The sequence below is a fragment of the Enterococcus sp. DIV1067f genome, from assembly GCF_050543505.1.
Lineage (GTDB): Bacteria > Bacillota > Bacilli > Lactobacillales > Enterococcaceae > Enterococcus_D > Enterococcus_D entomosocium.
This window is the reverse complement of sequence record NZ_CP172940.1, coordinates 1348358-1406028: the sequence shown is the minus strand read 5'-3', so window position 1 is coordinate 1406028 and position 57671 is coordinate 1348358. Positions and strand designations below refer to the sequence as shown.

Below are 57671 nucleotides of genomic sequence, written 5' to 3'. Positions count from 1 at the left end.
TGCTCGGATCTCCTTGATAAATTGGGACTTCTTGATTTCGGATCAGACGTTCTACTAAGCTTGCGATATGTACATATAATATCGCTTTTTTACTGTTGGATAATTGAAGCTGTAAGTACCGCTCCAAACTAACAAATCCTTGGTCAATATAGGAAATGACTTTATTGACATCTAAGATCGTCACCGCCGAAAGCAGCCGTTCGATCGATAGATTTCGTACAAGATTGTCATTGATCGCTTTACGAATGGCCGGATCTTTGACAAGAACAAAAATATCATCAATGATTTCTTGTCCTTTACCAGAAATCAAGTCTTCTAAAGCGATGTATGGGACACCATCAATTTCTGGATCAGCTGTTCCCACGATTCCTTGCACATCATATTGTTGAAATAGACCATTCTTCTTTCCATACTTTTTCAAGTAATGGTAATCTACCGCTTCGATCTCAAACTTCGTTTCTTCAGGGATACTCGCTTTCAAAAATGATTGCAGCTGCTGTGCTGTTCCAAGACCAGTCTGACAAACAGTGATCAGCAGTGGCTGCTTTTGCTTTCTCGGATAAGTAACTTTGTATTCGATCGAGAGACCTTCCTTGATTTTATCGCCAATAATCTTAAGGTCGTAATTATTTTGCATCATTTCACCCACGAATAATGCTTGCTGTGTCGTGACGTTATTGATAATCAATAATGGCCCATCTAACAATGGTTCTAACGTATCTGCTAAGAACATAAGTGAACCCATGTCCGCTAAAACGATCAATCCTTTTGAGCAATCATTGGCTTTTATATAATGCGTCATAAATTCTTTGACTTTATCCACGCTGACATTAAAAGGCATATCAAAGGCATCAAAAATGTGTTCCTTCATAAAACGATTCACGACATCAGCGATACTGCTAGCAGTGGAAAATCCGTGGGCCAAAATGACGCCTCGGATCGCGTCTTGTTGACTTTCTAAACCTAATCCTTTGAAGTAAAAAGCCAGTAAGATTTTCTCCATTCTCATCAAAGTAACATCAAGCTTTGTCTCTACTAATTCCAATAAAGAATTGAGGAGCTTTGATTCCATCAATAAATGCACATTCATAAACGATTCGATCGAATCAATGGTCTTTTCGTCAATTTTGGGAATATTGAAAATAAAATTATTCCGTTTATACAAATAACTTGTCAGGGCGATAATCGAGTTGCCGCGAATTTTAATAAAAAAACTAGCTTCTAAGAAATTTACTAGTTCCTTGACTGTATTACGCAATAACTTCAAGGTTGGTTTTTCTTCTGCATCCTCGTAAACCAACATCTCCACGACTGTGCTGGCTTCTCTAGAAAGCTGTTTGACTAAATAATCTTCAGTGATTCCACCGCTTTCATATTGCTGAAACAATTTCTCAAAAACTTTAAAGATTGCATGAATGATCGTACTATCCGCTGTTTCTAGGTGCATGAAATCACCGGCTTGGCTTTGGGGTGTGATGCGGATATCTTTGTTTTCTAGATTATCGATTTCTTTCAAAGAAAGAAATCGAGACAACAAACTATTTTCGATTGACTCGGAATTGATCAAAACATAGGGGTGATTTTTTTGACGACTATACGCATTTGCACAGATAATCTTGATCAAGTTTTTCAATTCACCGACATTGTCGCGATAATTTAAATACAACAACCGATTCAAGACCCATGACGTAATGACGATTTCTTTTGCAAATTTTTGACTTTCATGAATCAAAAACGTATAGATATATTCAGAAATTTCTTTTTTTGTCCGTTGTTGCAACGACGGGATCTGAACCGTGATGGGCACGCGCCGGATAAATGTTCTTAAAAAATTTTGTTGAATATCTTCCGTAGTTGCAAAAATCAAACGGACCTGCGCTTTTCTGGTTTTATTACTTTCACCTATTCTCGAAAAGGTTTGATTATCCATAAAGGTAAATAATTTCTCTTGGCTTTCTGCTGGTAAACGATGGCATTCATCTAAAAATAAGATTCCCCCGTCAGCAGCTTCCAAAAGGCCTACTTGTTCTTCGTTTGCTCCAGTGAATGCACCTTTTTTATAGCCAAATAAGATACTACTCAATAACTCTTGATTATGATAGTACTGCGCACAATTTAATTCTAAAAAGGGGGCAGTTTCTCCAATGAGCTTTTTTTCAACGCAAAATTCATGCATCTTTTTTGCGAGTAAGCTCTTACCAACACCGGTTTCTCCGTGAAGCATGATTGGCAGTCCTGTGTCGGGATAAAATGAGGCAGCTTTGATTTGATCGATCACTCGCTGCAAACTTGAACGATTTCCGATCAATGTCGACAAAACATCATTTCCCTGCTCTTGATTTTTTGTTTCATTTAGAAGCTCTTCATAGGTATCGTAGACGGTCTGTTTTGGCGTAAAAAAGCGTTCAGAAAAAACTGTTTTGTCATAAAAGATTGCCGGTCTACTACGAATCTTAAGGACCCGTTCTTCTTTTACTAATTCGTTCAAGTATTGGCTCGTGGTATTTCTTTGAATACCGACTTTTTCGGAAATCCCTTCTGTCGTTAAGGTCTCACTTGGTGCAATTTTTTCAACTTGATTCGTATGCTCCTTCAAAACAGTCAAAACTCTTTCTTTTGACATCTTTTCCCCTCTATTCAAAACTTTTTACAAAAGTCTTTATTCTTCTTTGCTACGTGTTCTATTATCTTATTGTAGCCCTTACAGTCTACAACAAAGGAGACAGCAATTCAAAAAGAATTCTGCCTCCTTACGATTGTTTTATTCAGGTTGTTTCCCGATATACGCCAAGATACCGCCGTCTACATATAAGACATGGCCATTGACAAAGTTGGATGCCTCAGAAGCTAAGAAAACAGTTGGTCCTGCTAAATCTTCTGGCTCACCCCAACGGGCAGCAGGTGTTTTCGCTACGATAAATTGATCAAATGGGTGACGAGAACCGTCTGGTTGGATCTCTCGTAATGGTGCGGTTTGCGGTGTTGCAATATAACCAGGTCCGATCCCATTACATTGAATGTTAGCTGAACCAAATTCAGCACAAATGTTTTTCGTCAACATTTTCAAGCCGCCTTTAGCCGCTGCGTAACCAGCCACCGTTTCTCTTCCCAATTCACTCATCATTGAGCAAATGTTGATGATTTTTCCATGTCCTTTTTTGATCATTGACGGTAAGACTGCTTTTGAAACGATAAATGGAGCGTTCAAGTCCACGTCAACGACTTGGCGGAAGTCTTCAGCAGACATCTCCAACATCGGAATTCGTTTGATGATCCCAGCATTATTGACTAAGATATCGATCACGCCAACTTCTTCTTCGATCTGCTTGACCATTTCGTTGACTGCTTTTTCATCCGTTACATCACAGACATAGCCGTGGGCTTCGATCCCTGCTTCACGATAGTTTGCTAATCCTTTATCCACTGATTCTTGATCCAAGTTGTTAAAAACGATCGTTGCTCCTGCTGCTGCTAATGAACGAGCGATCGTAAAACCGATCCCATAGACAGCTCCAGTCACTAATGCGATCTTACCATCTAAACGAAATTGATCCATTGAAAAATCCATAATTGATAAACCCTCTTTCTTTTTATTTTAAGTCGTCCATTGCCACCATATCCATGTCGGTATAGGTGATATTTTCGCCACACATTGCCCAGATAAAGGAGTAGTTACTGGTTCCAACACCCGAATGGATCGACCAGCTTGGAGAAATAACTGCTTGTTCTTCACTAACGACTAAATGCTTCGTTTCATCTGGTTTGCCCATCATATGGAACACTTTTGTGTCTTCGTTGGCAAAATCAAAATACACATATGCTTCCATCCGACGTTCATGGGTATGACTTGGCATCGTATTCCAAGCACTGCCTGGTTCTAAGATCGTGTACCCCATTTGTAATTGACAGCTTTCACAAACATTTGGGTGAATGTATTGATAAATTTTCCGTTCATTTAATGTCAAGCCCTCGCCTGTCTCCATTGGTGTGACTTGATCGATACTGATTTTTACATTTGGGTATTTCTTATGTGCTGGCACGCAAGATAGATAGAATTTCGCTGGATTTGCTGGATCATCTGAGTGGAACAAGACTTGTTTGGTTTCCTTGCCGATATAGTAGCCGTCTTGTTTTTTCATTGGTTCTTTTTGGCCATCGATCGTGATCGCACCAGGTCCTCCAATATTGATGACGCCTAATTCGCGACGTTCTAAGAAGTATTCCACCCCTAATTCGCTGCTTAATTGCACTTCTAACGCTTCTTCTGTCGGTGTCACTCCGCCAAAGATCATCCGATCATTGTGGGTATAGGTCAGCATGATTTGTCCTGGTGTGAAAATTTTCTCTACCAAAAATTCTCTGCGTAATTCCTCGGTACTATAGTGACGAATATCAAGTGGACTATGGGTATAGCGTGTTTCCATGTGTTGCATGTTTTATTCCTCCTATCGAATAATTTTTCCTGAACCTGTTGCAATAAATTCTTGTATCTCATTGGCGCTAAACTGATTACAGTCGCCATGGATCGTATGTTTCAAAGCAGATGCTGCAGTGGCAAAATCAATGATTTCTTGGTCTTGTTTCTTCGTGACAAGACCATGTAGGACACCAGCTGAAAAGGCATCGCCGCCTCCGACGCGATCAACGATGGGATTGATCTCATGGGTAGCAGAAACGACATAATTGCCGTTGTGCCATAGGCTTCCTGTCAATTGATTGTGACTTGCTGAGAGCACCTGGCGACTAGTTGAATAAAAGAGCTGGATATTTGGATATTTCCGATGCATTTCTTGATAATAGTAGTCATCTTCGACTTCCTCTGTTGGAGCTGATACATCCATAAAGACTTGGGCATCTAACTGTCCTGCCGAGCAATAATCGACATAGGGGAGCACTTCTTGCAAAAAGACGCGTGCTTCAGCGGTCGTCCACAGTTTTCCACGATAATTGATATCGAAACTGATTTTACAACCAGCTGCTTTCGCTTCTTTGATCAACGTCAGTAAAAGTGTCTGCCAAGTCGTTGAAAGAGCGGGCGTGATCCCTGAAAGGTGAACAATGTCAACCCCATCAAAAAGGTCAGATTGCCACTCATTTTCTTTCATTTGAGCAAAGCTAGAGGCTGCGCGATCATAAACCACTCGCGCTGCTCGTTCCCCGATACCGGTTTCAATATAGTAAGTACCTAGTCGGGAACCGCCACGAAGCAAGTGGCGACAATCGACGCCATAGCTTCGTAAATGATGAAAAACGGCATCTCCTAAAGCATTCTCAGGCACTTTACTAGCAAAAGAAACGCGATGACCAAAATTCGCCAAGGAGATCGCAACATTGGCTTCCCCACCGCCATAATGGGCAGCAAACATCGAACTATGGGCGATTCGGTCGCCTAACGTTGTCGATAGACGCAACATGATTTCTCCTAGTGTCAGAATATTTGCCATCTTACTTTCCTCGAATCTCTTTTAATTTTGCCGCATATTGTTTCGCTACTTCTGTTACTTTGTCAAAATCCCCACTTGCTGCTGGCGCTAACAAATTCCCCCCTACACCAACGGCTACGACACCCGCCGCAAACCATTCTTGCATGTTGTCTAAGCTGACACCACCGGTCGGCATAATGTTTAATTGTGGCAATGGCGCTTTGAAGGCCGAGATGATACTTGGTCCATACGCACTACCTGGGAATAGTTTAATGATATCTGCGCCTGCTTTTAAGGCGTCCTTCATTTCTGAAATGGTCATGCAGCCAGGCAGATACGGGATTTGATATAAATTACATAATTCAGCCGTTTCTTGATCAAAAGTTGGGCTTACCACATATTCTGCGCCTGCCATGATCGCTAAACGAGCGGTCACTGCATCAAGAACGGTCCCCGCACCAACAACTACCTCTGGATTCTCTTTGAAGGTTGCTACTAATTCAGCGATTACATCCGCCGCTTGAGGCACTGTAAAAGTCAACTCAATGCCGGTGATCCCCCCTGCAACGATCGCTTTACTTGCTTGTAGTGCTTCTTCTTTTGAAGCGCCACGTACAACAGCGATCACACCGCTTTCCTTTAGTTTCATTAAATTCGCTACTTTTTTCATTAAGACCCTCCGCTTATTTCCTATTTGGAAAATGGTATTTATTATAAAGAAACTTACACGTTCATTATACCGTTCTCGTTTTTATTTGCAAGGGCTTTCCATTAAAAAGTTTACAACGCTTGCTCAATTTGTTGTTTTGTCGCAATAATCGCATCGATCAATGTCGTTTTGTATTTTGGGGTCAAGCGGTATTTCGGTAGGCTGATAGAAAACGCCCCAACGATCTCCTGATCTTTTGTCAGTGAGGCGCCGATGCAATAGATTTCTTGTTCCATTTCTTCATCATCAAAGGCTACTTGGTTCGCTTTTGCCTGTTCCAATTCTTTCTTCAACTTCAACTGATTTGTAATGGTATTTTCGGTATAAGCGGTTAAAGGCGTTGCTGCCAAGTACTCCTCTACTTGAGGGGCATCAAACTCCGCTAAAACGGCTTTCCCCATGGCAGAGCTATACAACGGTCTTGTGATTCCTACTTTTGAAGACATGCGGATCGTTTGATTCTGAGGCTCCAATTTATTGACATAAAGAATCTCATTGGCGGTCAAGACGCCTAAGTGGATCGTTTCATCCGCCGTTTTCTGCAATGCTTCCAAGTAAGGCAAGCTGATTTCCACTAAATCAAGCTCTTGAATGTTTTGATTGGCATACTTGATCAGCTTAGACCCTAAGCGATAATTCTTCTCTTTGTCGCGTTTGACATAGCCGATCATTTGTAGCGTTTCCAATATTTTCAAAGCTGTGGATGGGGTCAGTTTCGTTGCTTCTGAAATTTCTTGCAATGGTTTACTTGGCGCTTCTGCGAGGTAATCTAAAATGGTTGCTGCTTTTAGTAGTACGGTTCCATATGGTTTTTGTGTCATCATTTCTCCACCTTTATTTTCTATATAAGAAATTATAATATCTTTTTAGGAAATGCACAATCTTTTTTCCTATATATCAGCATGACGCGATTCCTATTTTACTTTCTGTCGTTATTCATTGTATGATGAAGACAAGACAAAGGAGTGCCGAACAATGGACTTAAATGTATTGATCAAAGGAAAAAAATTGACTGACAATGAGCTGCAAATTCTTGATTATTTGCTTGCAAATACCGCTGCGATCGATGGACTGCCCTTAAGAGAAATCGCGAAAGCGGTCTACACTTCCCCCGCAACCATCGTGCGGCTTGCGCAAAAATTAGGTTTTTCTGGCTATCTAGAGCTACTTTACTTCTTGAAGAATCGCTTGAAAAATCAGACGATCACTGAAGCCGCCATCGATTACCAAATTGACGCTGCCAGTATTGCAGATACGATCGAAGCGATCAAAGAAATCTATGGACGAAACAAGAACAAGTTTATTACGATTTATGCAACAGGTTTTTCGGGGATCGTGGCAGAATACCTTCACAAAAAAATGCTTGTCAACGGCATCAAAACCTTATTAGTCAGTGCTTCTGACTCAGGTGGGATCATTAGTAACAACATTGAGAACATCAGTATGCTGATCACCATCTCTAAATCTGGCGAAACACAAAAAGTACTGGAGAAGATGGCGTTAGCCAATGAGCATCACATACCAACTGTTTTGTTTTGCGGGAACGGTGAGCATCGCGCCAATCAACTAGCGACCTTTTCCTTTGAAGTGACAGATGAACGTCCCTACGACACCCAAAACATCCAGTACACCAGTTTCTTTGGCAAACTGCTCTTATTGATGGAATATATCGTTGACGCTTTCACGTGTGTTGAAAAAGAAAACCAGCAACCCTAGTGGATTGCTGGTTTTTGCTTATGCATGAAAATACGTTTTTGCCAGTTCTTGATAAAGCGCGTGGTTCTGCAGATCAGGAACAAATTTTTCATCTGGCTGATCTTGCCGCACAACAGAGCTTTTGTACAAATCATACAAGCCGAATATCGGTTCATTTTCATCGGAAAGATAACAGGTTAGCCCCAACACATCCGCGGTCATTTGACCTAATAGTTTTGTTTGAAAGAAACCACCACTTACAGTGACTGCCCCTTCCAACTGCGCCATTTGCTTTAATAAATCGATGTTCATCAGCATGCCTTCGAGGACTGCCCGTAACATATCTGAGCGATTGTGTTTCAGGGTCAAGCCAGAAAAGCCACCTGTGATTTCATTCGTCCAAAAGGGTGCCCGCTCGCCATTTAAATAGGGGAAAAAACGTAAACCGTTGCTGCCGATCGGTGATTCCTCCATGACTTGCGGCAGATAATGATAAAACCCATCAGGATCTTCTGATAAGGTCTCTTTTGCCCAAGCAAGCACACAACCGCCATTATTCGAAGGTGCCCCTACGACATAGAGGTCTTCTTGCAGATAGTAGCAAAAATTTTGTTTTTGGCGATCAAAGACCGTGGTCTCACTTACTTTACGAACCGCCGCACTGGTTCCGATCGTCAAGCTGTTGCGGATCCCTGTAGAAATATAGCCAGCATATGCTGCCAAACACCCATCGCTAGCCCCACACATCACTTCTACCTCAGGCTTCAAGCCACACCGCTGCGCCATCTCCTTGGTAATCAAAAAACGATCAGTCGGTGCACATAAAGGCGCTAATTGGGCTTTTGAAAGGGATAAATAGTTGAGAATCTTTTGACTCCATTGCTTTTCTTTCAAAGAAAAAAGACCGGTCGCTGATGCGGTACTATAATCGATCCGTGCTTGTCCAGTAAACAACGCCATTGCTAGTTCTTTTAAGCCTAACCATTTCGTCTCTTTGGAATATGAACCACTTGTTTGAAAATAAGCCAGTTTCGCAAAGGGAGACATCGCATGGATCGGTGTCCCTGTCTCTTCATAAAACGTTGCCGCCAGATCCGTTTGACGAAAGGCCGTCATCGTTTGATTCGCTTGATTGTCTGACCAAATGTAAATCTCTTCTGCTGTCTCACCAGCCACTGGCATCAAACTGTGCATGGCGGTACTGAACCCGATCACTGTGATTGCCGCTTTTAATTGGGCGGGAATCGTTGTGACACCACTGATTAATTGGCTACTGATCTGGGTCGCTGATTGGGTCTGTTTTAACCCGTGGCTATGGGTTTTGATTGGTAATGACTGTGAGTAAATGATTTTCCGATCTTCAATGACCCCAAATTTTATGGCTGTTGTGCCGATATCAATCCCTAAAAACATCGCATTGCTCCCTCTCATCTGATTCAATTAGCTTTATTCTACCATAGTTAGTGGCATATTCTAGCATACCTGTCTGATCGTTTTGTTGAGAAGACGTTTAGTGATGATTTTCTTCAGAGAAGTATTCTTCCACAGCAAAAATCAAAAAAAGAAAGATTCTTGGAGAATCTTCCTCTTTCCAGTTATCCCATCAGAAAATGTTTCGCAAATGTGAAACAAATCAAGACAATCCTGGCCAGTAATCACCATTTTCCGAGACCAAATCATCGAGTAACTCTTTGGCTACTTTTGCGCTAGGAATCGTTTTGGAAAGGCTTAACGCTTGCCACATTTTTTGATAGCTCTTTTCCACATATGCTTCGACCACTAATTTTTCCACAGTCACCTGTTGGAACATGAGCGCTTGTTGGAAGGCAGGAATTTTTCCTTGAGCGAGGGCTTCTGGTCCATCAGAACCGACGATACATGGCACTTCCACCATGGCATCATCCGGGAAGTTCGCAATCGCGCCGTTGTTTTCCACAATCATGACCATACGCTCATGAGTATTAAAAGCGATGGCGCGTGCCAAATCAACGATAAAGGTTGCATGGGCATCAATCTCGAAGGCGATCCCTTCAGCAGATCCTTGTGCCGTGATCTTTTTGGCATGATCGAACACTCGTCTTTCCCGTCCTTCCATCACTTCATTGGAACGCGTATACTCTGGGTGTTCTTTCATGTGTTCGTAGACGTAATCTGGGTATAAATAATACTTCAAGTAGGTATTTGGCAGATATTCTGGTGTGAGAGCCAAGAGGTCTTTGGCTTTTTTGTGGGTGTCTTGCCAACTTGGATCTGTATGTTGGGTATCCACTTCGATCTGCGTCAAATAGCCATGTTCTGCAACGTAGTCACGTATGGTTTGAATGTACTCCGTGCCTTCTTTGTCTTTGACACTAGTCCACCAGCCAAAATGATTCAAGCCAAAGTAGCGAACTTCTAACTCCTCTGGCTGTTTGCCAATGATTTGCGACATGCGACGCAACGTGCCCACGGGCATGTCACAGATATTCAGAACCTTTGACTCAGGACGCAAGACCCGACATGCTTCAGCTACGATTGCAGCCGGATTGGAATAATTCAGCATCCAACAATCGGGGGAATACTTTTCCATGTAATCAATGATCTCCAGCATACCAGTGATGCTGCGCATCCCATAAGCGATCCCTCCTGGACCACAGGTTTCTTGACCAAAGACGCCATGACGCAAGGGGACTTTTTCATCTTTTTCCCGCATATCATACTTTCCTACTCGGATATGCGCCATACAGAAATCGACATCGCTGAAGGCTTCTTCAGGATCCGTCGTAAATGAAAATTCGATTTGCGGTGCTTGTTCTTTTAATAAAATCGCCAGGGCTTCGCCGAGGATCGCTTGGCGTGCTTCATCATTGTCGTATAGTTTCAGCTTTCTTAAAGGAAAGCGTTCTTGATTGTCAAGTAGCATCATAACGATTCCCGGGGTAAAGGTACTGCCGCCCCCTGCGATCACTACTGAAAAATTTTTCATCATTCAATCTCTCCTTCTCTTCCAAGATAATTTTCTAATTCTTCCCGCACTTTCGGCACAGTCAACCCGTAAACGACATGGACATTTTCACCATTTTTGATCACGCCTTTGGCTTGTGTTTCGTCTTTTAGTAGCGCTTCATCCACGAGTTCAGGATCCTTTAGTTTTAAACGTAAGCGGGTATAGCAGTTGTCGATGGTTTTGATATTGTCATCGCCACCTAGCGCTTTGGTGATGATTGCTGAGATACTTGTTTCACCAGTCGGACTAGTGGCGGCTTGGTCACTCGCCATGACCCCGACACCTGCTCCAGCAAGTTGTTTTTCTTTGTACTCTTTCTTCGAATACAGTTTGGTCTCTGTCCCATCTTCTTCACGCCCGACCGTTTTCAAATTCAGTTTCGTGATCAAAAAGCGAAACAAGAAGTAATAAAGAAAGAAGAAGACGACTCCGACGATCAAGTACACTGGCCAGCGAGTTTTCTCGATCCCTAAGGGCAAGTTGTACAAAAGAAAGTCGATGAAGCCATTCGGTCCGATGGCGCGAGAACCAAAGAGATTTAACGCCACCATGCTCAAGCCGCTAAGTGCAGAATGAATGACGAACAAAACAGGTGCCACGAACATAAAAGAAAATTCGATTGGTTCAGTCACACCTGCAATAAAGGAAGTCACAACTGCTGGAATCAAAATGGCTTTGACTTTGACTTTATTTTCTGGTTTTGCCGTTTGATACATCGCCAAACAGGCACCGATCAGTCCAAACATTTTTGAGATCCCACGAGCGTCCCAAATGACACTTTGCGATAATACGCGGACTGCTGGGTCAGCAATTTCCGCAAAATAAATGTTTCGTGCCCCTTCAAAGACTTGACCGCCAACTTCTGCGACACCGCCTAATGAAGTATACAAAAACGGCGTGTAGATCAAGTGATGCAAGCCAGTTGGAATCAATAAGCGTTCCAACATACCGTACAAGAAGATGCCAAAGTTGCCCGTTTGTTGAATGATGCCACCTAAACCGTCGATGCCAGTTTGTATTACTGGCCATATAAACGTGAAAACGATGGCTAATAACACGACGACCGGAATCAAAACAATAAAGACGAAGCGCGCGCCGCCATAAACTTGAAAGGCGTTGTTAAAGGTCGTATCGATAAAACGATTATGGATCAATGCTACGACGATCCCTAAAATGATACCCAGAAAGACCCCCATGTCCAACACTTGGATTCCTAAAACGATCGCTTGTCCTGAACCTTGAAGGGCATCGGCTGGAACCAACATCCCCCGAAGCTCCATGAATTTATTCATGGCATTCAAGAAGACGAAATAACCTAACAACGCGGTAAATCCCGCTTCAGCTTTTTTCTTATTAGCTAACCCTAGAGCAATCCCGACACAAAAAATAATGCCCAAATTGGTTAAAATCGGTAATAAGGAAGCGGACAAGATACTACCAAAACCGGTGGTTATCGGATTATCCAAAAAGGGAAACTGCTCAAGCAAGCGGACATTTGTAAACACATTCCCAACGGCAATCAATATCCCTGCGATCGGCAAAATCAAGACGGGCACAAACATTGCCTTGGAGAATTTCTGCATCGCATCCATCACTTTTTCTTTCATTGAGGAAACTCCTTTGTAATTGATTTGTAGGTTCATTATAGGAAACATTTGTTACTAATAGAATAGCAAACGTTTTCAATTCAATGCGTTTCAAAGATTGGAATGTGTTTCATCCTGTTTACTTCCTTGCTAGTGGCGATTACAAGCAACAAAAAAAGAGTGAATCAAGATTGATCCACTCTGTTTAGATGCAACACTTTTTGATAGAAATACAAGGGCCCAGACAGACAAAACAGATAGAAGATACCTGGTGCTGATTGCCATGTGAAGAAATAGCCGATCGCTGCTAGGACTAAGATTCCGATCCCTTTATGGTAGTGCATCATCGTAAAGAAAAAACTACTACGAAAAAGGTCAAACAGGTTTTGCCGATCTTGCATTTTTGATTGCATCACATACAGGTTAATGTTGTAGGACAACAAAAAAGTAAGAAAAATGATGGTCAAAAAAGAGAAAAACAATGAATTCGTCAAAGTAGCAGAACGCCACAAGCTGAGTCCGCATAAAAATGAGAAGAGATTGAAGACCCCTAGTGGCAGAGTCTTCAATAACGCGCTTTTGCTATTTTTCAAAAAGGGTTTTAGCAGTTTTGCTTCAGGATGTTCGTAAGCATCGACCACTGCTCGCAAAGCGGCTGGAAACGTGATGATCGGAAACGATACCACTAAAAACAAGAGATTCAATACCAGCATACGAAAAACGATTTCGCAAAGACGATAAAAACGACTCTCTAAAGCAAACATCACACTCACACACCTTTAGTTTAATTTTTCAATATTTTCAGCGATTTTCTCATTTCGGTAATCAACGATTGCTGACCATCCATTGTTTTCTCGTTCTTTTAGGTAGTCTTCCCAAATCTGACGGCCCGCTTCTTCCGAGTCTGCTTGAATAAAGTTGACCAACGCTTGCACTCTTGCTGTGTTGATGGAAGTGAGGTTTCTTGCTTCAGAACCGGTGCGAGGATCAATGTCTTCGATCTCAAAACGCGGCGCCAATTTGTCTTGCGACCATTCCACCATCTGCCGAATCGATGTTGCTGGTTTTTGTCCCATTTGAATGGCGTAATTGTCATTGCCAACAAACCAATAAGAACCTAAACCAATTTCCTTATCAAAGCGAGCAATATCAGAATTTCGTAACGCTTCTGTTTCTTCTGAGTACTCAACCACGCCATCCACAAGATTGTATGTTTCCCCTTCGATACCAAAGGTAGTGACCATCGTGCCATACTCACTTGCTAAATACGTCAAAAGTTCCATGGCTTTTTGGGGTTCTTTTGTCGACGTCGTGATGAAGGTTTGTGTCCATCCACCAATATTTCCGCCAGTAAAAGTGGAATCATCGCCATTCGAATTTTTCGGACCATCGACGGCAATATAGGTTTGCTCAGGATTACGGGCATTATTATCGGACATAAACTCATTGAGTCCCTTCGTATTCGTATGCAGGTAAGCAAAATAACGCCCTTGTCCTAGTTTTTCCTTCATCGTGTTGTCATTGTCTGAAAACTGGTCATTGTTGATGTATCCCTCATTGTACGCTTTTCTAAATGTCTCGATCCAAGTGATGTACTCCTCATCAGCGTCACGATCATTGAATTGACCGTCTACACTTGGTGCGATACTGAGAAAGTCTTGCAAAGTACCACCATAGGCGCCATCCCCACCATTGGAAATATCTAGTGCAGTCGAAGCAAATGGGACTAGAGCTGCACCATCATCTGCTGTCGGAAATGCTTCTTTTGCCCGTTTTAACGCATCTAAAAATCCTTCTGGCGTCGACATATCGGGTTCCCCTAATGCTTCATAAATATCTTTGCGGACAATGAAAACTTGGTCTCCTACTACATTGCCGTCCTCATAATCTTGTGCAGTCGTGGAAAAGCTTGGGTATCCATAAATGTTGCCATCTTCTAAAGTAAACCATTGAACAGATTCCGGTTTCGCTGCATGTTCTAAGAAGTAAGGGTCATATTTTTCTGCCAAAAGATTTAATGGCAAGGCAAATTTTGTCGCTTCATTTGCAGCAGACAGGTTTTTATCGAAGGTCATGATATCTGGAAGATCGCCACCAGCTAGCATCGTATTAAGGTTCTCGTCATTTCCTGAAATAAATTCGACATTGATATTCATATCTTCTTTGATTTTTCGCGTCACAGTATCTTTGCCCCAACCCGGCTGAGCATACCAATCAAAATTGACATACCATTTCAAAGTAGCTTCATGGTCGGTGTCCTTTTGCCAGCTAGGCGTGTCTTTATCTGCTTCAAAGCGGGCTTCTGGCAGATCTTCTACGACGGCGGCCCCTTTGGAATCATTATTGGAATTGCCGCAGGCTCCTAATACTATGGTTGACGTAAGTGCGAGACCGATCCCTAAAAATAATTTGCTTGCTTTCATTTTTTTCTCTCCTTTTGTCTATTCTTTTACTGATCCAAGAGTCATCCCTTGAATAAAGTACTTTTGTAAAAATGGATAGATGACGACGACAGGAACCGTCGTGACGACCATGGTTGCTAATTGCAATGACTGTGAAGTCGTATTTCTGACCACATTGGTTCCGGTCGCCACTGCAGGCGATAGATTTTCCGAAACGATCCGAAATAGTAGCATTTGTAAAGGATATAAACTGCGATCATCCACATAGATATTGGCGGTCATGTAGTCGTTCCACTGAAAGACGCCGTGGAATAATGCAATGGTTGCCAAAACTGGAAGGGACAATGGCAAAATGATTTTCACGAAAATAATAAAAGGATTGGCGCCATCCATCATGGCAGATTCTTCCAGCGAAAATGGAATGCTCCGGAAAAAATTCATCAAAATCACCATATCGTAAAAAGAAAATAAGACAGGAATGATGTAAACCCAAAAATTATTTAACAACCCTAATTCTTTGAATAAGAGAAAGGTTGGGATCATTCCTCCGGAAACGAACATCGTTAAAATCCCCATGTTCATGTAGATTTTCCGTCCCATTAAGTTTCTGCGACTCATCCCATAGGCGACCATCGCCGTTAATGCCGTATGCAAAACAACGCCAATCACTGTTTTTGCAACTGAGATAACAAAAGCTTTATAGATCGCAGAATCTTCAAAAACGGTGTAGTAACTTTCTAGTGAAAATTCCCGTGGCCAGAAATAGATCCCCCCTCTTGCGGCATCGGTTGCATCATTGAACGACAAAGCGACGATATTCCATAATGGCAACGCAATGATGGCTAAAAAGAATACCATGAAAATCACATTGGCGGTATTGAAGATCTTCTCATCTTTTGAAAATGTTTGTTTCATACTTTTCCTCCTCTAAAAGACTGATTCATCACTGATTTTTTTGGTCAAAAGATGACTTCCTACTACGAGGATCAAAGAAACAACCGACACAAACAGGCCAACGGCGGTCGCATAGGAGAAGTCTCCTTGTTGGATCCCCATTTTATAGACAAATGAATTAATGACTTCACTGGACTGATAATTGACAGGGTTTTGTAAGACGAGTGTCTGATCGAGGTTAGAACCCAATAACCCCCCCACTGACAAAACAAATGTCAAGGCGATAATATGACGGATCGAAGGAATCGTGATCCGCGTGATCTGCTGGAACTTCGTGGCGCCATCCATTCTAGCTGCTTCATAAAGAGCTGGATTGATCCCCGTCATAGCAGCGATGTATAAAATCGTATTCCAGCCAACTTCTTTCCAAATATCGGAAATGACTGCAATCGCCCAATATTTTTCGGGATCGGTCAAGAAGCGGATCGGTTCATCGATCAACCCAAAACCTAACAGTAAATTATTGACCAGACCGGTATCAGACAACCACGTAATAAACATGCCACCTAAGATGACCCAAGAAAGAAAGTGCGGCAAATAAGACACCGTTTGAACGACCTTCTTCAAGCGCACATGAACGATTTCATTGATCAATACCGCTAAACCAATCGCCGCTGGAAAGCCAATCAGTAGTTTAAAAAAGCTGATGCCCAATGTATTACTCATCACCGTCCAAAACATTGAATCACTAAAAAATTCTTGAAAATATTGAGTACCGACCCACTCCGCATTTGCGATCGAATCAAGAACTGAGTAATCTTTAAACGCGATAACGATCCCATACAATGGGATAAAATTAAAAATAATCATCAAGATAATACCTGGCCAAACCATCGCTTGATAAAAGCTTTGGCTTTTTAGTTTTTGCAAAAATGACCTTTTCTGTGGGGTTGCTTTTAGCATGACACCTTTTGATTCCATTTTTCCACCCTTTCTAAAACGCTTACTTTTTCACCCAAAGGAAATACATGCTTTCCTTTATTGGTTCATCAATTGATAGACCGCACCAATCATACCAGCATCATTTTTTAATTTTGCTCGTTGAATCGGTGCAATCGTGCGACCTTCTAAATAACCAATACTTTCATGGCGAGCTTTTAGCTGGCTCATGGTCTCTTCAAGCCTTGTCATGAAACCATCATTTTCACTGACCCCACCACCAACCAAAATCAGCTCGGGATCAAATGTACTGATCAAATTCAGTAAGCCCACTGATAAATCTTGGAAAAATTGAGCAATCACTTGGTTCGCTACTACTTCTCCTTGTTCTCCTCTCTGGAAGATCTCGACTGCATCTTGAGGCAGATCACTTCGCCCTTGTTGCTGAAGTGCCAGTTGATACTGATGGCAAAGACCACCCACGATGGCTGCTCGTTGATTCAAGGAAACTGACTCTAGATTTCCCTGTTCAGGCAATGTGTCGATCAGCATCCACCCAAATTCACCTGCCATGCCATGACTGCCTCGATAGAGCTGATTGTTGACGATGATCCCGCCACCAATACCAGTTCCCACAACAAGACAAAGATAGTTCTCACAAGCCTGTGCATGCCCAAGCCATTTTTCAGCAATCGCTGCAGCATTGGCATCATTTTCAACAAGGACTGGCAGCTTGACACGTTTCTCTAATTCCAACTTTAGGTTGATTCCATAAAGCGGTTTGATTGATCCTGCCGTGATCATCGTGCCATCTTTTTGGATGATGCCCGGTGCGCTAATACCGACACCTTCGATCATTGCGTCTTGCTGCAGCGATTCGATCAATGCTGTGATGGATTGCAAAAATTTTTCTTTTTCATGAATGGTTGGCATCTGTCCTTTCTTCACAATTTCACCCGTTCTCAAAATCACACCATATTTGATAGCCGTTCCTCCAACATCAATTCCAATAAACATTGCTTCACCCTCATTATTCATTTACTTGTTTTGTCGATTGATTAATACTCAATTCTCCTGGTAAAACGTAGGAGACACCACATGCATTTTCCTCAATCATTTCGATCAAGTGGTTTACTGCCGTGACCCCTTGCAATTGGATTGGATTTTTCACAGTCGTCAACCGAGGCATGAAATAGTCCAAGAGATCGATGCCATCAAAGCCAATTACGCTGAAATCATCCGGCACCCGCCACTTGGTCTCATGGATCGCCTTGACCGTTCCGATCGCACTAAGATCATTTCCCGCCAGAAACGCTGTGGGTAAATCTTTCTGCTCTAGCAAAAACTGTTGCACGCGGACTCTCGTTCGTTCTTCTTCAAAGAACCCCTGCAATTGATAGTCCGACCGTTTAGAAACCCCTGCCTCGTTTAATGCTTCTAAATACCCTCTTAAACGCTCATCACTATCATAAACACCAGTAATACCACTGATAAAGGCAATTTTTTTGTGGCCAAGTGACAAAAGATACTCGGTGGCTGCTTTCCCTTTTTCGAAAGAATCAAAGACTACACTGCCGAAGTTCTTCTCTTGAATGTTTCGATCGATAAAGACGGCTTTGATTTGTTCTCGTTCCATCGCAGCCAAATCCTGCTTCGTTAAAAAATCTTCAAATCCAATAATGCCATCAACAACACCACCTAAAATACTATTGAGGACAACGCGCTTATCTGCAGATAAAAACACGTTGACTGCATACCCATGTTTTTCTGCCTCTCTGGCAATGGCTTCAACTAGTACGCTAAAGTAGGGGCCCTTAATGCTGGTGGTGTAAAAACCAAGCATCTTGGTTTTCGTGTTTTTTAATTGTTTGCCCATCAAATTTGGGACATAATGCAACCGCTGCGCGGCAGCCATCACACGTTCTTTCGTTGCGGGCCGAACAACATCGACACCGTTTAATGCTTTAGACACGGTCGCAATCGACACGTTTGCCTCCTTTGCCACTTCCCGAATCGTGATTCGATTTGTCAAATGATTCTCCCCTCCTGAAGGATTCTTCCCAAAAATAAAAACGTTTTTATTTTGCTGAAAAAATCAACGACCACTCTAAGGTTGGCCATCCGATAAACCAACTATATATAAAAACGTTTTCACCCACAATGGTTCTAGGTCTAGTTGGCGCATGTACCAGCACCTTGAAACCTGTGCCACTTTGGTACAAGTTGTACCCGAAAAAAAAAGCCTCGAAAGGCTTTTAAATCGTGAGCGCACCAATCAACTTCGCTGAGGCAGCAGCAAAGCCAAGGTATAAGGAAATCGTACCAGGATCACTTTCTGTCGAGAAATCGGAATGAACATAAGCAAAATCCTCTGGTGTAACATAGAATGAATGCTGCCTTTCTTCGGCTGCAGCAAGATGGATTTTTTGCCATTGTTTCAATTCCCTCATCGGTCGTGCTACTTCCGTAACATCGTCTCTGCTATAGAGTTGCAATGTCGTTGTATGCGGCACATCGCCCTCATTTTTCAGTGTGCAACTGATCTCAAATGGCGCACCCTTTTCCTGAGGAATAATGATTTGGGTGTGGGTAATCGTGCATTTACTATAGCCTATCCCCGAGCCAAAAGAAAACAACGGCTCATTTTTTTCATCCATATAGCGCGAAATATATTTTTGATCACTATTCTCTTCTGTCAGTGGCCGACCTGTAGAGAGTTGAGCATAAGTCAACGGCAACTGTCCTTCTGCCCTTGGAAAACTCATAGCTAAACGTCCTTGCGGTTCAGAGTCGCCCATCAACAAATCTGCCAATGCATTACCGCCTTCTGATCCAGGGAACCAGGCAATCATGATGGCTTGACAAAGAGGCTCGATGGCGGTCAAAACCAGTGGTCTGCCACAGAAAAGAATCGTTGCGATCCTAGGATTGACCTGACTTACTGCTTCAATCAATGCTTCTTGCTTTCTTGATAAAGAAAGTTTGGTCAGACTTGCCGCTTCTCCCGCTTCCTCGCTGGTTTCCCCCAGAGCCAATAAAACGACTTCAGCTCCTTTAGCGACTTTACACGCCTCATCAAGAAAGGCGCTCGTCAACATTTCCCCATCAGGGTATGGTAAGACAGTTAAGTCAATTTCTTTTTGAGAAAGACCTTCCGCTAAGGAGACCGCAGCCTCTGGTTTGCCGATCCACGACCAAGCCCCCAAAAGATCCTTTGAATCTGCTTTGGGACCGATCAGCGCGACCTTTTGTTTTTTCTGCAAAGGCAACAGTGCCTGGTTTTTCAGAAGAACCGTTGTTTGCTTTGCTGCTTCTCTTGAAAGAAGACGGGTTTCCTTTAGGAGTCTAGGCGTTAAGTTTTCCGGTGCTAACCCTCTATAAGGGTCTTCAAAAAGGCCTAGCTTGTTCTTTAAATGTAGCACATGAAAAACCGCCTTATTCAACTGCTCTTTCATAGCAGGATCTGCCTGAATGATTTGCTCTAGTGCGTTCAAATAGCAATCACTCATCATATCCATTTCGACACCTGCAGTAAAAGCTTTCTGTGCGGCTTCCTTTCGATCAGCAGCTACACGATGCGCCATCAATTCCGCCACCGCTGCCCAATCTGAGATGATCAAGCCATCAAACCCAAGCTTTTCTCGCAATACTTCCTGCAACAATGGTTGATTGGCTGTGGCCGGCACACCATGGATCGTATTAAAAGAAGTCATGACCAATTCTGCACCAGCTTCAATCGCCGCCTGAAACGCGGGCAGATAATTTTGGTAGAGCTCCAGATCAGACAAATCGACAGTATGGTAATCCCGGCCGCCTTCTGCAGCGCCATAGCCGATAAAGTGTTTGACACAAGCAGCAATTCGCTGTTTATTTTCTGCAAGGGAAGCAGTTCCTTGATACCCTCGTACATAAGCAGCCGTCAACACCGCAGATAAGGTCGGATCTTCCCCATTACTTTCCAAGACCCTCCCCCAGCGCGCGTCTTTAACATGATCCGCCATCGGTGAAAACGTGACATGGACACCAGCTTCTGCCGCTTCTTTTGCTGAAGCTTTAGCAACCTCTTCCACTAACTGCGCATCAAAGGAAGATGCTAATGCCAGTGGAATTGGGAAAATCGTTTCATACCCATGGATAACATCTGCCATAAAAACAAGAGGAATCTTTAAGCGACTTTTCTCAAGATAAGACGTTTGGATGGCATACACTTGTTCCGCAGTATGAGTGCCCAACACAGAACCAATCGAAAATAATTGGTCTTCACTCATGTGCCATTGTTGCATCGGACCGGTGATTTCTCCTCCTTGCGCAAAAAAATCTGGCGTCAATTGGACCAACTGGCCCACTTTTTCAGCTACAGTCATTTGGTCAATCAGTTCTTTTAGTTTTACGGTTTCCACTATTATTCTCTCCAATCATTAGGCTCTATTCTTTTGCTTATCGAACTTGCGGCATTTGCTCCTTCTTAGCAGAAGCAACATGTTGCCGATTCCTTTCATTCAGTATAATTAAAAACGTTTTCAAAAAAAGACGGTCTTCATACTTTGGTGCAACTCATGGCAAAAAGGAAAAATCTTCATCATGGTACAAGGTGTACCATAAATAATGGATAACACCAAATCCCCTGATACATCCGACATTGTGTCTTCTCCGATGCTAACAAAAAGAAGCTGCAATTCGCTGCAGCTTCTTTTTGTTTATTGTTAAGGAACAAATGAAAGTTCCCAAAGAATGGTTGCTGAATATCTCGTGGCTTGAGGAGTCGCACTAATTGGCACCTCAAGTTTGACACTTTGATCCATTGTTTCTCGATCGCCAAAGCGCTGGACCCAAGTGCCTCTGCCTTGGTTGGCACCTGCTTGTGCGATTATCTCCGCATTTCCAACAGTCAGTGCTGCTTGCTTTTTATGAGTAGGTGGCTCAGACACGTTTTCTCGAGTCGTTACTACATCGATATTGTCTAATAAAATTCTAGCACCAGTCAGTTGATGCCCTTCATCACTTTCAAAAGGCTCTCGTAAGGTTGCACGGAGGGTCCAACCGGAATTTTCCCGCCTCCGATCTGAAACCTGCACATAATTAGGGCGTAGATTATCATTTGGATCAGCCGGCTGAAGGAGTTTTTGCGGCAGGGCATCGTAGGTCGTCGTTTCTGACCGAATGCCAACTGTCCCAAACTGGAATTGGGAAACAAAATCCAAGCTGACAAACCCTTGTTCTGCATCAATCTCAGGCGGATTCTCAGGATTTACTTGCGTATCCGGATCAAGAGGGTCTACTGGTTGCGGAGTACTTTCCAAACCATAAACCAGCCAGTATTCTTGTTCATCTCGGGTGACTCTTGTTTCCAGCGGCTGACCGTCCCGCTCGTAAAGATATTGATAATAAGGAATTGTCAAAGGCAAGATATCAACCGATTCATTTACGAATTCTCCTTGATAGGTTGGTTCCCTCAATGCTACCCCTTCTTCATCTATGTGATTGATCTTGATGTTCGATGGCACGCGATCAAATAAAAAAGTAACATTCTGATGGAAAGGCTGCGGCATAATATCAAATGTACCTGGGTCAAAGTGTTCTGTGTCAAACTCAACCCCATAATAGTCATACCCTAACTGATAGGGTTCATCGCTCTCTCGGTTCTTGGGGTCAAGGGTATGAAGGAAACGTAATGGTAGTTCTAATGTTTCAGTTGGTAGAATATCCTCCCCTGTCTCTCGATCTCGATAATCCACATGGACGGTTCCGGTACCAATGTAATAATTCATCTCTTCAAAATAAAAGGTATGGCGATCACTTCTCGCACCAGTACTACCGGAAATAATAAATGCCATTGCAGAAACATCTGATGGCTGCCAATCACTGATGTCACGTTCCCAAATCATATCTCTATAAGTAACTTTAAACCAGCGACCTTCATTATTTGGCTGATATTCAATCAGGATCGGGTCATCTGCTCCATTTCTAGCACCCGTAGTTGCTGCTGGAGCATCACCTTCCATATATGTTTCCAGTAATAATGGTGTACTATGATAGATAAAGCCAGCAAAGGGCGCTCCATTGACAGCTATAGGGTCTCTTTCAACGATAAACCTATTCTGGTCAAAAAAACCTCGAGTAGCATTATAGTTATTGTCTAGTTTAAAAGCAAACGCATCCCTCAAACCTCCGATTCCAAACGCATTGCCCTCATGACCTATCCTATAGGTCTCAGAATTGTGAAAACCAAAAGCCATCCCATCAGCACCAAGAGGTTTAGACCCAATATTGGCTTTACCTTTAAGCGTAAATGGCTGATCCAGACTAATTCTGTCTTTTAAGGTAACATAACCGACTGACCAAGTTGTATCTTCTGTTAGTACTAATAGCCCAGTTTCATCATTGTAAGTAGCAGTATTTTCGTGACCTTCAATAGCAAAGTGTTCTCTAAAATTGTTTTTGTTAATTGTCACTTCGACCATCTGTCCACTTCTATCATCAGCTTCTGGCTCTCTCGCTTCCGCATCCGCAGCTTGATCTGCTTCCGCAGAGTCATTCTCTTCTTCAGTCGAATCAGTGTCTTCGGCCTCCGTATGATCTAAGATCAGCAGGCGCTGCGTAGCAGCCTCGGCAACGATGATCTCATATTCTCCGATCGTATCCACAAGAATCGGTAAGACAAAAGTCGTTTGTGGGGTCTCGCTGTTCAGCTGCCACACACCTTCGTGGTCTGTTGCTACCACCGTTAGTTCATCGTTCAAAGCTTCCTGATCAATGCTTATTTCCTGAGGCAACGCGATGTCCACCGTTTCGAGGGCAACTTCTGAGTAGAAAATAAAATCTATTACGTGCTCGACCTCGCCTTGGATCAGTTCCTCCGCAAAGGAGATTTCTCCACTCACTTCATCGTCGGCCTTCTCCTCGTGTTCTTCCTCTGGTGTCCACGAAAAAATCGTCTCGGCATTCATGATTGTTAATGTTGTAATCAGTGGGAGTAAGGCAAGTAGAACCAGCAACCACTTATTTTTTTTGCGAAAAAATGAGTTCATCGCATTCACTCCTAAATGTCATTTCTCTTATTTTCCCCATGGGATCTAGCCCCACTTAGGGAATGTTGATTTCCCTTTTTTGATAAGTTGTTTTACTACGTATATGTTAAGTGCGGTGATCAGCAAGAGACTTCCGAGAATCACCCAATCCAACCGTTGAATGAAGTTTGTCTGGGGCAGCTGCCCGCCGGGTTTACCCGTGTCTTGCGGTGGACGCGGAACAGGACCGGTTGGTGGAGATGGTTCTGGTTGATCCAAAGGCTCATAAATCCCGGTAAACCCCACTGTCCCCTCCGTTTCCGTTGAACGTCTCTCCTCGCCAAAACTCGTTCTTGTAAACCCGAAAGCGAACAATAAGACCAAACATACTTTCAAAGCCCTTCCTCTAATAGATGCACCGTTGATATCCATTCTCCCTCCTCCTTGTGAGTTGTTCATTTCGAAAACGATCGTTTTTGAGACGTGTTATTTTATTAAAGCCAATCTCTTTACAAAAGCCTAAATAGTACTGTTTATATGGAATTCATTCTATCTTGATCGTAGTCGTACTTGATATCTCAAAAACCATGGTTTTCAAACATGTCATACTAATTATATCGATGTTCTACTTAGAATAAAATTCACGATATTCCTCGATCGATGAATATCCTGCATGAAGTTAAAAAAAACATACGTTTCATTCATATGTTATTGTTGCAACTATTTTAGAAACTTGCCATCTCCCTTTTATACAACAAAAAGCTCAATGATCTTAGATTACGTTATTCCTTTAATCCTCGACACCTTGAATCGACGCTTCATGTCAGGCGTCCCTCTCATTTTCTATAAACAAGACTGAACCGTAATTAGCTTGCTAAAATGCAAAAAAACAAACAGGTCCAAAAGTTATCAAAAGAAAAGTCTCTTGATCCATTAAACCTGTTTGTTTTTTTCATTTATTAAAGGAAAAATGTAGCTTATTCCCCTGCGGATAAAGAAAACTGACGAACCGTCTCCGATAACGCTTCGACTAAGAAAAGGCAAGGAATTTGCGTCGTCAAATCTTCATACTTGTTGATGCGTTTCACATCAACTGAATAGTCTAAGACATAATCGGACATTCGCCCCAGTGTGCTGTTGGCGTCACTGGTGATTGCTACAGTGGTGAAGTCAGGATTATTACGAAAGCCATTGACCACTTCAATGATCTCGGTGGTCGTTCCGGTGATTGAAAGGACCACGATCATATTGTCTGACGTATGTTTCAGCTTCGCAAAGATTGGATAGGTATTATCCACCAAAGCATAACTGTTAAATCCGATCGTGGCAAAACGGCGGGCAGCATATTCACACATTGAACCTGACGCACCGATGCCATAAAAAATAATATTCTCACATTCCAGCATTCGTTCAGCGATTCGCCGGATTTTTCCTTCGATGTCTCGCGGGAAGCGTTCCGGATCCAAAACGGTCATACTGCTAAAAAAACTGACAGCATCTAACTCAGGTGCTTTGAACTGGGTACGAAATTCTGTAAAGCTCTCATACCCTAATTTACGGATAAAGCGCATAACAGAAGAAGCTGAGGTGTGGGATTCAAGCGCGATCTCACGGACCCGCATATAGGGAATCTTATCACTTTGGCTCGACATATAATGATAAATCGCACGATCGGTCTCTGATAACTCATTGAAATCGATTTTTCCAAAAAAAGACATAGTAAACGCTCCTATTTTCTCATTCTCCTATCAATGTACCACAAGCTAGCAAAAACATCACAACTGTTTGATAAGAAATAATTCCATCGGCTGTTCAAATCCAGGACTTGTCAAAAGTAACCCACCGGCATCTTGGTAACCAAGGTTGCGATAGAAATGCTGTGCCTGCTCGTCGACTTGCGTGGAAGTCAAACAAAGAGCATGGCCGGCTGCTTTTTGCTGTTGTTCCCAATAAGTAACCAACCGTTTCCCAAGTCCCTTGCCTTGATGCGCTTCTGCGATCACTAACATGGTACAAAAAGGAATCGTGTCCCAGAAAAAATTGTAGCGCAGTAACCCTACTGGCTGTTCGTCTGCAACTATCACATAAGCAGTTTTTTCCATTATCTTTTTGGCGAAGACTTCCTTTGGTAAGTGAGTATCCAAAGAAAACCAAAACGCTTGATCTGCAGCTATTGCCGGTCGAATCGTAATCACTGATTTTTCGTCCCTTCCTGCTGTTTTTTTGTCTTATCGTAGAGAAAATGTTCTATTTTAGTCACTTTCCGTCTTTTCGTATTCAGAAAGCAATGCTAAAAAGGCATCGCCATACTTATCCAATTTGTTTTGGCCAACCCCTTTGATCTGTAAAAAATCGATCGGCGTTTTTGGCTGAACTTCCGCCAATTCTCGCAGTGTTTTATCAGAAAAAACGACATATGGCGGCAAATTTTGTTCTTGTGCGAGATTCAATCGTAGGGTGCGCAGTTGATCGAACAGTTCATCATCAACCACTAACTGTTTGACTTTGGTTTGTTTTCTATAAACTTTTGCTTTTCCAAGCAACACATCAATCCCCGCATTGGTCACACTTAACAAAGGGTATTGCCCTTCTGACGGCAAAAGATACCCTGATGCTGTTAAATAATCGATCAGCTGATTGACTTCCTTTTGAGACCAATCTTTCATTAATCCATAAGTTGGTAACTTTTCAAAGCCCCACTGTTTGACTTTTTGGTCGCCAGAGCCCGTTAGCACTTTCCCCACCAAGGCTTTCCCGAAGCGTTCGCCCATTCGTTTCACACATGACAACACTTTTTGTGTATCCACTGTGATATCCACTTGTTCTCTTTCATCAAGGCAATTGCTGCAACGACCGCAATCGGGGCCATCTTCTCCAAAATAACGCAAAATATAGCGCTGTAAGCACAGTTGGGTATGTCCGTATTGGCTCATCTCCCGCAATTTCAAGTATTCGTTTTGGCGATAAAGAATATCTGATTCGGATTGATCGATAAAGAATTGCTGAATCTGCATGTCTTGTGGAGCATAAAGTAAGATCGCATCACTAGGTTCACCGTCTCGTCCGGCACGCCCGGCTTCCTGATAATAAGACTCCAAATTTCCAGGTATCTGGGCATGGATCACGAAACGGACATTGCTTTTGTTGATTCCCATCCCGAATGCATTGGTCGCTACCATCACTTGCAGGCGGTCATAAAGAAATTCTTCTTGGAAAAATGAGCGCTCTTCTTCTGAAAGTCCGCCATGGTAATACCCGACGGACACGCGTTCATGTTTCAACAGGTGATAGATCCGTTCCACTTCCTTGCGGGTACTGGCGTAAATGATACCTGATTGTCCTTGGTTCATTTTCAAATACGTTGTGATGAAGGTATCTTTTTGATCCTTGACGACTTGAAAAGCCAAATTTTCCCGAGCAAACCCGGTTTTGACTTGATTTTCTGCCGGAATTGAAAGTAAGTTTTCGATGTCTTCGGCAACTTTGGGTGTAGCTGTCGCGGTAAGGGCAACGATCGTTGGCTTCTGCTCCCAGTTTTCGATCGTTTCGGCGAGTCGCAGATAGCTCGGGCGAAAATCATGTCCCCATTGGGAAATACAGTGGGCTTCATCAACGGCCAATAAAGCGATCGGCATCTGCCGCAATGAGTAGCGGAAAGATTCTGAGTCTAAGCGTTCTGGCGAAACATACAGCAGTTTGATTCGCCCTTGGCGTGCATCTTGCAAGCGCTGATTGATCTGCGCTCCTGTCAAGGAAGAATTGATATACGCTGCTGGGATCCCCATATCAACGAGGCTATCTACTTGGTCTTTCATTAATGAAATCAAAGGGGAGATGACCAAGGTCACTCCATCCAGCAAGAGCGCTGGCAATTGATAACAAATGGATTTCCCTCCACCTGTGGGCATGATTCCCAAAACATTTTGTTGTGTTAAAATAGATTGAATAATCGTCTCTTGACCTTCACGAAACTGTGAATAGCCAAAATGTTCTTTTAAGACTGTTTGAATAGTTTGCATAATACCCTCTTTTCCATTTCCTTATTATACGCAATTAAGTACGCAAAGAAAACGGCATTAAGAGAACTTTCGCTTTTTATTCGCTTTTCAATGAAATCAAACAAAGGAGTCTTCTACTATGAAAAAAGTTATGATTATCGGCGGTGGGATCATCGGTTTGACCCTCGCCAATTATCTTGATAAAACCAAATTTGACGTGACTGTCATTGATTCCCTCATCGGTCAAGCAACATCTGCCAGCGCTGGCATCATTTCCCCTTGGCTATCCAAACGCCGCAATAAAAAATGGTACCAGTTAGCACAAGACGGAGCCGCTTTCTTCCCGAAATTGGTACGGGATTTTGCTTTAGATGAATCCATCTATGCCCCATGTGGCACTTTGGTAGTGCGACCAGAAAAGGCGCTTCAAGAACTGGCAGAATTAGCTGAAAATCGACGTAAGGCGGCACCAGGAATCGGCGAAATCGACTTACTGACGGGCTCACAAACCAAAGAGGTATTGCCGTTACTAAAAGAAATGCCCTCTTTACGAATCACAGGCGGTGGCCGCTTAGATGGTCAGGCTTATCTTGCCCACTTAAAAGCAAACGCTCAGCAGCAAGTGACTTTTATTGAAGAAAAAGCTGAGATCGTCAGAACCGACAACCATTGGCAAATCAAAACCAAGGATCACTTTCTTGAAACCGAGATTCTTTGCCTGACAGCTGGACCGGGATTACTAGACTTGTTATCACCTTTAGGGTATCAGGTTGATATCCGTCCGCAAAAAGGCCAGTTGCTCTCTTTTGCCACCAACCTGCCGACAAACAGTTGGCCGGTCGCCATGCTAGAAGGCGAAGGCGACTTGATTCCCTTCTCTAATGGTCAAATGTTATTAGGCGCTACTCATGAAAATGATGCTGGTTGGGATTTGACACCTACTGAAGCAGCCCAACAGCAATTGATGACAGGAATCGGTGCTTTTCTTGAAGACCCCGAAGCACTCTTTGCTGCCCCAATGACTATGCGAGTCGGCACACGCGCTTACACCTCTGATTTTGCGCCTTTCTTTGGGGAAGTGCCTGATGAAACGAATTTGTTCGCCGCCAGCGGGCTAGGTTCTTCCGGTTTAACGACGGGACCTTACATCGGTTATCTTCTAGCAAATCGGATCAATGAGGTACATGCGCAACCAACAGACTTCTCGTGCTACACCAAACCGATGACAGAGTATATCAAGAAGCGCCTTTGATAGGAAACCACTAAAAAACCACCAGAACCGTTACGGTCTGGTGGTTGTGCTGTTTGATTCTTGTAAAATTACGGACAATTTCCTAACTACTAGTTAAACATATTCTCCTGTTTCCCAATAATCGAGTAAAACTTCATTGATGATCTCACGATCCAGTGGTTCACGGATATCATCATCAAAGGCATCTTCGATCGGGACATCGCCCACAGCTTTGATACAAACCGGGACGACCGGATTCGGATGATCCTCTGCTGTCAACACTTTTTCAATCTTGATCTTATGTGTCCAATCTGCCCCCATATCATAAATATAGGTCATGGACTTACAATACTGAAAATCTTGGTCAATAGCGGACGCATCCGTTGGAACGGAATTGCCTAAGCCGATCGATTTCGAGCCGGCAATAAACAAATACAAATGTTGATTCATCCACTCAAAGGCAATCTGGATCAAAATATGTAGCTGTTCATAGGTCAGCCCTGCAGGAATAATCAAACGACGCCAAATTGGCGGACGGTATCCTTCTAAATCAATACGGACCTGATAGGCGACCGGCGTATCTGCTGCGTCATCAAAGGCCGTATGTTTTGTTGGAAATGGGACGATTTTTGGCGAGATTGCAGCAATCCGTGGGTCATCAACGGGCAATAGATCATGTTCTTCGGGATCGGTGTCTTTAATCATTGCTAACATCGCTTCTTTCTTTTCAGCTGACCAAAACTGTGGTTTGGACATCCGAGCGAAAAAGATAGGTTGTTTTTCAGCCAATACAAAGGCAATTTCTAGGTATTGCGATTTGGTAATATGCTTTTCTTTATACATGCAGTAATAAAAGTCTTCAATGGCTGTTTTGGCAAACGGAAGAAAATTTAGACTGTACGGTACTTCTTGAGGCAGCATTTCAGTATATACCCATTCAACAAAGACTTTGTCTTTTAGTTTGGTCATGCCGCCATCTGTTTCCGCGCAAAAGATCAAGTAAAAAACAGGATCTAAGTAATGCTCAAGATCGTCGTCACTAACCACACTGGGTCCGCCATACAAATCAACGTGATCCATCATCCGGTCAATCACTTTCGCTAATTTCTTCAATGTTTTTTCCAAAAAAATCTCGCTCCTTCCTATCAAGTTTACTTTGACGAAAAGAGCGAGGATTGTCAATCTTTTTTTTAATGGGAGAGCATTTCCTGTGCAATTTCTAATCCGCTCATCCCCGTTGGGTAATAGGTCGGCCAATGCTCCATTTCCTCTAGTAACGCTTCATGACTCTCGTTGCCAAAGTAGATATGGAAATGATGTGAAGCACCTGGTGCGATCATATGGTCGCTAAATTGGATATATTTGAACGCCGCATCTTCATCGGTGCTTTCAAATAAGAAGCGTACGCCACGATTACCAGCTGAGTAGTTCAAAACCTCTTTGCCAGTATACACATACTTGGCTTCTTTCTCTGTACCATCATCAAAAATAAATGTCATTGTATTGTCTGTGATCTTGATCTGAGCAACATCCGTTTGATACCCTGTCGTATAATACTCTTTGTATTCGTCAGCTGTCATTTTCTTGTCCATTTTTGCTTTATAATCAAACACTTGATCCAATGTTCCGTCTTGTAAAAATGGGTAAACGGATTGCCAGTCTCCTGCCCAGTCAGATAAAGGACGGTCTTGTACATCGGCATCCTCAAAGTAGCCGTTATAAACTGTTTTTTCTTTTTCGGCTTCAGCCATTTCTTTGTCATTTGCTACATCGGTGGTTTTTCTCAAGGCATCGCGGTTTTGCTCCATAATTGAAATGTAGTCTTCCCCGTTATCCATCTGCTCTTGGGTCAAGCCTTCTAATGGGTTCAAAACAGCTAATTCAACTCCTGCTTCTGACGCTAACGTCCGGGCAATGCTGTCTTTGGCATTTTCTTCAAAATAGATCGTCTGAATGCCTGTTTCTTGAACGAACTCTTTTAGTTCTGCGATCCGTGAAGCGGAAGGCTCTTCACTTGGTGAAAGACCGGAGATCGGAACTTGGGTCAATCCGTATTCTAAAGCTAAATAACCAAAAGCGGCGTGCTGCGTTACAAAATGATTTTGCGCCGGATTGCTAAATGCTTCTTCATACGATTCATGAAGATCTTGTAATTGTGCTAAATAATTTGCCGCATTTTCAGCAAAGGCTGTCGCTTTCGCTGGATAAGCCTCACTCAGCTGGTCACGGATCGCCTCTACTTGTTTCATGGCTAAGCTTGGGGCTAACCAGACATGGGGATCTAATTCATGAGAATGACCATCATCGCCGTGGTCATGATCGTGATCGTGGTCGTGGTCATCGTCACCGGGTAACAGGACCATTCCTTCTGTGGCTTTAACCACTGTCACATCCCCGTCATTTAACGTGGCTTCAATCGAAGGAACCCACATTTCCATGTTCTCATTGTTGTAGACGAAAACATCCGCATCTTGGATCTTTGCCATATCTTTTGCAGAAGGTTCATAATCGTGGGAATCAGTGCCTGCGGGCATCAATAATTCAACCTCCCCTTCATCCCCTACAACTTGACGAGCAAAATCATACATCGGATAAAACGTAGCCATGACCTGGATTTGTTCATTATCAGAAGCAGCGTTGCCTGATTGTTCAGTTGCATCAGAGCCTCCTTGTCCACAGGCCGCCAAAGCTAGGGCTACTGTTGATAACATCGTTATTTTAAAAAACTTCTTCATTTTCAAAATACACTCCTTTTTATTTTTCCATATTTCCTTTTCCTCGGCAAAACACTGATAAATCAATTACGATTTACAAAAACAAAACGTAACGTTTACGTTTTACCATCGGTTTTCTACTTTACACAACTATTTACTCCTTGTCAACAGCTTTTCAAGATGTTTTTTTATATGTAAAAACTTTCATATGTACCACTGCTGATATCATTATTAACTTACTGAATGGATCGGTTGATTCGGCAACAATCGGCAAATGACGAAAATCGCTATCTATTGTCCTTTGTCGCCTCCTGTGCTACACTCGAGGGGTAATTGAATACAAGATTATCCACTAGGGGCGCTTTATGCTGAGATAGACGTATGTCTGGTCCCTTAGAACCTGATTTGGTTAGTACCAACGTAGGGAAGTGGCAGCGCATGATTTTTCGCGTTCCCATTTTTTCTGTCTACGTGTGGATAGAAAAAGGAGGAACGCTTTTTTTGTAGACAGAAAAACCATCGAGAGGAGAAGAGAAAAATGACAAATGAACCAATCGCCTGTGCGGCAGATGGGATCGATATCACGGGGTGCCGAGTTAGCTTGTACCCAATGAAAGACCATTTCGCGCAACAAATTTTAACAAGTATCGAAAAAACGAATACGAGCGCTGTTTGGCAGCAGACCGATCTGTTCAGTACCCTTTTTCGAGGGGAAGCGCCTAGTGTCATAGACGCAGCAGAGGCGCTATTTATCAACGCCTACGAATCAAAGACACACCTCGTGGGTGAGTTTACTTTTTCCAAAGGCTGTCCCGGAGACAGTGCGGGTGACACATTCTTGAATGGCGAACAGGCGCAACCCAATAAAGGAAAGAACCTAGCGAATGGTGACTTTTTGGTTGATTGCAAATATTCGTTTTACGTATTTGGCGAAAATCATTATATGGAAGAAATCGCCACGATCGTCCAGCTGGCAGAGACTCATGGCTTGAGCCCTCGTTCTGCTCACTATGTGACGATGCTGACCGGATCAGCAAGCCAACTCTTTGCTTATTTTGAAGCCGCATTAGCTTATGCCCATGACCATCTCCCCCACTATGTTCTGGAAGCGACTGTTTCGGTCAACAGCCCTTCAAAAAAGGAGGCGATGCCACGTGACTAAGTGGGCTTTGAAAGATGTCATCATGGTAGGAATTGCTTCGTTGATTTTTGGCGTGATCTATCTTGGGGCTGTCCATTTCGGATTGTTGTTAGGTACGCTTCTAACGCCCTTTGGTTTATCTGTCTTAGCCAATGAGTTTATCTTTGGTGTTTGGTTCATGGCGGCAGCTTTTGCCGGATATGTGCTACGTAAGCCGGGAGCAGCTACGATCACTGAAATGATTGCGGCTCTTTTAGAAGTGTTTATGGGAAATTTTTATGGACCTATCATTTTTATTAGCGGTTTTGTACAGGGGATCGGAACAGAAGCCGGTTTTGCATTAGGCCGCTACCGACGATACGGGTGGTTCCCTTTAGTTACTGGAGCCGTGGGCGCCACGATCACGAGTTTTCTTTGGGGAATCATTCGGTCAAATTTCATTAACCTACAATGGCAGTTGCTGTTGGCGATCTTTCTTATTCGCTTGCTTTCTTCGTTATTCTTTTCAGCCTTTTTAGTGAAGATCGTCTGTGACCACTTGACACGGATGGGGGTCCTCAACAGTTACCCCATTGCTGAAGATCAAACGGTCATCGTCAAACGGAAAACCGCATGAGCCTGTCGGTAAAAAACGGCAGTTTTTTGGTGGATCAAAAGCGACTTGAATTGACTCTGTCTTTGGCCCCTGGTGAAACAAAAGGGATTTATGGTGCTTCAGGAACAGGAAAAAGCACCCTTTTCCATCTCTTAGCGGGACTAAATGAGAAGGGGTTTGATGGAGGGACGTATACGATTGACGGCCAAACGATGAACCAGCTTTCCATCCGGGAAAGAAGCACGTCCGTCAGCTTATTGTTTCAAAATCCTGATATGCAATTTTGCATGGCAACACCGCGAGAAGAGTTGCTTTTCTGTTTAGAGAATCAATGTATTTCCCAAAAAGACATGCCAAACAAAGTGGCTGAAGCTTTGGCATTTTGCGAGATTACCCACCTTGCTGATCAACCTTTCACGACCTTGTCTGGTGGTGAAAAACAGCTAGCCGCATTGGCTTGTTGTCTGATATTAAAAAGTCGTTACTTGCTTTTGGACGAACCCTTTGCCAATTTGGATTCGGACACAAGTCAAAAAGTCATACGAAAACTGCAGCAAATCCAACACAAAAATGCTCTTGGTATTTTATTGATCGATCATCAAATCAAAGAGACCGCTAACTGGGTCGATGAGTGGCTGCTGATTGAAGAGGAATTCAGAACGATCAATCAAGCAGCGCTCCGCCAACTTGATCAGCACCTACGCAAGTCGCTGCCGCTTGTGAACATTAAATCGACTTCTAACGAAAAACGGCTTTCATTTCAAAATTTCCGATTACCCATCCGAAACCATGAAATTGTTTTCCCAGATCTTGCCTTTGATAAGGGCTCACTGATTGGAATCACTGGACGTAGCGGCAGCGGCAAGTCTTCGTTTTTAAAAGCTATTTTACAGCAGCAGGCCTATAAAGGGGATATTCTTTTGGCAGGTAAACTAATCAAGAAGTATCCGTCACCTTTTCGCTCCATCAGTTGGATCATGCAAAATCCGCAAGACCAATTTTTGGCAGCTACCGTTGCGCAAGAGCTTAGCCAAGGAAGCGCCCCGACCGAGAGCGACAAACTACTCGAAAAATTGCGTCTGCAAAACAAGAGTGCCCAGTCGCCTTTTCTACTGAGTCAAGGACAGCAACGGCGCTTGGCTGTTGCCTCCTTACTGCAGCGCCCGGTCGACCTACTGCTAGTAGACGAGCCGACATATGGTCAAGATGTCACACAAGCTTGGCAGATCATGGAGCTATTAGCTGCTAAAGCAACCACTGGCACGTTAGTTTTGATCGTTAGTCACGATGTCTTATTGTTGCAACAGTTTTGCTCGCAAATCATTGATTTCAATTGCTATCAAAAGGAGGTCGCAGATGCGTACACTCAATCCCACAGTCAAGTTATTCGCCATTTTAGGACTCGCCTTAGTGGTTTCTTTTCAAAATAATTTCAGATTGAATTTATTGCTCTCTGTCCTATTCTTCGTTATTACTGTAAAAGAGCGCTCCTTGAAAAAAAGTCTTTTGCTCTTTTCTGCATTAACACTGGCAGCTGTTGGGGTCTTTTTCACTGGTCTCCTTTACTATCAAGACCATCAAGGCGCTCCCTCCTCAACGGCAGCTATTCACTATGGGCTTGACATGGCGAGCCGAATCTACTGCTTCGGTATTCTGGGAAGTTCTTTCAGTGTGACGACCACGATCAATGAATTGATTTATTCGCTGCAGCAACAGCTGCACCTGCCTGCCGTTTTTGCGTACGGTCTGCTCGCTGCGTTTCAAATTGCTCCGATCATTCCAGCAGAGTATCAAAACATCCGCAATAGCATGCGTTCCAGAGGAATCTCAGTCAATTCGTTTTCTTTCAAAATGTTGATTCCTTTACTCGTCAAATCCATTCGCTGGTCCGAACTTTTGGCGACGGCAATGCTTTCAAGAGGTTTCGACGGTGAAGGAACGCGAACTTATGCCAAGACATTTCGAATCACTTTTATGGATACGCTGTTTTTATCCTTATGTTTGATGGTGGGACTTGGCGGAACACTCATCCTATAAAGGGGAAAGAGACAAAAAGACAAAGAAACGTAAGGGTTTCTTTGTCTTTTTTCATTGATTTATTAAGAAGTGATCGTCTTTTTTACTGAACCAGATTTGATTTGGTAAAACGTAACAAACATCGTCGTTGCTAATATATACAAGGCGAAAAGAAGATACATGTTTTTAAACAGCTGGATCGTCGTTTGGTTCAACCAGGCCCCTACTTTAGGAATATAAAATATCGGCTGGCCAATCAATTGACTTTTTTGAATTTCGTTTGGTTCCATCTGATTTTGATTGTCGCCAATGGTGTAGAGCACCGATTGATTTTCCCCAACCGCAACGATTCGCCGCGTCCGCATCTGTCTACCTTGATCAACATAATACGTTACTTCGTTGCCAACCACTAAATTATCTTCAGAAGCTTTTTTTACAAAAAGGAGTGTCCCTTCAGAATATGTCGGTTCCATTGCATCACTAGCAACAATAGCCATTGTGAAACAAAACGCATGTGGGATCACCACAATTAGTACAGACAGCAGCATGAACATCAGTACAAAAAGTGAGAGCATGATACTTTGTTTTGGAAAAAGCTTCATTTTCTATTCTCCTTCTAAACCTCAGTTTCTTTTATGATTCTATAACATAACTCTATTTTTTTCAAACATTTAAAAACGTTTCGTTGAATTTTTATACGAAGATTACTCGATTATTATTTGACTTTATTTAATTATTTATATTATGCTAAAGGCGATTAAAAAACAGAGGAGAAAAAGTATGCCTTTTTTAAATAACAAGTTTTTTTTAAAGCGTTGGATTCCCTTCATCCTTCTGGTCCTATTTTTACTGGGAAGTATTGTCTTTTTTCTCGTTCTTTTTTTATTCCCAACTTCTGATATCCATGCAGTGGAGAAAAAGGAAGACTGGATTTTCTATGCTGAGGACAATCCCGAATCTACTTTTATTAGCCGTTATGTGAAACATTTACCTAGTGTAAAAGCCAATGATCGTTTTGTGATGAAGCGAAAAATGACCAACGATTATAAATACCCTACAATGTTACTAATTGGCGATCATCAACACATGACTGTCTATCTCGATGATCAAGAAATTTACACCAACGATGAGCCCAATGATCCACTGACTCTCAATCATCCAGGCAAAACATTGTCTTTTATCACCTTGCCTGAGGATTATGTTGGTAAAACCTTGAAAATATACGTGACTAGTCCTTTTGACACCTATTCTGGCTTCCCAGCAGAAGTCTTTTTTGGCCCTGCAAATGCACTGATCGGCTATGTCTTCAGTCTGTCAATTTTAAATATTTACATTCTTTTATTTACTGGTTTTATTTGTATCATCAATTTATTTTATGTCTTAGTTTCTTTTATCAATCAACGAAGGCTGAAAATATCTTCTCTCTTATTCAGCGGCTTTGCCTTAACAGCAGGCTTGGAAGCAGGCTTCAGCGATATGCTTGGTGGACTACTGTTTCCCCCAATCGTCAACTCTGTAATGTTAAATATTCTTTCTATTATTACACCAATGTTTTTGATCGGCTTTTACTGCACGAATATGCATTTTATTCGCAAGTACTACCAGAAATGGTTATACTTTCACTATTCATTCGGTCTGTTAGCGATACTTTTCGCACTTTTCCAAGCACAAAGTTTGCCCGTCATCATGAATTATATGTTCTTGTTGAATATTACCAGTACCTTCGTTACTTCTTTTGCAGCAATTTATGAAGCATTGAAAAAAAATCCTTTTTATGTCATTTGTGCGCCTTGGATCGTGATTGCGGCTATCGGTCATTGTTTCTTGTATATTCAGGATATTTTAGTTTTGCCACAATCTGATATCAATTGGCGTTCGATCATCTTTTTCTTATTAATTATCATTTTTACTTGCTACGGCTTCCTTGAACTCTTTTTTGCCAGCGAGGGTAAAAATAAGCAGATCGATACGGCAGACATCAAAGTGCGTTTATATGAGAATCAACAAGCGATCAGCCCTGAACAAACGTTAAAATGGCAGCAAGTTTTACGGACCATCAAACAAAGAACCCATACGGTCAAGGATATGTTAGAAGATCAGCAGTTGGCAGCGGCCTATGAAGGCCTTAGTGAGATTGAAGAACAGATCAAGCAGCAGTTAACGAGTCCTTCCGTTGAAAAAGAATCACTCACGACGATGCTGCTTGCTAATTATAAACACACAGCTGCTCAAAAAAGGATCACCTTTGCCTGTGATGGCATCATAGAACCACTGGAACAATTGGCGGAAAATGATCGTCTATCCTTGATCGCTCATTGCCTAGAGTACGCCATCCGATACACTTGTGCGGTCACTGATCCTCAAAAGCGAAGACTCGCGTTGAGGGTGAATGACACGAACGGCCAGTTGCATATCGACTGCCAAATGCCGCTTCTCTCAAATGAAGAAGCAGAAAAACTACAGAACAATGAAACCAAACGACAGGCGATGCAGGCTGACATGCAAATGCTAGAACAACTTTGTTTAGCCTACCAAGGAAGTATCCGGATTGAAGAAACTGACGGGCTTCACCTCTTGCATTTGACACTTAGGGCGAAAATAGATCCGCTGTCTTTCGACTGACCGTCTTGCTACATTAGTTTTAAAGGAGCGATTTTAAGAAAAAGCGAAAAAACTCTTGCTTTTTTCGCTTTTTCGCTTTAGCATGATAAAGAACAGCAACAAGCATTGGAATAGTAGTTTTATGATGGTCTTAGAGAGTCGATGGCAGCTGAAAAATCGACACCCACTGATAAAATGAACCTACCCAATGGCAATGACCGCAAAACGGTCGGTGGAAAGGCCTTATCCTTTACGAGTTGGATTATCCCGATAGATAATCAACAAAGGTGGTACCGCGAAATCCAAGCATTTCGTCCTTTTTTAGGACGAGATGCTTTTTTATTTTTTTAAGGAGGAAAAAGAATGACACAAAAAAATGATTTTACAGAATGGTATATCCAAACGATCCAAAAAGCCGAATTGATGGCTTACTCCCCAGTGAAAGGCTCCATTATTTTCCGTCCTGACGGCTTCGAACTTTGGGAGCATATCCAAGAAGAGTTCAATCGATTCTTGAAAAAAGAGGGCATTCGTAATGCGTACTTCCCAATGCTGATTCCGCAAAATTTCTTTATGAAAGAAGCCGATCATATTGAAGGTTTTGCGCCTGAATTGCCATGGGTCACAGAAGTCGGCAATGAAAAATTGGAAGAACCTTTGGCCTTGCGTCCAACCTCAGAAACCATGATTGGCTCTGCCTTTTCTGATTGGATCAACTCCTACCGTGACCTGCCTTATGAAATTAATCAATGGGCAAACGTCTTTCGTTGGGAAAAGAAAACATTGCCTTTCTTGCGTACCTCAGAGTTTTTATGGCAAGAAGGCCATACCGCTCATGAAAACGAAGAAGATGCACGTCAACGCACCATGAAAATCTTGGATGAATATGCCCGCCTTTGCGAAGAATTCCTAGCGATCCCTGTTTATCGCGGACAAAAAACCCCTTCTGAGCGTTTTGCTGGAGCAGTTGATACTTATTCGATCGAAGCGATGATGAAAGACGGCAAAGCAGTCCAAGCAGGAACCAGCCACTACATGGGGACAAAATTTGCTGAAGCATTTGATATTACGTATTTAACGAAAGAAAACAAGCATGTCCATGCCCACACAACCTCTTGGGGTGTCTCTACCCGCTTGTTGGGGGCCTTGATCATGACCCATGGCGATGAAAATGGGTTAGTTTTCCCACCAACCATTGCACCAACCCAAGTTGTGTTGTTACCAGTCGGTCCATGGAAAAAGAATCCAGCCATCTTAGAAAAATTAGAAGAACTGTATGCTAACTTTAAAGCCAAGGGCATTCGTGTTCGATTGGATGATTCTGATAACTCACCTGGCTATAAGTTCAATGAATGGGAACTAAAAGGCGCTTGCTTGCGAATCGAATGTGGCCCAAGAGATTTAGAAGCTGGCAAAGTGATGGTCAAAGTCCGCGACTTGGCTGACAAGCAAACAGTCGCCCTTGAGCACTTGGAAGCCTTCGTTGATCAAGAACTGCAAGCAATGCCCCCACGCTTATTGGCAGCTGCGAAGGAACGTAACAAAGATAATGAGTACACCAACATCGATACATTGGATGAACTAAAAGCCCATATCGAAACGTGCAAACAAGAAGACAAAGTGACTGGCTTTGTTTTGATCGGTTGGGACGGCTCGGAAGAAACGGAAGCGAAAATCAAAGAAGAAACCGGCTTTACTACCCGAAACATTCCGTTTGAAGCACCAATGGAAAAAACAGTCGATATCGTCAGTGGCAAACCTGCCAAGCATACCGTTTGGATCGCCCGCGCATACTAATAGAAAAAACGAAGCAGCCAGATTGAAAAGGCTGCTTCGTTTTTTGATTAATAAATCAATGAAAGAAAATCTTCAGGCGTGATGTTGCCAAAATATTTTTTAACATCAATGTTGGCGATGACTTGTGCCAAATCTTCCTTGGCATAACGAGTTCCGATCAGGGCTTGTTCGACATCTGCAATGTCCCCTAGTCCGAAAAAGTCGCCAAAGATTTTGGCATCCGTGATTTTTCCTTCTGCCACATTCAAACGAACTTCGATGGAGCCGATTGGGAAGCGATGACGGCGTTCAATATCAAAAGCTGGTGATTTACCGTAATTCCAATCCCAGTTGCGATAATACTTATCGGAAATCTCATTGATCTTGACCCAATCCTCTTCAGTCAGTTCATAGGTTTTGACTTCTTCCACGGAATCGACACCAAAAATCTTCAATAAGATTTCTTGACGGAACTCTTCAGTCGTCATGTCTTGCTTCTCTTTTGGCAAGAATGGTTTGATGTTTGTCACTCTTGAGCGGATCGATTTGATGCCTTTTGATTCGATTTTGTCTTTGCGGACTTTCAAGGCGTTGACCACTTCATTGATGTCACTGTCAAACATGATCGTCCCATGAGCAAACATCCGGCCATTCGTTGCGTACATCGCATTCCCAGAAAACTTCATGTCATTGATCACAAGGTCGTTGCGCCCTTTTAGTTGCGCCCCTTCAACCCCCATCTCATGCAAGGCTTGGACGATTGGTTTGGTCAGTTTTTCAAAATCTCTGAAAGAATTGCCATCGTCAGGCATAATAAAGCTGAAATTCAAGTTTCCGAAATCATGATAGACTGCACCGCCGCCGCTGAAACGACGAACGACATGAATCCCATGTTCATCCACATATTCCTTATTGATCTCTTCGATCGTATTTTGATTGCGTCCAATGATAATCGATGGTTCATTAATGTAAAAAAGTAAGATGGGTTCATCCACTTTCATTTCTTGAAGAAGAAAAATCTCGATGGCTAAATTGATGCGTGGATCGTTCAGTTCATTCGGTACAAAAAGCATACTATTCGTTCCTCCTAATTAGATGATTTCTACTATTTTTTGAACAGCCGCCAACTCAACAGGGATTCCATTGGCAGCTAGTGCAGCCTCTTCTCGTAACTGTTCTAAGTCACCATGTTGCGGCAAATGCGTCAACATTAATTTTTTCACCTGCGCTGCATGGGCGATCTCCCCTGCTTCTTTTGAAGTAAAATGTGCCTTGTGCCGCTCATTTCCTGCAAAAAGATAGGTATCTGCCAAGAATAAGTCAGCCCCTTCAGCAAACGGAACGAAAGATTCTAAATAGCCAGAGTCTCCAGTAAAAACAAAGACCTTGCCCGTGCTTTTCTCAACAAATCGCATGGCATAGCAAGTGACTGGATGGATCGTTTTCATAAAGGTAATCGTGAACGGGCCCAATTCCAACGACTCAGACTGAAGGTAATCAAATCCTTGGGTCACTCCCGGCATCGTCAGACTTTCAAAATGAACCCTGTCCTCCCCATGACCGTAGATCGGCAAAACCTGCCGTTCTTCGTTTTCGGGATATAATTGCCAATAGTATTGTAATACCCCCAGATCCGCAATATGATCGTGATGGTAATGTGTCAAAATCACTGCATCTAAGTCTAAGGGATCAAGGATCTTTTCTAATTGGACCAAGGTGGTACTTCCCGCATCAAGCAGCAAATGAAAGCCATCTGACTCTACTAAATAGCCAGTAGTCCCTTCACCATTATACGGATAGGCACCTAAACAACCTAAGACAGTTATTTTCACATGTGTTTCCTCCTCTTTGGCTCCAGCTGATTTTCTACTTCTTTTATGCTATCACATCTCAGCTGATTTGACTAAAATCTGACCATTTTTTTTGCGAAAAAGGATCAAGAAAATGAGAAAAAAACGACGTCTATTGATGAATCCCTTGAATGAGTGTTCAACTCTATCCTTAAGGAACCATTCCAATGGTACGTCGTCTTTTTTTGCTTATCTGATCAGCGCTCGTTGTTCATTGATCAATTCTTCATAGAATGCTGCGTTGACCGCATACGCATAGGCGTTTGCCCACAACATCCCAATCATAAGCGCCAAGAAACCCAGAATAAACCAGCCAATCAATGATAATTGCAGCCAAATGTATTGGCCCAGATGCGGTCGCAAGAGAGCGAAAGCTGCTTTAATTGATTGAAGAACCCCTAATTCCGGCTGATCATAGCGTAGATAGATTGCTAATTGGATCACACCAGTAACGACTTGCGACAAAAAGAAGAACAAGATGATGGAGAGAATCGTCCCAATAACAAAAGCGATCGAACCGTTAAACATCGATACATCAATAGAAATTCCCCGATTAAAATTGAATACCAAGCCCAAATATTGATTAAGGCCTGATAAGACAAATTGCGGCAAGAAAATCGCAAAACTCAAAAGATAATTTAAAAGCGCGCTCACTAAATTTAGTAGCAAAAACGGTACATACAGACGCTTATCAAAGACGAGAAAAATATCCGCCACCTGGATTCCTCTGCCACGAACCAGATAGAGTGCCATAATACTCAATGCTACTGAAAAAGCAAAGAAGACAAAATTGTCCAAGATCAGATCGATCCAGCTCTCTGCATTGTTTGCACCAAAAGAAGTCCCAATACTACTAAAAAGCGAGCTGACCACCGCTTGTACCGCAACCGTTGCTAAAATACTCAAGACGAACGTTCCCCAGAATCCGCGCAAGGAGTTTTTAGCCGTCTCTCGAATCATTGTATTTGATCTCATAGACTCACCTTAATAACTGCGCAATGCTTTAACGGTCTTATCGTCTAAGCGGCGAACCACTTCCGTTACAAGCTTGACTGTATTGAAGTAGTCATCCTCATGAATGACAGAAGTATGAGAATGCAGGTAACGAACTGGCACAGTAATAGCGATCGAAGGAACCCCATCACGAGTCAAATGCATTTGACCAGCATCGGTTCCCCCACCAGTGATCACGGTATATTGGAAAGGAATTTCCATCTCTTCGGCGACATCGATCACAAAATCCAATAATTTCTTGTGAGGAATCATGGAAGCATCGAAAATCAAGACTTGTGGGCCTTTTCCTAACACAGAATCCGCTTCTTTTGGTGTCATTCCAGGTGTGTCCCCAGCGGTACCAGTATCTAGGGCGATAGCGATATCAGGATTCACTAAGTGAGTGCTTGTTCGCGCACCTCGTAGTCCAACTTCTTCCATCACGTCACTGCCGGCAAACAAGCAGTTTGGATGTCCTTCGGCTGCCAAGGTTTCTAATACCCGTAGTGATACCGCCGTACCAATTCGATTGTCCCATGCTTTGGCTAGCAAAAATTTGCTGTCGTTCATCCGTTTGTATTGGATATAGGGGGTGATCATGTCTCCAGGACGGATGCCCCAGCCTTTGGCTTCCTCTTCGCTTGACGCGCCGATATCGATGAACATATCTTTGATATCGTAAGGTTTGTTTCGAGTCTCTGGACTCAACACATGGGGTGGTTTTGAGCCGACGACACCGTGGATCAATTTGCCATCATTGGTTTTGATCTCCACTTGCTGTGCCAGCATCACTTGCCCCCACCAGCCACCAAGGGTTTGAAATTCGATAAAGCCTTTTTCCGTAATTTTCGTTACCATAAAGCCGACTTCATCCATATGTCCCGAAATAAAAATTTTCGGACCGCCGCCATCACCAACATGTTTCGCAATGACACTTCCTAAACCATCAAAAAAGATATCTTCAGCAAAGTCTTTGGCATATTCTTTAAAGACTTCACGCACTTCCTCCTCATTCCCAGGAACCCCACGTGCAGTCGTTAGGTCTATTAAAAGCTGTTCTTCTTTTTTCTCCATCTTGCTTCCTCCTTTGTCTCATTGATTATGATTATACCATTCTCTTAATCTGGTGCCAGAGGGAAATACAAAAAGATTGGTTAAATAAAAAAAAACGATCCTAGTTTCCTAGAATCGTTTTATCGTATAAATAGATCAAGTTTCAATAATCCGCAGACACAGCTTGACGGTAATCAAATAGGCAAATAGATAGACAACTGCTGCTACTCCTGCAAACAAATGAGCGACCCAGTACCCGGGACTGTCGATGATCTGTGTGAAAGTATTGATGGCAAATACCGCATGCAAAATCGCCAATAAGGTGCCAGGCATAAAAATCCAAATGTTTTGCCAGTACACCAACTTGCGCACTTCATTACGGGTGTAGCCTAATTTTGTCAATAGTCGGTAATTGTACTTTTCCCGCTCCGTGTTAGAAAATTGCCGAACGATCAAACTACTAGACGTGGTGATCAAAACGATCACCCCAACAAATAGCGATACGAACAAAATGATTCCTGCTTGTCGTCGCACCCCGCGCATTGTTGTAAAGCGATTGGCTAACGTTAGCCGATATGCGGTCGTCTGACCACTATCGCTACTTGAATCCCGAGCGGTCTCTGGATAAAAGCGTACGTTTTTTTGGTCGTCGCTAAATTCATAGGTCAATGGATGCGCCCACTCGATTGGCAGCTCTTCATCCAACAACTGTGTCAGCGCGTCTGTTTGCACCTTTTCGGTCTGTAAATAAGCAATGGTATAGGTGAATCCTTTGATTTGTTGGTACGCCTCATCTTGAATGACAAGGACATTGGGTAAAGAATAGCGTAAAGCACTATCACCAAAATAATCTTGTTCGGCTTGAATGAGTTTGAACGTATGTTGACTGCCGATTTTGACCTCATCGCGATAGGTGATAAACGAACGAGTCACATCGTATTGACTGTCAAAAAGCACCGCTTGTTTATCGGTACTCAGTTGAATCTCCGGGGCATCGGGAACCAGTTTTCGCAGACGCTGATAATCAGAAAAAGCGACCAGATTCACCATGATATTTTCAATATTTTCGTCTTGCAACTCTCCAAGGTAACGGGTTTGAACCGTCATATTGGTCATTTTATAGGGAATCGATTGTTCGGCAATAATCGGTGTATCGGCTTTTTCTAAAAGGTCCCGCAAGGTATCTGTCTGCTCTCCTGACACCTGAAAGGAAGTTGGATAGATACGGTTCGTTGCTTGGTAATTCAAAGAGATGACCCCCATTGTTCCCCCGATCAATGAAATCGCGATTGCAGTGATGATCGTCAAAAGGGCGTAGCTTTTCCACGTCCTTTGCAAGTAAGCACGCACGTTATTGTAAGCAATCAACTTCGCCCCTTTGATAAGGCGTTTTTTTGGTTTACTCAAAAAATACAATAGTGCTGGCAAGGAACAATCAAAAAAGAGATAAGTTGCCGTTATACAGCAAAATAGAATCAGTAAAGGGATCCATAGAATCGCTGAAAAATCTTGCGTATACGTGATATAGTTGGTCCATGTTTCCCTTAGGGTCAATGACAGATAATACCCTACCCCAAGTAAAATCAGACCTAGGACCCCCATCAATGTACGAAACGGAGTCATTTTCATTTTTTTGATCGGTAAGCGGTATTCGGTCTTGATCAATTCACTCATTGGGGTACGCCAAACAAAAAGGATCACTTGAATACTCAATATAATCATTGCGGCGATAAAGACAAAGACCGTCGAAAAAATCGATTGCGGTGAATTAAAGAAATGACTGGTCAAATTTAGGCCCATCGCCCGAATCAAAATCATTGAGAAGAATTTTGAAAAAATAATTCCCATAAAGATACCGGTCACTAGAGAGAAAAAATTTAGTAAAAACGTTTCCCGTAGCAACAGCCAAGCAAGACGACCTTGCCGCAACCCCAAAAGCTGGTAAACACTGATTTCTTTTTGTCGCTGACTAAGAAAAAAATGATTGGCACTCAGCATAAAAAACAAGACGACAAAGGCAACCACACTGCTGCCGAATCCTAAAACCCCTTCAATGCGGATGTCTTGCTGGACCCGTTGATTCAGCAGACGATCATTCATCAAGGCGTTAAAGGAATAAAAAATCATCACGGCGGTCATCATACAAATAAAATACACCATATAATTGCGAAACTGCCGCAAAAAACTCCGCCAGCCGATTTTAAACAACATGGCGCGGACCGCCTCCAATCGTAGCCTGCATATCGATGATTTTTTCGAAAAATTCCTGACGGCTGCCTTTTTTGACAACTTCCGCAAAGAAGACACCATCGCGAATGAACAGAATCCGATTGCAGTAGCTGGCGGTAAAAGGATCGTGGGTGACCATCAAGATCGTCGTTTTTTCTTGTTGATTGATTTGCGCTAAATACCGTAACAATTCTGTTGCCGCTTTTGAATCAAGGGCTCCCGTGGGTTCATCAGCAAAAAGGACCGCCGGACGACTGATGATCGCCCGAGCAGCAGCGACCCTTTGTTTTTGCCCTACAGACAATTCTTCTGGGTAGCGATCCAACAAGTGTTCGATCCCTAACAAATTGGCCGTCTCCTCGATACGTACTTGGGTTTCCTTCACGGGCAAGCGATCAATCGCTAAAGGCAGCAAAATATTGTCTCTGGCTGTCAATGTCTCTAAAAGATTAAAATCTTGAAAGATGAAGCCAATCTGCTGACGGCGAAAATCGCTGAGGGCTTTTTCCGACATTCGGGTAATGTCTTTGCCATCGATATAGATCGAGCCTAAGCTAGGTCGCATGATTGAAGACAAAAGATTCATCAAGGTCGTTTTCCCGGCACCGCTTGGCCCCATGACCCCAACAAATTCTCCTTGATCCACTGCAAAAGAAAGGTTATCTAATACTTTGGTTTGATTGAAACGGGTGCCGTAACTTTTTGTCAGATGCTTCACATCGATCATATTTTTCACACAGAACCCTCCTTTAAAAAAATTCTCTCCTTATGGTAGCATACTTTATCATTGAATACTTCTGCTTCAAAACAGAGAAAAAATAAATTTAAAAAAGTTTTTATTCATTATGTGAAACATGGAACAACCAAATCCTTAATCTTATCAAGTTTTCTCGAAAACACCTCAATGAATATACACCATATATTGTGTATATCCAAAACACAAACCCTTTTCGAATACTATATATAGTTGCTCATTTCTACAATTTGTTTTATTATATTGTGGAAGATAAGGAGTGGTAGAAATGATGAACATTAAGAGAAATCCTGAGCAAGGGTTGGAAAGACAGTCCGCTTTGCGTCAGTTAAAAATCGTAAAACGTGATGGACGGCTTGTCGATTTTGATGATCAAAAAATTTATGATGCGTTAGTGAAAGCCCTGAGAAAAATCAACGGTGAGCTTTCTCCCATCGACCACGAAAAAATCACCGAGATCGTTGACAGTGTCGATCACGAGATCGCGGAACGTTTTCGTACAAATGTAAAAATCTATGAGATCCAAAATATCGTCGAGCATATCTTGTTAGCAAAGAACGAGTATGCCTTGGCTGAAGAATATATCAACTACCGGACCCATCGTGATTTCGAACGCAGCAAAGCAACAGACATCAACTTTACGATCAATAAATTGATGAATAAAGATCAATCGGTCGTCAATGAAAATGCCAATAAGGATAGTAACGTGTTCAACACACAACGTGATTTGACCGCTGGGATCGTAGGAAAATCGATTGGTTTGAAAATGCTGCCTCCTCACGTGGCAAATGCCCACCAAAAAGGCGACATTCATTACCATGACTTGGATTATCATCCATATACCCCAATGACTAACTGCTGCCTAATCGATTTTAAAGGCATGCTAAATAATGGATTTAAAATTGGGAACGCCGAAGTGGAATCGCCAAAATCGATCCAAACGGCCACCGCTCAAATCTCACAAATCATTGCAAATGTAGCATCGAGTCAATATGGTGGCTGTTCTGCTGATCGAACAGATGAATTATTGGCTCCTTTTGCTGAGTTGAATTACCAAAAACATTTAAAAGATGCCGAAGAATGGATTGAGACACCCGAACGTCGGGAAGCTTACGCGAAGAGCAAAACCCGCAAAGATATCTACGATGCAATGCAAAGTCTAGAATACGAAATCAATACGTTATTCACCTCTAACGGACAAACGCCGTTTACTTCCCTTGGCTTTGGTTTAGGAACCAACTGGTTCGAACGGGAAATTCAACGAGCGATTCTCCAAATTCGCATCAACGGGTTAGGCAGTGAAAAGCGTACTGCTATTTTCCCGAAATTGATTTTTAGTATTCGCCGTGGGGTCAACTTGGCACCTACCGATCCGAACTATGATATTAAAGAACTGGCTTTAGAATGTGCCACTAAACGGATGTATCCGGATATTTTGAATTATGATAAATTGGTTGAATTGACTGGCAGCTTTAAAGTGCCGATGGGCTGTCGTTCTTTCTTGCAAGGCTGGAAAAACGAACGTGGTGAAGAAATCAATGTCGGTCGGATGAATCTAGGTGTCGTGACATTGAATATTCCACGGATCGCCTTAGAAGCAAATGGCGATCAAGAAAAATTCTGGTCACTGCTGGAGGACCGTCTGCAAATCGTTAAAGATGCCCTTGTCTATCGAGTGGAACGCTGTAAAGAAGCGAGTCCCGCCAATGCGCCGATCCTTTATATGTATGGGGCTTTCGGTGAACGTTTGGATCGCAAAGACAATGTCAACGAATTATTCAAAAACAAACGTGCCACTGTTTCGCTTGGTTACATTGGTTTATACGAAGCTGCTTCGGCTTTTTACGGTGGAACTTGGGAACAAGACCCAGAAGCAAAGGCCTTTACGATGGCGATCGTGAAAGAATTGAAAGCTCATGCCGATGCCTGGGGCGATGAATACGGCTATCATTTCAGTGTGTACTCGACCCCTAGTGAAAGCTTGACCGATCGTTTCTGTCGCTTAGATACCGAAAAATTCGGTGAAGTTGAAAATATTACCGACAAAGAATATTATACCAATAGCTTCCACTATGATGTGCGGAAAAATCCGACACCATTTGAGAAACTTGATTTTGAAAAGGACTATCCAAAATACTGTTCTGGTGGCTTTATTCATTACTGTGAATATCCAGTCTTGCAGCAAAATCCAAAAGCGTTAGAAGCAGTTTGGGATTACGCATATGATCGGGTCGCTTATCTTGGAACAAATACCCCTATCGACCACTGTTACGAGTGCGGATATGAAGGAGACTTTAATCCAACCGAACGAGGCTTTGAATGTCCACAATGTGGCAATCACGATCCAAAAAGTTGTGATGTTGTCAAAAGAACCTGCGGGTATCTTGGAAATCCTCAAGCTCGCCCGATGGTCAACGGTCGTCACAAAGAAATCTCTGCTCGGGTCAAACATTTGCAAGAATAATCATAAAAGGAGTGTTAGATTTCTTCTACACTCCTTTTATCGAACAACCCCTGTAATTCACAATAGAAAGAAGTTTTCTTATGAGAAATCCTAAGCCCCAAGAATGGAAAGCAAACGAGTACAGTCAAAATTATATCGCTGATTACAAAGCCTTCAACTTTGTGGACGGTGAAGGCATCCGAAATAGTTTATATGTGAGCGGCTGCCTGTTTGCTTGTGAAGGCTGTTTCAACAAAGCCGTCCAAAACTTTCGCTACGGCACACCTTTTACCCAAGAGCTAGAGGATCGAATCATTGAGGATCTGCGACATGACTATGTTCAAGGACTGACCCTCCTAGGCGGCGAACCTTTCTTGAACACGACGGTCTGTCTGAAAGTTGTTGATCGCGTTCGCGCCGAATTTGGTCATAGCAAGGACATTTGGAGCTGGTCAGGCTACACTTACGAAGAACTGCTCTTGGAGACCCCTGACAAACTAGAACTTTTATCCAAAATTGATATTTTGGTGGACGGCCGTTTTGAACTCAGCAAGCGAAACCTAAACTTGCAGTTTCGTGGTAGCAGCAATCAACGAATCATTGATCTTGCTGCATCTCGAGAACAAGGAAAAGCGGTTATCTGGGCAAAGTGCAAAGATGCTGAAGCAAGTTACGAACAAATCAAAAAACAAATTTAACGACTCAAAACACCGTGCATCTTGAGATGACCCCAAAAGTTAGACCAAAAAATCGAACTTTTGGGGTCACCACATCTTCCTTCAAAGATGATGCACGGTGTTTTTTTTGTTATATAAAAATCAGTGACCGAGCTTTTTAAAGGTACTTACTTGCTTCACGAACCGTCAAAGGCGCCAGACTTTTTTGATGGCGTAGAAGAAAATCTTGGACCCACAGAGGATTCGTCTTGGCATAGTCTCGCAAGCTCCAGCCAATGGCTTTGTTGATAAAGAATTCAGAACTCCCCAAATTGTTGACAAGGATCTCTTCAAGGAATGGTCGATCCATCTGTTCTTTTTGCAACAATTGGTGAAGAATCGCCACTCGCCGTAGCCAAAGATTATCCTCAAGACTCCAACGAAGCATCTCAGCCTTTAACGCTGGCAGTCGGCGAACAAGCTTTCTGACGACCTCACTTAGTGCGTCCACGCTATCCCACCAAGATTTCGTTATGACTAACTGTTCAATTTTTCCTAGATCAACGGCTGATAAAAAGGGCTCCAGCGCCACTAAATAATCAATCGCAAGGTACTGGTGTTCCCGATAGCTGCTTTGCCAACATTGATCGATAAATTCCCAATCGATTCGTTTCATTTGTTTTGCTACTTTAAAGGCTGCTTTTTCCTGCTGACGGCGCAACGGTGTAGGGATGCCTAAAAACTCAAACTGATGCCGCATATAGGCGGCCATTTTTTCCCTTCGTTCTTCATCAGCCAAAGCAATCATCGTTTCATATACTTGATAGATCGTCATATTGGTCCTCCTTTTTAGGTCTACTGATCGTCAGATGTTTGCCATAAAGGCAGTACGATATTTTCATAGGTCAGAGGATCGAGATTTGTGACGGTGATTCCCAAAAGACGAATGCCTTTTTCAAGACCTAAAATCTCTTCCCAAATGAGACTGGCTTCCGAAAATAACTGTTCTTTTTTATGAACGTAAATCGGCAAAGTCACTCGTTTAGTGATCGTAGAGTAATCACTGTAACGGACTTTCAACACGACTGTTTTGCCATGTTTCTGTGTGCGCTTTAGTGATCTCTCAACTTCTTCTGCGATGGCGCGTAATTGACTTAAGACTTGTTCTTCACTCGTTAATGGATTGCCGTATGTATGCTCCTTACCGACTGATTTTCGTTCTCTGGTCACACTGACTGGTGAATCATGGATTCCTCTAACTTTGCGATACAAAGAATACCCCATTTTGCCAAATTCGCGGATCAACGCCATCTCACTCCAAGCGTATAGATCTGCTCCTGTAAAAATGCCTAACTCATGCATCCTGGGGACAGTTTTCTTCCCGATCCCATGAAATTTATCGATGGGTAGTTGTTGTAAAAAGGCCACTGCCTCATCCGGCATCACCACTGTTAACCCTCGTGGTTTATGATAATCCGAGGACAATTTTGCCAAAAACTTGTTGTAACTGACGCCTGCCGAACAAGTCAAATGGGTCTCATGCCAGATGTCTCGCTGAATCAGACGAGCGATCTTAATTGCTGAAGGACAGTTGATTTTGTTCACTGTGACGTCCAGATACGCTTCATCAATTGAAACTGGTTCGATGATGTCGGTGTATCGGTGAAAAATTTCTCTGACTTGCTGGGACACTTCACGATACTTTTGATGATTCCCCGGTTTAAAAATCGCTTGCGGACAAAGCTCGTAGGCTTTTTGTGCGCTCATTGCCGAATGGATGCCATATTGTCGCGCCTTATAATTCGCTGTCGTGACCACTCCTCGGCCGCCGGTATCACTTGGGTGACGGGCAATGACAAGGGGATGCTTGGCCAGCTCAGGATCATCCCGTTCTTCCACCGAAGCAAAAAAAGCATCCATATCAATATGAATAATTTTGCGGCTCGTATCATTTTTTAAGGGAAATTGCAGTTCCGACATCGTTGCTCACCTCGCTTCTTATTATAAACGAACAGAAGTTCCCTATCAAGCAAGGAATCAAGACAAAGACGCAAAAAGGACCAATTTTCATTGGCCCTTCCCTATACGTTCGCTACTTTTGCTGCACGGTTCATGACCCAAGAAGTTCTGCTATAAGGCAGCTTCTCCTCGTTCATTGGTGCGAATCCGAATCGCTTCTTCCAAAGGGTAGACGAATATTTTGCCATCACCGACTTCATCTGTCCGACAGATCGATACAATCAGCTCAATCACGGCATCGACTTTTTCATCTGCCAAAACAAAGCGGACATTTACTTTCGGTAAGAGAGTCGTGATCACTTCTTGGCCACGAATAAACTCTTTTAACCCTTTTTGATTGCCACACCCGAGAACTTGACTGACCGTCATCCCACTGATCAGATCCGATTGATCCAAAGCGGCTTTTAGCTCCTCTAATTTTTCTTGGCGAATAATCGCTTCAACTTTTTTCATGACTGCTCCTCCACTCTTAAGAATCTAACCCCATAAAGGTAGGATAGGCCGTTTCATCATGTTCGATCCGATCCATCCCCACCGCTTCTTCTTGCTGAGATACGCGAATCGGCATCACCCATTTGATCAAGGTAATTATGACAAAGGATAGGATACCAGCGAACAAAATCGTAAATACGATACTTTCGGCTTGTGCGATAAAAAGATCAACACCGCCATAAAGCAATCCTGAATGTCCACCAACAGCGGGATCGGCAAAGATCCCGGTCATCAAACCACCGAAGATTCCGCCTACCCCGTGACAACCAAAGGCATCCAATGCATCATCTAACCCTAATCGATGTTTGATGACGGAAATAAAGAAGTAACAAAACGGACTGACTAAAGCGCCAATGATAAAGGAAGACCAAAGGGAGACAAACCCCGCCCCTGGTGTGATGGCAACTAAGCCCACCACTGCACCTGTACAAGCACCGACGATTGTCGGTTTTCCCACGACGATTTTTTCGATCAGCATCCAAGAAAGCATCGCACTGGCTGCTGCTGTATTCGTGGTCATTAGGGCGTGGATCGCTAGACCATCAGCTGCTAACGCAGAGCCAGCATTAAAGCCAAACCAGCCAAACCATAAAAGACCGGCACCTAGTACAACAAAGGGAATATTATGAGGACGATATTCGGTTTGATGAAATTCTCGTCGCTTACCGACAACGATCGCTAAGACTAGCCCACTGATTCCCGAACTGATGTGAACGACATTGCCTCCTGCAAAGTCGATCGAGCCGATCGCATCTAAGAAGCCACCGCCCCACACCATATGCGCCATTGGAAAATACACGAAAACCAGCCAGAAGCCAATAAATAGAAAAATAGCAGAGAACCGCATTCTTCCAACGACTGATCCAGTGATAATCGCCGTTGTGATCAAAGCAAACATCATTTGAAAGGCAGCAAACAACCCTTCTGGAATTCCCTCTCCTTCTGACATCGAAACATGATTGAAAAAGACTTTGTCTAAATTGCCAATAAATGATCCTGTCCCGCTAAAGGATAATGTATACCCTAGAGCGACCCAGAGGACGGACGCCAAGCCCATCGTACAAATCACCATCATCATGGTATTGAGGATGTTTTTGCGTCGTTCCAATCCTCCATAAAAAAATGCCAATGCTGGAGTCATTAGAAAAACCATACCGCTACAAATTAAAATAAATGCAATATTCCCTGTATCCATTTTACACGCCTCCCTTTCTATATGTTAGCTATCCTAACACCATATTTTCGAATAATCTAGATTTTTCTGAGAAAAACATGAATTTTCTGAAAATAGCTGACTTTATATGTTAGGTAATATCACATAAGCGAGCGTGTGGCACAAAAAAATACCGAGAGAAGTCTCGGTATGATTACTCTTCTATTTGGTGATACGCTTGATAGACAAGCTGTTTCTTTACTTGATTACGTTTAGCCACTTCTTTGATTGCTTCTTTTGAGGACATTTCGGCCTCTTCCATCAAGGCAGCTACTTGTTCTGCGTAACTTCCTTCATAAACAATTTCATGTATTTCAGAAGAGCCTTCCACCAACAGACAGCATTCTCCTTTGATTGGCTGCTGCTCTAAATAGTCGATCAATTCAGAAAAGGTCCCTCGCAAGTATTCTTCATGGATTTTTGTCAATTCTCGGCAAATGACTGCCTGACGTTCACCAAATACCTCTAGCATTGTTTCAATCGTCGCTGCGATTCGATAGGGTGACTCATAAAAAATCATCGTTGCTTTCTGGGTCGCTAATTCACTCAAGGCTTGTTTTTGTTCTTTTTTCTTACGAGGTAAAAAGCCATAAAAAAGATTTGGTTGCGGCGATAAGCCTGAAGCAATCAACGCTGTCAAACCTGCCGTAGGTCCCGGAAGCGCAATCACCGCGATTCCTTCAGCTAGACAGGCCTTGACTAATTCATGCCCCGGATCACTGATGGAGGGCATACCAGCATCGCTGCATTGGGCAATGGTCTTGCCCATCTGCAGCTGTTCTACCAAATGCGGAACTCGCTCTTTATAATTGTGTTCATGTAAGCTTTTTTGCGGTGTCGAGATCTCAAAATGATTCAACAATTTCTGGGTATTGCGAGTATCTTCACTTGCAATCAGATCCGCTTCTTTTAAAATTTTGACACAACGGACCGTCATATCTTCCAAGTTCCCGATCGGTGTCGGAACAAGATACAGTTTTCCAGTGTCTTGTTTATAACTTTGTTGCTTTTGCATGTACTGCTCCTTTCGAAAAAAAGACCAGTGGAAACTGATCTTTTTTCTAACGAACCTATTAGACTGTCAGTCAGTTATTTGCCGCTTTCACGATAGATCACTTCTAGACAAAATGCACAAGGTTCATCATGTTCTCTGCGAGAACCGTATAAGTCATAACAAACATGAAATCCTTCTTCGTAAATCTTTTCTAAATTCATTCGTGATTTAGAAAGTTCTTGTTTGACCGATTCAGCGGGTGCATCTGCCACTTGGTTCAACTCACGAATGTGTTCACGTAAGCGTTGATTTTCCAATTCTAATGTCGTATTTTTTTCGACGATTTCTTGCAAAGACTGCTTCATTTCCGCTAGATTATTTAAGGAATTTTGCAACTCCGATTCTAACTGATTCAATCCGTCATATATTGATCGTTTGTCCATGCTCATTATGGTCACCTACTTATTTTGTCACTAGTTCTTCATAATCATATTCGATTGGTGTTTGCCGATCATGCAAACGGACTTTGATCACTCGGCTCAACAGATCCAGCCCAACCACACGTCCTTTGCCATCTGGCGTTTCAACTTCCTTGCCGCGATCCGGCAATTCTTTTTTCGCCCGCTCATATTCTTCACTTTCATACTTAAGACAGCACATCAAACGACCGCATAATCCTGAGATTTTCGCAGGATTCAAGGAAAGTCCTTGATCTTTAGCCATCTTGATGGATACAGGGATAAAATCCCCTAAAAACGTCGCACAGCATAGTTTGCGACCACAGGGCCCAACTCCGCCTAGTGCCTTCGCTTCATCCCTGACACCGATTTGGCGCAGTTCAATCCGGGTATGAAATTCACTTGCCAAGTCTTTGACTAATTCGCGAAAGTCAACACGGCTTTCTGCAGTAAACGAAAAAATCAGTTTTGTCCGCTCAAAGGTATAGGCTACTCGAATCAGTTTCATTGGCAACTGATGTGCGCGGATTTTTTCTTTTCCAATTTTTAACGCTTCATCTGCCGCCTTTTGATTGGCTGCTGCCTGTTCCAAATCTTTCTTCGTCGCCCGACGTAAGATAGGTTTGACTACCTGAGGCAAATCGCTCTCATTCATTTCTCTGCTTTTGGTGACGACTGTGGCAAGACATTTAGCATCTTGTGATTCCACGATGACTTGGTCATTTATAGTATAGGTCTGTTTTTTCGGTGTGTAAAAATAAATCTGGCCTACGTCATGATAACGCACTCCGACAACTTCGATCATCTCTGGTCTCCTTTTCCGGCTGCTGCGTTTTATCCATAGATGATTTTCACGGAAAATTGTTCTGCCACACCTTGGAAAGACACATTGGCTTGCAACTTTTTTTGTGCTTGCAATGCGGCTTCAATGGCACGATTGATCTCTTTTCCCCATAAACCTTGCCCCAACAATCGATCCCGCTCCTCTTGAAAGTAAAATAACAAGAGCAAAAAGATTTCTGATTGCTGATTTTTTTCTTTTGCTAGACCCAATAATTTTTTCTGAACAAAAATAAATGCTTGCGGGTCTTTCTTCAAAAGGTAATTCACCCAACGCTTAACAGCATCCTTAGTTTCATTAAACCATTCATCTTGCGAGATTTCAACTGCTTTATGATAACTATTGGTCAAGTGGCTTAGAAGTCGGCTTGTCTCTTTAGAAAGTCCCTCTTCTTGTAACTTTTCTTGCAGTTTTTCTTTTGACAAAGGAGAGAAATGAATGATCTGACAGCGAGACTGGATGGTTGGCAAAATACGACCAAGGCTCTCCGTTTCTAAGATCGCCAGAAAGTTTCCCACTGGTTCTTCTAAAAACTTTAGTAAACTGTTGGCAGCGCTGTTGTTCATTTTGTCAGCTTGAGACAAAATAAAGATTTTCAAACGGCTTTCAAAGCCGCTTTTTGAGAACTCCTCTTGCAGCTGTCGAATCTGGTCGACTTTGATCATCTGCCCATCAGGTTCAATTTGGATAACGTCAGGATGCTCTCCTTGGGCGATCCGTAGACAATTGCTGCATGCACCACATGGCGCTTCTTCTTGTACATTGGCACAAAAAAGGCGTTTTGCGAGCCATAGACTTAGTTCATGCTTGCCAGTCCCCTTGTCCCCTTCAAAAAGATAAGCATGAGCAATGCGCCCATGCTTGATACTTTTTTTTAGTTGGGCAAAAACAAGAGGCTGGTATTCTTGTAGAAATAACTCCTCCATGAAATGCTCCTTTTTTAATATTGATGGAATCCGTCAACTGGCAGCACGAATACGGTGGCGCCACCGACTTCGACTTCGACTGGATAAGGAACTTGACCATCTAAGGATATATCTAGTGACATCGGTGTCGAGACATATTGCTTTCTTGATTGACAGGTTTTTTTAATCAATTCTAACGCATCTTGCACACGGTCATCTTCAATACCAATGATAAACGTACTATTACCAGCCTTTAAAAAACCACCCGTTGATGACAATTTTGTAGCACGGATATTGGCATCAATAAACTCATTTGCCAAACGATTACTGTCTTTGTCTTGTACGATTGCCATAATTAATTTCATGGGACCATCTCCTTTGTGTTATCCAACCTACCCTAGATTGATTTGAAGTAAGCAGGATACGATTCAACGATTGCTGAATAGCTGGATTCAACAACTTCTTGTAACCCCATTCTAGCATCAATCTTATGAATGCGTACAGGATTTTCTTCCGCTAGCTTTAGATACGCATGACGAACCCGTTGATGAAACTCCAATCCTTCCGAATCTAGTCGGTCATATTGATGTGCACGATTTTCTTGGATGCGACGCAAGCCAGTATCAGAGTCAACATCTAGATACAAGGTAAAATCAGGGGTCGTTCCTTCCGTCGCAAACTCGTTGATCCGTGCGATCTCAGGAATCCCGATGCGACGTCCAGCTCCTTGATAGGCAAGCGAACTGTCAACAAAGCGGTCACAGATCACGATGTGTCCGGCGTTCAATGCCGGCAGGACAACCTCAATCAAGTGTTGGCGGCGTGCCGCTGCATAAAGTAAGGCTTCGGTCCGCTCATCCATTTCTTCATTTCGCGGATCTAAAATAATTTTACGAATTTTTTCAGCGATTTTAACTCCGCCAGGTTCTCTTGTTTTAACGATTTTTCTTGTTGCTTCAAGCTGTAACCGAGGATACAATTCTTCGATCACACTGGTTTTTCCAGCACCATCCGGTCCTTCGATGGTTATAAACAATCCATTCACCCTAATTGCCTCC

50 protein-coding genes, 1 riboswitch and 1 other annotated feature (1 of these 52 cut by a window edge) are annotated in these 57671 nt (G+C 42.8%); of the genes, 10 read left to right on the top strand and 40 right to left on the bottom strand.

Annotated elements, in window-relative coordinates:
* From IGJ42_RS06585 to IGJ42_RS06560, 6 genes are all read right to left on the bottom strand, one after another.
* Positions 1-2623, bottom strand: partial view of a sigma 54-interacting transcriptional regulator gene (locus IGJ42_RS06585; protein WP_086332271.1) — the 5' portion only. The gene continues 116 nt to the left of window position 1, outside the view; 2623 of the gene's 2739 nt are visible here — the first part of the coding sequence; the start codon lies at positions 2621-2623; its stop codon lies beyond the left edge, outside the window.
* A 138-nt stretch (positions 2624-2761) separates the two neighbouring features.
* A complete protein-coding gene (locus IGJ42_RS06580) occupies positions 2762-3568 on the bottom strand; it encodes a gluconate 5-dehydrogenase (RefSeq protein WP_005229917.1) in 807 nt (268 codons plus the stop codon).
* A gap of 22 nt (positions 3569-3590) precedes the next feature.
* Positions 3591-4433 (bottom strand): 5-dehydro-4-deoxy-D-glucuronate isomerase, encoded by an 843-nt coding sequence (gene kduI, locus IGJ42_RS06575; protein WP_005229915.1) that lies wholly within the window; start codon positions 4431-4433, stop codon positions 3591-3593.
* A gap of 12 nt (positions 4434-4445) precedes the next feature.
* Positions 4446-5444, bottom strand: coding sequence for a sugar kinase (locus IGJ42_RS06570; protein WP_086332270.1), 999 nt, complete (start codon positions 5442-5444; stop codon positions 4446-4448).
* Between the two features lies 1 nt (position 5445).
* Positions 5446-6093: a bifunctional 4-hydroxy-2-oxoglutarate aldolase/2-dehydro-3-deoxy-phosphogluconate aldolase gene (locus IGJ42_RS06565; RefSeq protein WP_016621203.1), complete on the bottom strand. Its 648-nt coding sequence runs from the start codon at positions 6091-6093 to the stop codon at positions 5446-5448.
* A 110-nt stretch (positions 6094-6203) separates the two neighbouring features.
* Positions 6204-6956, bottom strand: coding sequence for an IclR family transcriptional regulator (locus IGJ42_RS06560; protein ID WP_016613298.1), 753 nt, complete (start codon positions 6954-6956; stop codon positions 6204-6206).
* 151 nt (positions 6957-7107) lie between these two features.
* On the opposite strand from IGJ42_RS06560, the gene IGJ42_RS06555 reads away from it, so the two are divergent.
* Positions 7108-7848, top strand: a complete 741-nt coding sequence (locus IGJ42_RS06555; RefSeq protein ID WP_086332269.1) for a MurR/RpiR family transcriptional regulator — start codon at positions 7108-7110, stop codon at positions 7846-7848.
* A gap of 18 nt (positions 7849-7866) precedes the next feature.
* Here IGJ42_RS06555 and IGJ42_RS06550 read toward each other — a convergent pair whose 3' ends face one another.
* From IGJ42_RS06550 to recQ, 15 genes are all read right to left on the bottom strand, one after another.
* Positions 7867-9240, bottom strand: a complete 1374-nt coding sequence (locus tag IGJ42_RS06550; protein WP_008381546.1) for a gluconokinase — start codon at positions 9238-9240, stop codon at positions 7867-7869.
* 220 nt (positions 9241-9460) lie between these two features.
* Positions 9461-10792 (bottom strand): 6-phospho-alpha-glucosidase, encoded by a 1332-nt coding sequence (locus tag IGJ42_RS06545; protein ID WP_061054494.1) that lies wholly within the window; start codon positions 10790-10792, stop codon positions 9461-9463.
* Entirely contained in the window at positions 10792-12420 is a 1629-nt protein-coding gene (locus IGJ42_RS06540; protein WP_086299549.1) for a PTS transporter subunit EIIC, read from the bottom strand. The genes IGJ42_RS06545 and IGJ42_RS06540 overlap by 1 nt, the downstream gene beginning before the upstream one ends.
* Positions 12421-12584: 164 nt before the next feature.
* Positions 12585-13163 (bottom strand): hypothetical protein, encoded by a 579-nt coding sequence (locus IGJ42_RS06535; protein WP_005236526.1) that lies wholly within the window; start codon positions 13161-13163, stop codon positions 12585-12587.
* A gap of 15 nt (positions 13164-13178) precedes the next feature.
* Entirely contained in the window at positions 13179-14822 is a 1644-nt protein-coding gene (locus IGJ42_RS06530; RefSeq protein WP_086332268.1) for an ABC transporter, read from the bottom strand.
* A gap of 18 nt (positions 14823-14840) precedes the next feature.
* Positions 14841-15716, bottom strand: coding sequence for a carbohydrate ABC transporter permease (locus IGJ42_RS06525; RefSeq protein WP_005236529.1), 876 nt, complete (start codon positions 15714-15716; stop codon positions 14841-14843).
* 12 nt (positions 15717-15728) lie between these two features.
* The gene (locus IGJ42_RS06520) at positions 15729-16676 is read right to left on the bottom strand and encodes an ABC transporter permease (protein WP_005236531.1); all 948 of its coding nucleotides are present in this window, start codon (positions 16674-16676) and stop codon (positions 15729-15731) included.
* Between the two features lie 57 nt (positions 16677-16733).
* Entirely contained in the window at positions 16734-17651 is a 918-nt protein-coding gene (locus IGJ42_RS06515; protein ID WP_008381552.1) for an ROK family protein, read from the bottom strand.
* 13 nt (positions 17652-17664) lie between these two features.
* Positions 17665-18666 carry a LacI family DNA-binding transcriptional regulator gene (locus IGJ42_RS06510; RefSeq protein ID WP_008381553.1) on the bottom strand — a complete coding sequence of 334 codons (1002 nt, stop codon included), beginning with the start codon at positions 18664-18666 and terminating at the stop codon, positions 17665-17667.
* A gap of 223 nt (positions 18667-18889) precedes the next feature.
* Positions 18890-21034, bottom strand: a complete 2145-nt coding sequence (locus tag IGJ42_RS06505; RefSeq protein WP_086332266.1) for a glycoside hydrolase family 3 N-terminal domain-containing protein — start codon at positions 21032-21034, stop codon at positions 18890-18892.
* Positions 21035-21337: 303 nt separating this feature from the next.
* Positions 21338-23662, bottom strand: a complete 2325-nt coding sequence (locus IGJ42_RS06500) for a WxL domain-containing protein (protein ID WP_086332265.1) — start codon at positions 23660-23662, stop codon at positions 21338-21340.
* Positions 23663-23707: 45 nt separating this feature from the next.
* On the bottom strand, positions 23708-24073 hold the full coding sequence (locus tag IGJ42_RS06495; protein WP_008381556.1) for a hypothetical protein: 366 nt from the start codon (positions 24071-24073) through the stop codon (positions 23708-23710).
* A gap of 545 nt (positions 24074-24618) precedes the next feature.
* Positions 24619-25359: a MurR/RpiR family transcriptional regulator gene (locus IGJ42_RS06490; RefSeq protein ID WP_005236546.1), complete on the bottom strand. Its 741-nt coding sequence runs from the start codon at positions 25357-25359 to the stop codon at positions 24619-24621.
* 57 nt (positions 25360-25416) lie between these two features.
* Positions 25417-25836, bottom strand: coding sequence for a GNAT family N-acetyltransferase (locus IGJ42_RS06485; protein WP_005236549.1), 420 nt, complete (start codon positions 25834-25836; stop codon positions 25417-25419).
* Positions 25837-25893: 57 nt separating this feature from the next.
* A complete protein-coding gene (recQ, locus tag IGJ42_RS06480) occupies positions 25894-27660 on the bottom strand; it encodes a DNA helicase RecQ (RefSeq protein WP_086332264.1) in 1767 nt (588 codons plus the stop codon).
* A 118-nt stretch (positions 27661-27778) separates the two neighbouring features.
* Here recQ and IGJ42_RS06475 point away from each other — a divergent pair, with 118 nt between their 5' ends.
* On the top strand, positions 27779-28891 hold the full coding sequence (locus tag IGJ42_RS06475; RefSeq protein ID WP_430616021.1) for an NAD(P)/FAD-dependent oxidoreductase: 1113 nt from the start codon (positions 27779-27781) through the stop codon (positions 28889-28891).
* 93 nt (positions 28892-28984) lie between these two features.
* Here IGJ42_RS06475 and IGJ42_RS06470 read toward each other — a convergent pair whose 3' ends face one another.
* The gene (locus IGJ42_RS06470) at positions 28985-29995 is read right to left on the bottom strand and encodes a plasmid pRiA4b ORF-3 family protein (RefSeq protein ID WP_008381564.1); all 1011 of its coding nucleotides are present in this window, start codon (positions 29993-29995) and stop codon (positions 28985-28987) included.
* A gap of 65 nt (positions 29996-30060) precedes the next feature.
* Complete coding sequence (locus tag IGJ42_RS06465) at positions 30061-31605, bottom strand: zinc ABC transporter substrate-binding protein AdcA (protein WP_008381566.1); 1545 nt, start codon at positions 31603-31605, stop codon at positions 30061-30063.
* A gap of 323 nt (positions 31606-31928) precedes the next feature.
* A riboswitch (TPP riboswitch) is annotated at positions 31929-32028 on the top strand.
* Between the two features lie 94 nt (positions 32029-32122).
* On the opposite strand from IGJ42_RS06465, the gene IGJ42_RS06460 reads away from it, so the two are divergent.
* The 4 genes from IGJ42_RS06460 to IGJ42_RS06445 are packed head-to-tail and all read left to right on the top strand — an operon-like array spanning position 32123 to position 35357.
* Positions 32123-32746 carry a YkoF family thiamine/hydroxymethylpyrimidine-binding protein gene (locus IGJ42_RS06460; RefSeq protein WP_086332261.1) on the top strand — a complete coding sequence of 208 codons (624 nt, stop codon included), beginning with the start codon at positions 32123-32125 and terminating at the stop codon, positions 32744-32746.
* The gene (locus IGJ42_RS06455) at positions 32739-33341 is read left to right on the top strand and encodes an ECF transporter S component (RefSeq protein WP_005236560.1); all 603 of its coding nucleotides are present in this window, start codon (positions 32739-32741) and stop codon (positions 33339-33341) included. The genes IGJ42_RS06460 and IGJ42_RS06455 overlap by 8 nt, the downstream gene beginning before the upstream one ends.
* Positions 33338-34750 (top strand): ABC transporter ATP-binding protein, encoded by a 1413-nt coding sequence (locus tag IGJ42_RS06450; protein WP_086332260.1) that lies wholly within the window; start codon positions 33338-33340, stop codon positions 34748-34750. Before IGJ42_RS06455 ends, IGJ42_RS06450 begins: the two co-directional genes overlap by 4 nt.
* A complete protein-coding gene (locus IGJ42_RS06445) occupies positions 34677-35357 on the top strand; it encodes an energy-coupling factor transporter transmembrane component T (RefSeq protein WP_005236565.1) in 681 nt (226 codons plus the stop codon). Before IGJ42_RS06450 ends, IGJ42_RS06445 begins: the two co-directional genes overlap by 74 nt.
* A gap of 62 nt (positions 35358-35419) precedes the next feature.
* On the opposite strand, the gene IGJ42_RS06440 is transcribed toward IGJ42_RS06445, so the two are convergent.
* Positions 35420-35938 carry a signal peptidase I gene (locus IGJ42_RS06440; protein WP_430616020.1) on the bottom strand — a complete coding sequence of 173 codons (519 nt, stop codon included), beginning with the start codon at positions 35936-35938 and terminating at the stop codon, positions 35420-35422.
* A gap of 178 nt (positions 35939-36116) precedes the next feature.
* Here IGJ42_RS06440 and IGJ42_RS06435 point away from each other — a divergent pair, with 178 nt between their 5' ends.
* Both IGJ42_RS06435 and proS read left to right on the top strand, forming a co-directional pair.
* Positions 36117-37958, top strand: a complete 1842-nt coding sequence (locus IGJ42_RS06435; protein WP_223347078.1) for a hypothetical protein — start codon at positions 36117-36119, stop codon at positions 37956-37958.
* 96 nt (positions 37959-38054) lie between these two features.
* Positions 38055-38259, top strand: a binding site (T-box leader).
* Positions 38260-38300: 41 nt separating this feature from the next.
* Positions 38301-39734 (top strand): proline--tRNA ligase, encoded by a 1434-nt coding sequence (gene proS, locus IGJ42_RS06430; protein ID WP_086332256.1) that lies wholly within the window; start codon positions 38301-38303, stop codon positions 39732-39734.
* Between the two features lie 47 nt (positions 39735-39781).
* On the opposite strand, the gene IGJ42_RS06425 is transcribed toward proS, so the two are convergent.
* From IGJ42_RS06425 to IGJ42_RS06400, 6 genes are all read right to left on the bottom strand, one after another.
* Complete coding sequence (locus IGJ42_RS06425; protein ID WP_005236575.1) at positions 39782-40786, bottom strand: lipoate--protein ligase; 1005 nt, start codon at positions 40784-40786, stop codon at positions 39782-39784.
* 18 nt (positions 40787-40804) lie between these two features.
* On the bottom strand, positions 40805-41545 hold the full coding sequence (locus IGJ42_RS06420; RefSeq protein ID WP_005236590.1) for an MBL fold metallo-hydrolase: 741 nt from the start codon (positions 41543-41545) through the stop codon (positions 40805-40807).
* A 207-nt stretch (positions 41546-41752) separates the two neighbouring features.
* Complete coding sequence (locus IGJ42_RS06415; protein WP_223347077.1) at positions 41753-42538, bottom strand: DUF975 family protein; 786 nt, start codon at positions 42536-42538, stop codon at positions 41753-41755.
* 9 nt (positions 42539-42547) lie between these two features.
* The gene (locus tag IGJ42_RS06410; protein WP_005236602.1) at positions 42548-43630 is read right to left on the bottom strand and encodes a M42 family metallopeptidase; all 1083 of its coding nucleotides are present in this window, start codon (positions 43628-43630) and stop codon (positions 42548-42550) included.
* Between the two features lie 135 nt (positions 43631-43765).
* The gene (locus tag IGJ42_RS06405) at positions 43766-45820 is read right to left on the bottom strand and encodes an FtsX-like permease family protein (protein WP_086332254.1); all 2055 of its coding nucleotides are present in this window, start codon (positions 45818-45820) and stop codon (positions 43766-43768) included.
* Entirely contained in the window at positions 45810-46574 is a 765-nt protein-coding gene (locus IGJ42_RS06400) for an ABC transporter ATP-binding protein (RefSeq protein WP_005236606.1), read from the bottom strand. The genes IGJ42_RS06405 and IGJ42_RS06400 overlap by 11 nt, the downstream gene beginning before the upstream one ends.
* A gap of 286 nt (positions 46575-46860) precedes the next feature.
* On the opposite strand from IGJ42_RS06400, the gene nrdD reads away from it, so the two are divergent.
* The gene (gene nrdD, locus IGJ42_RS06395; RefSeq protein WP_005236607.1) at positions 46861-49056 is read left to right on the top strand and encodes an anaerobic ribonucleoside-triphosphate reductase; all 2196 of its coding nucleotides are present in this window, start codon (positions 46861-46863) and stop codon (positions 49054-49056) included.
* Positions 49057-49136: 80 nt separating this feature from the next.
* Positions 49137-49733 carry an anaerobic ribonucleoside-triphosphate reductase activating protein gene (gene nrdG / locus IGJ42_RS06390; protein ID WP_005236608.1) on the top strand — a complete coding sequence of 199 codons (597 nt, stop codon included), beginning with the start codon at positions 49137-49139 and terminating at the stop codon, positions 49731-49733.
* 136 nt (positions 49734-49869) lie between these two features.
* Here the strand turns inward: nrdG and IGJ42_RS06385 are convergent, their stop codons facing one another.
* From IGJ42_RS06385 to tmk, 10 genes are all read right to left on the bottom strand, one after another.
* A complete protein-coding gene (locus tag IGJ42_RS06385; protein ID WP_087664245.1) occupies positions 49870-50526 on the bottom strand; it encodes a DNA alkylation repair protein in 657 nt (218 codons plus the stop codon).
* 20 nt (positions 50527-50546) lie between these two features.
* Positions 50547-51671 carry a DNA polymerase IV gene (dinB, locus tag IGJ42_RS06380; protein WP_086332252.1) on the bottom strand — a complete coding sequence of 375 codons (1125 nt, stop codon included), beginning with the start codon at positions 51669-51671 and terminating at the stop codon, positions 50547-50549.
* A 150-nt stretch (positions 51672-51821) separates the two neighbouring features.
* The gene (locus IGJ42_RS06375) at positions 51822-52163 is read right to left on the bottom strand and encodes a P-II family nitrogen regulator (protein ID WP_005229830.1); all 342 of its coding nucleotides are present in this window, start codon (positions 52161-52163) and stop codon (positions 51822-51824) included.
* A gap of 16 nt (positions 52164-52179) precedes the next feature.
* Positions 52180-53397 carry an ammonium transporter gene (locus IGJ42_RS06370; protein ID WP_005236611.1) on the bottom strand — a complete coding sequence of 406 codons (1218 nt, stop codon included), beginning with the start codon at positions 53395-53397 and terminating at the stop codon, positions 52180-52182.
* Positions 53398-53569: 172 nt separating this feature from the next.
* A complete protein-coding gene (gene rsmI / locus IGJ42_RS06365) occupies positions 53570-54430 on the bottom strand; it encodes a 16S rRNA (cytidine(1402)-2'-O)-methyltransferase (RefSeq protein ID WP_005236618.1) in 861 nt (286 codons plus the stop codon).
* A 74-nt stretch (positions 54431-54504) separates the two neighbouring features.
* Positions 54505-54852, bottom strand: coding sequence for a DNA replication initiation control protein YabA (locus IGJ42_RS06360; RefSeq protein ID WP_077452675.1), 348 nt, complete (start codon positions 54850-54852; stop codon positions 54505-54507).
* Positions 54853-54871: 19 nt separating this feature from the next.
* Complete coding sequence (locus IGJ42_RS06355) at positions 54872-55672, bottom strand: PSP1 domain-containing protein (protein WP_005236620.1); 801 nt, start codon at positions 55670-55672, stop codon at positions 54872-54874.
* A 29-nt stretch (positions 55673-55701) separates the two neighbouring features.
* Positions 55702-56634 carry a DNA polymerase III subunit delta' gene (gene holB / locus IGJ42_RS06350; RefSeq protein WP_005236622.1) on the bottom strand — a complete coding sequence of 311 codons (933 nt, stop codon included), beginning with the start codon at positions 56632-56634 and terminating at the stop codon, positions 55702-55704.
* Between the two features lie 14 nt (positions 56635-56648).
* On the bottom strand, positions 56649-56978 hold the full coding sequence (locus IGJ42_RS06345; RefSeq protein ID WP_005229817.1) for a cyclic-di-AMP receptor: 330 nt from the start codon (positions 56976-56978) through the stop codon (positions 56649-56651).
* Between the two features lie 32 nt (positions 56979-57010).
* Entirely contained in the window at positions 57011-57658 is a 648-nt protein-coding gene (gene tmk / locus IGJ42_RS06340) for a dTMP kinase (protein WP_005229815.1), read from the bottom strand.
* Positions 57659-57671: the final 13 nt, after the last annotated feature.

What these genes read in the sequence shown, in the direction of transcription:
- IGJ42_RS06580 (WP_005229917.1), bottom strand. Translation starts at nt 3,568, where the DNA reads ATGGATTTTTCAATGGATCAATTTCGTTTAGATGGTAAGATCGCATTA.
- kduI (WP_005229915.1), bottom strand. Translation starts at nt 4,433, where the DNA reads ATGCAACACATGGAAACACGCTATACCCATAGTCCACTTGATATTCGT.
- IGJ42_RS06570 (WP_086332270.1), bottom strand. Translation starts at nt 5,444, where the DNA reads ATGGCAAATATTCTGACACTAGGAGAAATCATGTTGCGTCTATCGACA.
- IGJ42_RS06565 (WP_016621203.1), bottom strand. Translation starts at nt 6,093, where the DNA reads ATGAAAAAAGTAGCGAATTTAATGAAACTAAAGGAAAGCGGTGTGATC.
- IGJ42_RS06560 (WP_016613298.1), bottom strand. Translation starts at nt 6,956, where the DNA reads ATGATGACACAAAAACCATATGGAACCGTACTACTAAAAGCAGCAACC.
- IGJ42_RS06555 (WP_086332269.1), top strand. Translation starts at nt 7,108, where the DNA reads ATGGACTTAAATGTATTGATCAAAGGAAAAAAATTGACTGACAATGAG.
- IGJ42_RS06550 (WP_008381546.1), bottom strand. Translation starts at nt 9,240, where the DNA reads ATGTTTTTAGGGATTGATATCGGCACAACAGCCATAAAATTTGGGGTC.
- IGJ42_RS06545 (WP_061054494.1), bottom strand. Translation starts at nt 10,792, where the DNA reads ATGAAAAATTTTTCAGTAGTGATCGCAGGGGGCGGCAGTACCTTTACC.
- IGJ42_RS06540 (WP_086299549.1), bottom strand. Translation starts at nt 12,420, where the DNA reads ATGAAAGAAAAAGTGATGGATGCGATGCAGAAATTCTCCAAGGCAATG.
- IGJ42_RS06535 (WP_005236526.1), bottom strand. Translation starts at nt 13,163, where the DNA reads ATGTTTGCTTTAGAGAGTCGTTTTTATCGTCTTTGCGAAATCGTTTTT.
- IGJ42_RS06530 (WP_086332268.1), bottom strand. Translation starts at nt 14,822, where the DNA reads ATGAAAGCAAGCAAATTATTTTTAGGGATCGGTCTCGCACTTACGTCA.
- IGJ42_RS06525 (WP_005236529.1), bottom strand. Translation starts at nt 15,716, where the DNA reads ATGAAACAAACATTTTCAAAAGATGAGAAGATCTTCAATACCGCCAAT.
- IGJ42_RS06520 (WP_005236531.1), bottom strand. Translation starts at nt 16,676, where the DNA reads ATGGAATCAAAAGGTGTCATGCTAAAAGCAACCCCACAGAAAAGGTCA.
- IGJ42_RS06515 (WP_008381552.1), bottom strand. Translation starts at nt 17,651, where the DNA reads ATGTTTATTGGAATTGATGTTGGAGGAACGGCTATCAAATATGGTGTG.
- IGJ42_RS06500 (WP_086332265.1), bottom strand. Translation starts at nt 23,662, where the DNA reads ATGAACTCATTTTTTCGCAAAAAAAATAAGTGGTTGCTGGTTCTACTT.
- IGJ42_RS06495 (WP_008381556.1), bottom strand. Translation starts at nt 24,073, where the DNA reads ATGGATATCAACGGTGCATCTATTAGAGGAAGGGCTTTGAAAGTATGT.
- IGJ42_RS06490 (WP_005236546.1), bottom strand. Translation starts at nt 25,359, where the DNA reads ATGTCTTTTTTTGGAAAAATCGATTTCAATGAGTTATCAGAGACCGAT.
- recQ (WP_086332264.1), bottom strand. Translation starts at nt 27,660, where the DNA reads ATGCAAACTATTCAAACAGTCTTAAAAGAACATTTTGGCTATTCACAG.
- IGJ42_RS06475 (WP_430616021.1), top strand. Translation starts at nt 27,779, where the DNA reads ATGAAAAAAGTTATGATTATCGGCGGTGGGATCATCGGTTTGACCCTC.
- IGJ42_RS06465 (WP_008381566.1), bottom strand. Translation starts at nt 31,605, where the DNA reads ATGAAGAAGTTTTTTAAAATAACGATGTTATCAACAGTAGCCCTAGCT.
- IGJ42_RS06460 (WP_086332261.1), top strand. Translation starts at nt 32,123, where the DNA reads ATGACAAATGAACCAATCGCCTGTGCGGCAGATGGGATCGATATCACG.
- IGJ42_RS06450 (WP_086332260.1), top strand. Translation starts at nt 33,338, where the DNA reads ATGAGCCTGTCGGTAAAAAACGGCAGTTTTTTGGTGGATCAAAAGCGA.
- IGJ42_RS06445 (WP_005236565.1), top strand. Translation starts at nt 34,677, where the DNA reads ATGCGTACACTCAATCCCACAGTCAAGTTATTCGCCATTTTAGGACTC.
- IGJ42_RS06440 (WP_430616020.1), bottom strand. Translation starts at nt 35,938, where the DNA reads ATGAAGCTTTTTCCAAAACAAAGTATCATGCTCTCACTTTTTGTACTG.
- IGJ42_RS06435 (WP_223347078.1), top strand. Translation starts at nt 36,117, where the DNA reads ATGCCTTTTTTAAATAACAAGTTTTTTTTAAAGCGTTGGATTCCCTTC.
- proS (WP_086332256.1), top strand. Translation starts at nt 38,301, where the DNA reads ATGACACAAAAAAATGATTTTACAGAATGGTATATCCAAACGATCCAA.
- IGJ42_RS06425 (WP_005236575.1), bottom strand. Translation starts at nt 40,786, where the DNA reads ATGCTTTTTGTACCGAATGAACTGAACGATCCACGCATCAATTTAGCC.
- IGJ42_RS06415 (WP_223347077.1), bottom strand. Translation starts at nt 42,538, where the DNA reads ATGAGATCAAATACAATGATTCGAGAGACGGCTAAAAACTCCTTGCGC.
- IGJ42_RS06410 (WP_005236602.1), bottom strand. Translation starts at nt 43,630, where the DNA reads ATGGAGAAAAAAGAAGAACAGCTTTTAATAGACCTAACGACTGCACGT.
- IGJ42_RS06405 (WP_086332254.1), bottom strand. Translation starts at nt 45,820, where the DNA reads ATGTTGTTTAAAATCGGCTGGCGGAGTTTTTTGCGGCAGTTTCGCAAT.
- nrdD (WP_005236607.1), top strand. Translation starts at nt 46,861, where the DNA reads ATGATGAACATTAAGAGAAATCCTGAGCAAGGGTTGGAAAGACAGTCC.
- nrdG (WP_005236608.1), top strand. Translation starts at nt 49,137, where the DNA reads ATGAGAAATCCTAAGCCCCAAGAATGGAAAGCAAACGAGTACAGTCAA.
- IGJ42_RS06385 (WP_087664245.1), bottom strand. Translation starts at nt 50,526, where the DNA reads ATGACGATCTATCAAGTATATGAAACGATGATTGCTTTGGCTGATGAA.
- dinB (WP_086332252.1), bottom strand. Translation starts at nt 51,671, where the DNA reads ATGTCGGAACTGCAATTTCCCTTAAAAAATGATACGAGCCGCAAAATT.
- IGJ42_RS06375 (WP_005229830.1), bottom strand. Translation starts at nt 52,163, where the DNA reads ATGAAAAAAGTTGAAGCGATTATTCGCCAAGAAAAATTAGAGGAGCTA.
- IGJ42_RS06370 (WP_005236611.1), bottom strand. Translation starts at nt 53,397, where the DNA reads ATGGATACAGGGAATATTGCATTTATTTTAATTTGTAGCGGTATGGTT.
- rsmI (WP_005236618.1), bottom strand. Translation starts at nt 54,430, where the DNA reads ATGCAAAAGCAACAAAGTTATAAACAAGACACTGGAAAACTGTATCTT.
- IGJ42_RS06360 (WP_077452675.1), bottom strand. Translation starts at nt 54,852, where the DNA reads ATGGACAAACGATCAATATATGACGGATTGAATCAGTTAGAATCGGAG.
- IGJ42_RS06355 (WP_005236620.1), bottom strand. Translation starts at nt 55,672, where the DNA reads ATGATCGAAGTTGTCGGAGTGCGTTATCATGACGTAGGCCAGATTTAT.
- holB (WP_005236622.1), bottom strand. Translation starts at nt 56,634, where the DNA reads ATGGAGGAGTTATTTCTACAAGAATACCAGCCTCTTGTTTTTGCCCAA.
- IGJ42_RS06345 (WP_005229817.1), bottom strand. Translation starts at nt 56,978, where the DNA reads ATGAAATTAATTATGGCAATCGTACAAGACAAAGACAGTAATCGTTTG.